The sequence below is a fragment of the Ferroplasma sp. Type II genome (assembly GCF_000496155.1).
Genome location: NZ_KI542699.1, coordinates 1 through 48,035, shown reverse-complemented (window position 1 = coordinate 48,035; position 48,035 = coordinate 1). Strand labels below are relative to the sequence as shown.

Here is a 48,035-nt window from a genome sequence, read left to right as displayed (position 1 = left end):
TGAAATATTGCAATGCAGATCCAAAACTTTCAGGTTTTATCACCCTGAGATCACAGGTTGTTCCTGTATTCAATAAAACTGTGGTTTTAGTATTACCCCTCACAATTACAGATTTTACATCCTCGAATTTAACAAACATTTTCATAATTTTTTCTGGGTTCCATGATATCACCAGTATGTCAATATCCCCAACAGTTTCTTTCATTCTTCGTATTGATCCAGCTATTGCACATCTATCGGCAAGATTTGCAGCTGTGAGATACCATATTATTTTTCTAGCCTCAGCAAGGCCAGTTCCCAATAGGATTTTTCCGCCAATAGAATCCAGCAAGGATATGCTTTTTAATATTAATTCCTCACTTTTTTCTCCGAATCCAGGTATATCGCGTATTTCATGGTTTTCTGCAGCCTTTTTAAGCTCCTCAACATTTTTAATGCCAAGTGTATTGTAAAGTATTATGGCTTTTCTGGAGCCAAATCCCTCTAACCTCATCAGGCCATTGAAGTCAATAGGATATGCATTTTTTAATTCTTCATATTTTTCTATTTTTCCAGTTGTTAAATATTCTACAATATGGGAAGCAAGCCCTTTTCCGATTCCTGGTATTTTAAGCAGGCCTTCAATGCCCTCCCTTTTATAAATAATCGAAACATCCTCTGGCATAGATTCAATGCTGCGGGCAGCCCTCTGATATGCCAGTGCTTCAAACTTTGATTTCTCATCCATGCTCAATATATAATATAAATCGTTAAACATATCTGCAATTTCCTTATTCTTCATAATGAATCAATAAACATTTAAATTATAAACTTATGGCTTTCCTGTTTTGCAACAGTTATCCATAAATGCCTTTCACTTTATTCCATGTCAGGCTCAATTGTTTCCCAGACCAGAGATATCCTAGGTCACAAATGTTAAAAGGAACGATAGCCATTAAGATACCTGTGGATATGTTTATACCAATTCATTATTGAAATTCGGAATATCACAGATAATAGTTTCTGTACAGGCTTGAGGAGATTAACAACATTTTCAGCAGGAAATAGCCTCCAGGGCATCATAAAAATTAAAGGTATTGTGGAACCTGTAGGCAGGATTTGCACAAAGAATCAAATCACAATGAATGATTTTAATTCCCTGTCTTAAAAGGGAAAATTTATAAATATGCATTATGGTTATTGTTTTATGGAAGTTAAGAATTATTTCGATCTTTCCGTTGACATCAGACCGAATATGCCATGTTGGCCAACAAATCCTCTTGTAAGGGTCGATCCAGTAGGACTTCTGGCAAGGGATGGATATACCGTTGAAAGATACGAATCGGTAACGCATACAGGAACCCATATGGACGCACCATATCATATGATAGATGGTGCAAGAACAGTTGATAAAATACCATTGGAACAGATAATCGGGCCAGGGTATTGTATAAAACCAGAGATAGAAGGGACTGAAATTCATGGTTATGCGCTAAAAAAAATATGGAAACCCGAGTATGACGGTAATATCATACTTATCAATACGGGATGGGACAAAAAGAGATCTTATACAAAAGAATTTCAATACGAATTTCCGGGATTAGCAGATGATTCCGTAGAATTTATTAAAGCTCATAAACCAAAGCTTCTGGGGATAGATTCTCTGGGGATTGATCCATACTCTCACAGTGATTTTAGAGTTCACAAGGCTCTTCTGGCAACAGATATGGCTTTTATAGAAGATTTGACCAATCTTGATAAGTTAACTCCGGGGAAAGAGTACTTTATAATGGCTTTGCCGTTGAAATTAAATGGTGCAAGCGGTTCTATGGCACGTGTGGTAGCACTGGAAATAGCATGAATATTCGCAATTCCTGATAGATATTGCATGAAGAAATATATAGAAACATCAGAGACATTTTATACCAGCTAAGGTAGAAAGTCTCACTTTCAAGGATGGAAGCTGGTCTACAGACATAGCTTCAATTTCTACTCTCGGATACCCTGGAATGGCTCTTCCTATTTTTTCATTTGCATCTTTTATTCCATATTCTCTTTATTTTTGTATCAGGATTAATACATTTATCAATTATAAGCTGTGTACATTGCAGTGGCATGCTTTATCTAACACTTTTTGAATGGGTTTGATATTACAGTATCCATATCATTTCTGCGGATTAGCCAGGGCATAACTAATACAGCAAATTAATTGGTATTCTCATTATTGTGCGGTGTATCATGGATAATATTATTCTGTCCATAGCAAAAGAAAAACTTTTCGCTCACTTGAGTTTAATATAAATTTTTAAATTTTATGAGATATTTGTATTATTGCAATTTTTCGTCATTTATATGTGAATTTAGCCACAAAATATTAATATTATGTATAGTTTATTTTTTATGACTCAGGTTAACAATCCTCAACAAGATAAAAGAGCCTACAGGAAGGACATCGGGCTATGGGGAGTTATAATGCTAGCACTTGGAGGAATACTAGGCCCAGCTATTGCCTATGCACCGGTATATACACTGGCTTATGCAGGGCCTTCAGGAATTCTGGCATGGCCAATAGCTATGGTAATGATAATTCCAATAGGACTGGTTTTTGCAGAGCTTGGAACCACCTATCCTAAAGCCGGTGGTGTTGCATATTACCCCACAAAAACAAATGGACCAGTTGTCGGAGCATTGAATGGTTGGGCATCAATGGTAGGGTATCTTTTTGTCGGACCAATTATAGTTTTTGCCGTAGTAGAATACTTAAGTTTCTATTATCCTCCACTTTATAGTAATGGTACTCTGACATATTTGGGCATAGCAGTAGCCGAAATAGTACTGGTATTAGTTTTTGCAATCAATGTTATGAGAATAAAACATATGGGCCAAATTAACCTTATACTCACAATAATCACCCTGCTGTTGATAGGTATTGTCATAATTACGTTAGCATTCTATTTTAAACCATCAAATCTGGTATCAAGTGCCGTGGGAGGATTTACACCATACGGATTCACTGGACTATTTGGTGCAATAACATTAACTGTATTCGGCTATGGTGGTTTTAGGCAACCTATTGATTATTCAGAGGAAGTTAAAGACCCTGGGAAAAGTATACCCATAGCAATAATAGCGGCTCTGATGATATCCGGATTAGTATTCACTTTAGAGTCTCTTGTGTTTGCCGGGGCAGTCAATTTTTCAAAATTTCATGTTAACAGTGGAAATTGGGCAGCCTTTTTCCATTACAGTGCACCCTATGCATCCATATCCCAGATATTAGCATTACCCGCACTTGTTGTTGTGGCTATAGTGGTGGCATTGATTGCCACTTTCAAGGATGGCGTCATATATTATGGAAGCACAGCCAGGGTTGGAGAAGTGCTTGCGAGGGATGATAGATTCCTTCCAAAACTTTTTGATAGAATGAGCATACGTGGTGTTCCTATCTATTCCATTCTGCTTGTGTTGGTGGTCACAATAGTTTTAGTTGCACTGGGCAGGTCTCTTGCCACAATTATAGGCATTATGGTTGACGGATTTCTACTTTCCTATGCACCAGGAGCTATAAGCCTCATGGTATTCAGAAAAACAGATCCTGATACAAAAAGGCCATTCAAGCTTCCATTTGCGCATATTTTTGCACCAATCTCCTTCATTATTGCCAATATTCTTGTGTATTGGTCTGGATTTGCCGCTGTAGAAATTATTATACCACTTGATCTTGGAGGGCTTTTCTTGTTAATCATTTATAATCATTACAATAAAATCGAAGGTAAACTTGCGTTATACGGTATTTGGATGCCTGTTTATCTTCTATTTGTCCTGTTTATGTCATACATTGGTAGTGGTTTCTTTGGTGGAAGGAATTTCATTATCTTTCCCTACGATTCTCTCCTATTCATAGTAGTGACCGCAGTATTCTACTTTGTTGGGGTAGCTCTAGGGATCAAAAGTGTAGAATATCAAAAAAATAAAAATAATAATATAAAAAATATAGCTAATGATTAAAATAATTGATATTATTTAGGTTCTCACGTGAATCTTTTAACGTTTTTTGAATGTAATTTTTAATACATTATTAATTACATTACTGGATAAAAGTGGCATGGTCAGACAAAAATTTATATATGGTCAGACGTTTACATTATTATGCATAGAAAGAAGGTAATAATAGATGTGTTAATGGTATCTATCTTTATGGCAACTGCATTTGTTCCTGTGGCTGATAATTTAAATAATAGTAGCAATTTATCATACATTCCTGCTTTGAAAAATAATACAGCTAATAAAATATCCCTATTTCATATTAAACCTTCAGGGAAAGCATATAATTTTAATAATAATGGCATAATTTTTTCAGGGAATGATCCATTTATAAAGTTAAATAACAGATATTATTCATCACAGTGGTCAGTATTGAATAAAAATTTTAACAGGGAAAAATTAAAGGTACTTGGAAATAAAATGATAAACAATAAGGCACAGAATTCTGCTGTTGAAACACTTAAAAATAATAATGTCAGTGTGGCATACATATATTCCTTTTATGGCAACAGTGTCCATGCAAGCATGGCCATAAAGAATTTAAATAATTCAACATTCAATTATACAGTACAGTTTAATGCAATACTGCCATCAAATAATATCATAGAATTGTCAAACAATCATAGCATAAATAAGAACTTTAATTCTGTCAATGGAATCACCCTTATGAATATACGGAGTACATACAACCCATTAATGTTTGGTAATATTATGATAAATCCATTGAATTCAATGCCTTCATCAACAATGATAATAAAGGACGGCAACTATGCAGTTTTAACTATGCAATACCATATAACCCTGGCAAAGGATGAAACATATACAATAGACCCTGCAATAACAGATGCTTCCGATTCATCCGGTGCATCAAACTGTGTTACCTATGGCAATATCACAACCGGTTTAAGTACTGGTGGATGCGTATTTGATTCAAATGGTGCTGAGGTTGGTGAGATAACAGAAACTGCACAGACTCCTGAATATTTGGCCCCGTCCGGTAATACATTTTACTTCCGTATTGATTCAACTTTCAGTCCCACATCGTCGTCCTATAATGTTAACTGTATAGAACAGAAAATGGTGGATAATAATGGAGGCAATGACAATTTTAAAGTACACAGTTACAAGAGTTACCTGCAGGACCATCAGAAAAATTGTGTATCAAGTATGAAGACAGACATAAATGCAGCATTCAATTTCCTCAATGTAATACTGGAGATTGCCGGTGTATCAATACCAAATCCATTCTCCTTATTTGGAAGTGGCACTGATGTGTCTGCTGGAAGTGTTTCCAACGGTTTTGAGATAACAGCAAATGCAGGAACTGTGACATCACCAAAAGCTGGTGTATACTGGCCATCTATATCATATGGCTATTGTACATATTTATATGGATTTATACCAGAATATCATATTAAAAACGTTCATGAATTTGGTGACTGTATAGATATGCATTTCCAGAATAATAATGGAGGCACATCGAATAATCCCTACTGGAATTACATAACATATACTAGCACATTCAAGATTATTAATAAAAACCTGAAACCCGTTGAAAATGAAAACGGCCAGTATGAAACCCAGATAAGTGAAACGTTTAAACTTGGGCAATATCAGAGAAGCGATTGATATGAAAAAATCAATAGTTAAATATTTAACAATATTCATTATAATTATAATATCATTCACAGGATATAATTTAGATACAGAACCACCTCATATAAATGCAATAAGCCAGAACCAATTAAAATCCTATAACCTGACAAAAAATCCGATTTTAGGGTTAAAATATGTTAATTTAACATATGGCAATTCCACAGCCGAATATGTTGTATATTACCAAATTCCTGACAATATATATTGTGTGGGCGTTACATTTTATAGCCAAATAATGATATATAAATTAAGCCAGAAACTAAATTTCCCAATAACAGGAATATCACTGGAGATAAAAAATATTAACCTTGAAAATCGTTCTTCCCATTATTCGATAGAAGAATATTCCTCTCGCAAAATGCATGTATATGGCAATAATACTATGGGAATAGGTATGGCGAATTGTCTTTCAACAGTGGGTAATACTTCAGTATCTGTGTCATTCGACATTGTACCAGTATATAATATCTATATATACCATTTCAATGGAAAAGAACAGTATTTCCAGTATAATTTTACTTTAAAGGGAACAAGGATTAATTAATTTAGTATGAGTAGAGGAATTAATATGAAAAAATCAATAATTAAATATTTAACAATATTCGTTATAATTATCATTATAATATCATTCACAAGATATAATTTAGATACAGAGCCACTTCATATAAATACAATAAACCAGAGTCAACTTAAAAGTGATATAAACCATCCTGAGATTTTGGGAATAAAATATGTTAACTTAACATATGGTAATTCCACAGCCGAATATGTTGTAGATTACCATATTCCTGGCGACACATATAACGTGAGTTCAACATTTTATTGCTGTATAAATATATATGAATTAAACCAGAAACTAAATTTCCCAATAACAGGAATATCACTTGTGATAAAAAATATTAGCCTCGAATATCGTCCTTTCAATTATTCGATAACAGGATGTTCCTCTCCCAAAATGCATGTATATGGCCACAATACTATGGAAGTACCTATGGCGAATTCTCTTCTAACAGTAGGTAATAATTCATACTCTGTGTCATTTGACATTGTACCAGTATATAATATCTATATATACCATTTCAATGGGAAAGAGCGGTATTTCCAATATAATTTTACTTTAAAGGGAACCAGGATTAATTAATTTAATCTCTAGTATAGTATTCGAGATAACTTTATAAAATGTATTTCTGTGCTTCATTATGTGCAAAAGTGGATCTATAAAACTAAGGGGCATCGGACTCCATGAAATTGAGGAAATGAATAAAGGAAGAGCAGAAAAGAGGAAAGATGCTGTAGAGATTTATTTTGGTAAATGAACTGCATGAAGGAAAAACGTTCCAGAAGCAGCAAAGACTGATGGGGTCGTTAAGGTAATCGTCTATGAATGGTTGAAAAGATAGTACGAATCAGATTATGATGGCCTCATTCCAAGATTTGCAGGTGGAAATCCTGGAAAACTTTCAACGGAACAGAAAGATGAACTTAAGCCATTGCTTGATGCAAAGGACATTATGGAACATATATAAACAAAGTTCAATGTTGAATATTCAGTGAGGCAGATAAGAAAAATGCTGAAAAACTTCGAGATTGATTTTGTAAAACTATGCTATGCAAATTACAGGAAACTAGATGATGCATATGAAAAACTAAAAAAATAGGTTTAGTTGATTGAGTTGCTCCTTTCAAGAAATCTGCCATAATAAAGAACGCATCAAAGTTCAGGGCAAACATCTTTGGTTTTTATACATTCAACGATAAAGGTACAGTAAACATATGCAACAAATTTAATTTTATAGTTTATAATGCCTGAATACTATATTTTTTATGCTGTCCATGAAAACCATCCAAATAAATGTTATTCCAATGCTGATCAGTATAAATTTTAATGGAATTGCAGTTACCAGTATGCCATAATAGGATATTGCTGAGATGACTATTATATCTAAGATACTGGAAATGAGAAGAACCCTCGAAGGCATTGAATTAAAGAATCTTTTCCTTTCCCTTACCATATAAACGGTAAACTGTCCCGAGAATACGAGCATATCAAAGATAAATGTGTGTATCTCGTTCATTCCCATTCTTGCCACTAATCCGATGTAAAGGAACACAAAACCCTCTACTACAAGGAATGCTGAGAGTATAACTGATGAATAGATAAGAGACCTTACGTTCCACTTTTCTGGCTTTATAGAATATCCCACATTGTCCGTGGCTATGGACATGGTTACAAAGTCATTGGCAAAAATAAGAAGGATAACATCGAATGGTGTGGTAACAAAAAATCTTACCACAAAAAATGAAAGGGTAAGGAAGAATGCAACCTGGATCGTTTTCATTATTTTATTCAGTGTGTATGTCAGCATCCTCTGGTAAATTCTTCTGCCTGACTTTATCCCGTCCACAATATCTGTAAGCCCGGGATGGGTGAGAACCACACTTGCAGACGCCTTTGCCACATCCGTTGCCGATGCAACCGCCACACCAAATTCTGCCTGTTTCAATGCTGGTGAATCGTTTACGCCGTCGCCAGTCATGCCCACAATATGCCCTGATTTTTGCAGGGCCTTAACTATATAGTATTTATCCTCCGGGAAAACCTCGGCAAAAACGGAACAATCAGATGCACCTGTATAGTTACTCTTTATGGTGCTGGTGTCACAGAGTTTCTTGTCCAGACCGATCTCCCCTGCAACCTCCTCTGCAATGAGTGTATTGTCCCCCGTAATCATTACTGGGGATACATTAATTTGCTTAAGCTCGGAAATAAGTTCCTTCGAGTCTTTTCTCGGTGGATCATATAACGGTATAATACCCTTAATTTCCAGTGTTTCTGATCCTACTGCCACGGTAATTATCCTGAATCCCTGAGAAGAGAAATATTTGACATCATCCTCGTATCCGTCAGGAACGGTGCCGGACAACTGATCTATGACCTGTGGTGCACCCTTAACTATTCTTATGGATTTGCCATTTTCTTCTATAATTGCCTCAGTACGTTTAATTGCGGGATCGAAGGGAGTGAACCCGCTTCTAGTAGAATAATCTATTTTTATGGATTTTGATTCTGCATAGTCCAGTATGGCATTGTCAATAGGATCCTCGCTTTCCCTTTCCGATGCATATGAGGCGTACTTGATTAATGCCTGTTCATCTTCACTGTAAACCTTGGGTGTTTTTATGGTAAGCCTGTCTTCTGTGATAGTGCCGGTTTTATCCATGCATAATGTATCCATGGATGCTGCATCCTCTATAGCTGACAGTCTTGTGACTATTTCTCCACGCTTTGACATGTGAAGTGCTCCAAGCGCCATTGCTATTGTGAATGTGGCAGGTAGGGCCACAGGTATTGATGCAATTAATACTACAAGGGCGAAAGGTATCACATCGCTAAGGCTTACCCCCTGATAAATGGAAAACAGTATCAGGGCTACAACAAGAATAGTATCTATTCCAATCAGATACTTGACTATTCTCATAATGAGCTCTTCTATGTGCGATTTTGTTTTTGCTGCCGCTACAAGCTCTGTTGTTTTCCCAAAATACGTCTTAGACCCTGTTTCGACTGTGATACCGTTGCATTCACCTCTTTTTACAATGGAGCTGGAATATATGGTGTCCCCTTTTTTCCTTGTTACTGAAAGTGACTCTCCTGTGAGTGCGGACTGGTCTATTTCCAGTTCGTTGTCTATTATTACAATATCTGCCGGAACCACATCTCCAAGCCTTAAATGGACAATATCCCCGGGAACAAGAAGCCTCGCCTCAATAGGGTTCCACTTTCCATTTCTCAAAACTCTCGCCTGGACTGAAAGCTTTTTCTTTAACAGCTCCACTGCGTTATCAGCCTTTGATTCCTGGGTAAATGATATTATGCCGTTGAATACAAGCAGAAAAAGTATTATTACTGTATCGTCATATTTGCCCAGAACAAAGGTTATTATTATTGTAAATTCCAGCATCCATGGAATAGGCGCCCAGAATTTTTTCAAAAATTTAAGCAAGAAATTTTGTTTCTTCTCTGCAACCTCATTATAGCCATAGGTTTGCAATCTGGACTCTGCATCACTGTCTGAAAGCCCCGAAGGAGAAGAATTTAACTTTTTAAATAAATCATCCAGTGAAATTTCCTCTGGTTTTGCCATTAAATCCGTTAATTATAGCTATACTGCATTTAAGTTTATTGAAAAATATAAAATTATTCAAAAATAAGTAATATTATAAATCGTTGATTATTTTCTTGCCGGGATTGCATTTATCGGGGGTACTTTTCTGTTTGAAATGAATATTGTGGAATTTGATCCATATCTCTTGAACAGGTAAAGGGCAGAGAATATTACAGGTACTATGAGTATAAAGAAAGAATAATCATACCCTATAAATTTCACAATATAACCGAATACCAGTGGTATAATCATGAAAAGCACATTATTATATGCCATAAAATATGAATTTGCGGCACTTCTCTGCTCTATAGTTGTACCCCTTGCAATCATTATTGTGGACATGGGAAATATTGAGCCGTGTGGTATGCCCAGAACCATCATTACCAGGAGAAATGATGTGAATGTGGTAAGAAACGGAAACATCATCATTGAAAGGCCTGTAATTATTATTGAAATTATAAGTGGAATCTTAATATGTTTTAATGGATGTATTGTCAGCACAATTCTTGTAAGGAATGACACTGAAAAGAAATATATGTACGGGGAATAGGCAACTGCTCCTGAAACGTGAAAACGTGCTATTGCATAAAGTGTAAGGAAAACGCTCAATGCTGCAAATGGGACATTGTAGGTTGTTATTGTAAGTATGCTTGCCTTCAAGCCATCATTTTTCATGACATTTGCATGTGTTTCATTTTTTGTGTCTGGAAATTTAATCATTGTTGAAACTATTACCCCAGCAACGACTACTGGTATGAAGAAAAGAAAGACATCCCGGTAGTTCACAAAGGTAAGAATGTAATACTCTATAGTGGGCCCCAATATTAAACTCAGGCTTAAACCGACGGAATAAAGTGATATTAGCCTCTCACGTTCTTTCTGGTCTTTCAGGAGCGTTGAAGATGTGATAAGATTGGGCATCATAATACCGTATGCCAGTCCTGCAAGTGCTGATATTGCCCATATTGTTATCCCGTTGGCAAAATAATATGATATAAGGGAAAAAAGTATTGCAAAATTTGCTCCTATAAAGAGGTGCCTTCGTATTCTGGAATTTAACCGGGGATTGATGTAAAACGTAACAGTAAATGTGAAGAGGTAGATAACTGCAGATATTATACCAACAAGAAATCTGGAGAAACCCAAATCTATCTTTGCCAGCAAGGGAACGGTGGTAATTATCATATTATTTGTGGCCCTCATTGAGAAGGTCATTATGATAACAGTGATAGCCAGATAAATAAAACTAATATTCTTTTTCTCCATAAATACCTATTTTCAGATATTACAGAATAATATATAAATATTTACGTGACAATTATATATCTCTAAAGTATTTATGAATAAAATATATTCATGCTTATATTCCTGAATGAAATATATTATAATGTCAAACATCCTTATCATAGACGGGGACGAAAGTTTTGGCTTTAGATTTGCCAGGGACTACGGGAATAGGGATGAAATACAGTTGCTTTATCCACTGAAGGGAATTGAAAATTTTTTGGAATCGTTAATGGAACTCCCAGATAATTATGATTTTATAATAAATAATTTTGATATACCATTTTATTCCAAAAGTACTAATTTTCTGGAAATGAATTTTAAGATCCAGGAATTTGTCAATGAAAGGTTTCATGCAGGAAAGAAAGTATTGTTGTCAAGCCAGTTAGTCTATTCCTCATCAACATTGCCAAAAAATGAAAATTATAAAACAGTACCAGAAACTGAATACGGCAAAACAAAGATTAAGGCTGAGCAGGCAGTTAAGCAGAATGACCATTACCTTATAATAAGAAGGGGAATGACATACGGGAAATGTACATACAATATTTATACTGATATACTCGCTGCCATAAGAAGCAAAATGCCAGTAAAACTTAATAACAACATTATATTGAATCCAGTGCTGAATTCCGATCTTTCTCTTATCGCATATAAGGTAATGAAAAATATGGACAGGCAGATTATAAATGTAGCCAGCGATGAAACAATGACGCTTTATGAATTTGGTTCAAGACTCTACAGATCATTCAATGATAACGCATGCCCATTTATAAAAACCTATACAGGAAAAAATCTCGATTACCGCATGGACATGTCTATGATTCATAAACTGTATAATTTAGAATTTACAGGCCTTGAGGACATTGATTTTATGGATTTTTTGCCCAGATAGGCACCAGTATTAATGTATCAGGCAGTTCAAGAACATTTTAGTTTTAAAATTACTATATTGAAGTTATAAAATTTTTATAAGTTTCCACAGTAATGGTCTAACGGATTCATAATATATACTAAAGCGTGCATGTGTTTCTTCTTCACCAACTTTTATTGTTATTGCATCAGGATTGGCGATAAATGAATCCTCATCTGTATTGTCATCGCCGATAATTATGGCTGGCCGATTCCTGTTTCTGGTGGATCTGATTGCATTGCCCTTATTGACATGGGGAATTCTTAATTCCATAATATCAATTCCACAGTATAGATCCAGTTTATAACGGCATGCAAGAAAATTGGCAATCTTATGTATAAGGGAAAAATATTGTGAAGAGCGTATATTTCCCAGGTGGAACATAACACCGCCGGTTTTGTTGTACATTTTCAAACCCGGAAAACGCTTCTCCAGGTAGAGATTCTCTGTGTATATTCTCTTAAATAAATCAGTATACATATTGAACTTCGGAATTACAATAGTCTCACCACTGATATGAAATACAGATCCATGAAGGCCTATGATGTTGTAATCACCCAGAAATTCTACTATGTCCTTAACTTCCCTTCCTGTGACAATATAGGTTTCCAGTCTACAGTCAAGAGTGGCAATTAATTTTAACAGATCGGAATCTGCCTGGTTTATTTCAGGGTGCTTAATTATAGGCACAAGTGTGCCGTCATAATCCAGAAAAAGTTGCGGTGCCATGGGCATTATTTCGGCAATGCCATGAATTATTTCATTTTCAGAATGCATCATATTGCCGTCCTGCCACATTTATTATTCTTTTATACCACCAGTCGCTATTCTTTGACTGGACGTACTTTTTCAATTTTTCAAGCCTGGCTCTCCTCTCAGTTTTATCCATTTCCATTGCTCTAACTATGGAACTTGCCAGTTCATTTATGTTATTCGGATTTACCTTTAATGCCCCCTCCATGCCTTCTGCGGCACCAGCAAATTTAGAGAGTATCAGTATTCCATCTTTTGTGGTGGCCACATATTCCTTGCAAACCAGATTAAGTCCGTCAATTAATGGGGTTATTAATGCTATATTGCCCCTCGCATATAATGATTGCAGAGATCTTGATGATATTTTTCTGTACATATAAACTATAGGAATCCACGAGGTTGTGCTGTAAAGGCCGTTGACCTTTCCCACTTCCATCTCAAGTTGATTTTTTATTTTCTCATATTCTGGAATTCCCGTCCGGCTTGGTGTCACATTCATTATATAAACGAATTTCCCGATTAAGTCCTTTCTATAACCTAGAATTTTTTCTATGGCTCTAACACGCTGTATCAGCCCTTTAGTATAGTCAAGCCGGTCTATTGAAAATATTATGACAATTTTATCTTTTTTTGATACTTCCGCTTTATGCTTTGAAGGGGAAAACATTTTTGTGTCTATACCCAGTGGTATAGCCAGTGATTTTAATCCTTTCGGCAACTTTATTTTCTCATATTGCAGGGTCCTGAAAAAATTTTTTTCATATAATTTTGTATGGAATGTCAGCAAATTCGATTTTGACATACTCTGTAACAAAAATTTGCCCTCAGGCAATATGCTGAAGAATTCCGGGGATACCCATGGTATGTGCCATGAAAATATTATATAGTTGTGTAAATCCATAGTTCTCAGTATTGATGGAACCATCATAAGCTGGTAGTCATGAATCCATATTACGGTTTCTGGATATGCCTTTTCTTTAATTTTTCTTGCAAATTTTTCATTTGCTGTATAATAATGTTTAAAACCCGTGGAATCAAATTCTATGTTATCTCTAAAATAATGAAACAGTGGCCATAAAACCCTGTTTGAATAACTGTTGTAAAAGCCAATTTTCTCCTTTTTTGTCAGGAATATTCTATCTATTGTGTATCCTTTAATAGTTTCTTCCGGGTGCATTATGTCGTTTTTTCCGTCACCCCAGCATACCCACGTGCCACCATATCGTCTCAGCACTGAGTCCAGAGTTGTGGCAACTCCCCCTACATTTGGTACCAGAATCTCCCCGTTTGCCGAGTACCGGTAAGAGAACGGTGCCCTGCTTGTCACAACAAGAAGTTTGCTCATATTGCTATAATGCGCTATTCAATTAAAGTTTTATGACTTGCAGGCAACTATGAGGATTTCTTCCTTAATGCATTGTCCAATTTAATTGCTGCCCTTATAACGCCAAGATGGGTAATTGCCTGTGGAAAGTTTCCCAGCATTTCCTCGCATCCATGGAAATCTATTTCCTCGGAAAAGAGCATCAAATGGTTTGAATGCCTCAATATGTTTTCGAATGTTGCCTTTGCATCTTTAACTCTTCCCAGCAGTATCAGATCTTCAATATACCAGAATGAAAGCAGTAGAAATGCATTGTCATGGTCCTTTAATCCATCATCATTTAAATACCGGAGAAACATTTCACAGGGATTCTTAAGGTCATGTTCTACTTTGGCCAGAGTGGAAACAAAACGTGGGTCGCCTGCACTGATGAATCCTGTCAATGGCATCCTCAGTACTGATGCATCTACCTGATCACTTCCATAGTACTGGGTAAAGGCCTTTACTGCCGGATTATACCCCTTCTCCATTATTTCAGCTCTTATCTCGTTTTCTATTCTGTGCCATTCTATGTAGGGAGCACTATAGCCTAATGCCTTTCCCATTTTTATTGCACGGTGGAATGCTGTCCAGGAAATAAATTTGGAATACAGATAATGTTTTGGTTCAGACCTGAACTCCCATATGCTGGAATCCGGGTATTTCCATATTTCTTTCAGGGTGTCAAGGATTTCAATTATAAAATCCCAGAGATATGTGGTTACAAGTCCTCCAGCCTCCTGAAATCTGAATACTGCATCGACTATTGATCCGTACTGGTCTATTTGTAGTTGTTCCGATGCCTTATTTCCTATTCTTACGGGACTTGAGTTCATATAGCCGGATAGATTTACTGTTTCTTCGCCGATCTGGCCGTCACCGTTAATGGAATATATTGTTTTGACCTTTCCATCCCTCTGAACTGTGGACATTATATCATAAAGAAATTTTGTAGCCTCGTCTTTTAATCCAATAAGGGAGAGTGATTCTATTACATAGGCAGTATCCCTGATCCATGTATATCGATAATCCCAGTTCCTTTCTCCACCCAATGTCTCAGGAAGGCTTGTTGTGGGAGCTGCCACCATCATTCCAGTGGGCTCATAAAATAGCCCCTTTAATGTGAGTGCGGACCTCAGTACATAATCGTAGTATAAACCGCTATAATTTATTTTATCTGTCCATGTCCTCCAGTATTTTCTCGTCTCATCTATTCTGTCATATGACCCGTACTGTTTCACATTTCCTATTTGCCTTATGCCACTCAATATTACAACCCATTCATATTCATCTTTCTTCATGGTTATCTGATTATATACCCGCCCATCCCCTTTCTGGAGTTTAAGATTTGTAGAGATGCCCAGAGTACTGTTTTCTGATGAAAATAGATAACCATGTCTGTTTTCATGAATCTTTGCATGGGAAGATCCAAAATTAAAATCCGGTTTCAGGTCTAATAATATATCAACATCTGAATATGGTGCTTCGATAAATCTATGTATCTCCGGAAAAGTTATAGTACTGTACCATGAAACAGGAAGAAAATCTGTCAGTCTCAGTATTACATGGCCATCTTCAATGAATTCTGTTATGAGTATATTGGTTGATTCCTCATAATACTGGTTCACACTACACTCTTTTACAGGTTTAGTTTTAAAATATCCACCATTTTTTGAGTCTAATATGGAGTCAAAAACAGGATTTGAATTAAAATTTGGGAAACATGCCCAGTCTACTGTTCCGTCAATGCCTACAAGTGCAGCCGTTCTGTTGTTCACAATGAAGCCATGGTTGGCAATTTTGAGGTAATCCAAATTATATGCCTCCCTTAGATCATATAGTCCCCTGTACGTACTCATTGCAAAATAAAGCGATATAAAATATAAAGAGTTTACTAGAAGATAAATATATATAATCTAATAAACGATGCGGAGTGGTTGGGAAACAAGTCCGTCCCATTTAGATTCTGATATTTGCTTTAACAGTCACTTTTTATGGCTTTGATTTTATTCAAGCGGCTTTATCTTTTTTACAGTTATCTTGAATGGGAAAACTGTACTATATAATATCTGACAGAATAAATTTTTGATCTACTGGTTAGCTTGGGGAGGATGTCACAATAAAGATGGAGCAAATTTCATAGATGCATCAGAAATTCGAGGCAAACAGATTTATAACAAAATGCATTATATTTATATGAGACTAAGTTACCATAAGCTGAAAATACCACTTATAAGCCCTTTTACAACCAGTTTTGGCACAGACGTGAACAAGGATGTTTATGTATTCACACTTGAACATAATGGGATAACAGCCTATTCAGAAAGCGTGACAGATGAAAATCCATTTTATGGCTCGGAGGACAATTATACTGTAATCCACATTGTGCAGAAATATCTCGCCCAGATAGTAAAAGATCTCCCAGAACCACAGGAATTCAATAAAAAAACCATGTTTATAAAGGGAAATAATATGGCCAAGGCCTCCATGGAGATGTTATTATACGACTATCACGCAAAGGTTAAAGAAAAACCTCTGGCAGAATATATGGGAAAGAGCAGGGGGTATGCAAATGTCGGTATTTCACTGGGAATGGATGATATAAATGTTACACTTAAAAAGATACAGGATGCACTTAACCGCGGATATAAAAGAATAAAGGTTAAGATAATGAAGGGCAAGGAAACTCAGATACTTGGCGCAGTAAGGGATCAGTTCCCTGATATAACCCTGAGTGCAGATGCAAACAGTGACTATACAGAAAAGGACTTTCAATTAATTAAGAAAATAGATAGGTACGACCTGATATATCTTGAACAGCCACTTTACCACGATGATATTATTTATCACTCAAGGCTTGCAAAGGAAATATCCACACCATTATGTCTTGACGAATCCATCACATCCCCTGAAAAAGCTCAAAAAGCCTTCGAAATGGAGGCTTGCAGCGTTATAAACATAAAGGAAGGCAGGCTTGGCGGAATAGGCAATTCTATCAAGGTCATGGATATAGTAAAGAATTTCAAGGGGCATGTATGGATTGGTGGAATGCTGGAGACAGGAATTGGAAGATCGTTTAATGTTTCCATGGCCTCATTGTCAGATATAGATTATCCAGGCGATACATCACCAAATGACAAATACTTTACACATGACATAGTTAAAAATCCTTTTACTATGGAAAATGGAACTATTAAGCCTAATATGGGTTACGGAATTGGTGTCGAAATTAGTGAAGAATATCTGAAAAAGTATACAGTTGAAGAGGGTTTTATTGTATGAAGGACATACTTGAATATTTCAATGCCCAACAAAACAATATGCTGTCAGACCTGAAGGCGTTTATTGAAATGGAAACACCATCCACAGACAAAAAATTACTTGACAAATTTGCGGATTATATGGCAATGTATATTGAAAATAATTTAGGTGTCAAACCGGAAATCATAAAATCATCAGATGCGGGAAATAACATACGCCTGTTCATAAGGGGAAAATACGATAACCAGGTACTTTTACTGTGCCATTATGATACTGTTTTTCCCGCGGGAACATTGAAATCCAGGCCATTTAACGTAAAGGATGGAAAAGGATATGGGCCGGGAATATTTGATATGAAAGCAGGCCTGGTACAGACACTCTATGCATTAATAGCACTTATCAAGAAAGGTGGGCCGAAATACAGTACCGTTCTCCTGATTACTTCAGATGAAGAGATAGAATCGGGTTCCTCTAAGGACATCATTATTGAAGAAGCAAAAAAATCTATTCTCACTCTGGTAATGGAACCTTCAATGGATGGGGCACTGAAAACCGAGAGAAGCGGTGTGGGAACTATTACCGTAAAAATTCATGGGAAGGCTGCACATGCAGGACTTGAGCCAGAAAAGGGGATAAACGCAATCTATGAAATGGCATATATGGTGCCTGTTATTGAGAAACTGAACGACAGGGAAAAGGGCACATCCATAAATCTCAATGTGATAAATGGCGGTGGCAGATCCAATGTGATCCCTGATTTTTGCCAGGGTATAATGGATATAAGATATAAATTGCCAGAGGAGTCGGACAGAATTATAGAAGCATTGAAGGAAGCACCTATCAGGATTCCCGGTTCCAGAAGAGAAATAGAATATAAATTGAGGCCCCCATTAGTAAAAAATGAAAACTCAGAGGAACTTTTTTTAAGTGTCAGGAAGATAGGTGAAGAAATTGGGCTTGATCTGAAGGAGGCTTCTGTTGCCGGTGGAAGTGACGGAAATTTCTGTTCTTACTATTGCCCGGTAATTGATGGTCTTGGTGCTGTCGGTGGGGGGGCTCACTCTGATAATGAGTATATTCTGGTTAATCAAATTCCAGAAAGAACCGCACTCCTGTATCTTATCCTGAAGAATATTGAAAGTCCGGGTGGTAATTTATAATATTTTTTCCATAATTTCTGTGTCGATCCACTTGTTGTTTAATATTCCCTGCTCATGCATGATGCCAACAGTTCTAAACCCATGGTTAATATAAAGATTCCGGGCATGTTCATTCCCTGAAATCATTGTCAGAATTATTTTATGGAAACCATTTGTTCTTGCCTCCAATATACCCTGATCCAGAAGGTTGCTTCCTAATCCATGGCCTCTGTAACTTCTTTCTATGTATATGGAAATATCGGCAACGAACATGTACGCCTTTCTCTGGCTAAAAGGATTCAGAGAAAGCCAGCCCACAATTTTTCCCTCATTGTCTGCAACAATCACTGAATATCTTGGATCGCGATTGGATAACCAGTTTTTCACCCATTCTGCACCCCTCTTATCGATCTCAAGGGTGGCAATCCCATCATCTATTCCCTGATTCCATATGGCACCTATAAAAGTGGCATCATGACAACTGGCTTTTCTGTAAGTTATGCCGTTATACATGACATGTCAACTTAATGGGATATTTATTTTTATTGATAAACATCTTAAAATTCAGTCTTCAGTTTCATCAATTATCTCCATGATACTTTTATTTACCTTGTTCCACAGATAACTTCTTTTTTCCATATAACGCACTTCATTCCGGCCAATATGCAATTTCGGGAGCCTGTCGAGGTATAAGATAGTTTTCGTAATCTTTCAGGATCAATGACTCTATTATGCTTTCCATAACAATAATTCGATTATTTTCCTTGAATTTATAGGGCTTTGTTTTAGATATTTTACTCAGTACTAATGCAGGAAAAGAAATGTAGTAAGGTTCAATATGGAACATTTTTACATCTTTTATACTGAAATTGCATGATATTATGGCATCCCGGAAGTTTATAATCCGCTCCAGAAATGAATTTTTTTTGGAAGTTTTGTATTTCAACGAATCGTATTGTTCTGATGGGAAGGCTGCAATACCCCCTTCTGCTGCAATACGGGCCAGAAGGTCTATGTCCTCATATTCACGGAGATTTCTCCAACCTCCCGTTTTATCCAGCATGTCACGGGCAATAACCATAGGGCTGTATACTAATGCACGTTTCTCCCTTTTTTCAAGGAAACTGTGTATAACATCTGATGTCTCGGAATTATATACTGTGGATGGATTGAAAATTATAAGATAATCGCCTGTACTGTGAAGATATGCCAGCTGTTTCCCAGCTCCGTATGTGTCAAATGTTTCATTTATGAATTTAATTCTGTCTGATTTGAAATTAACCTGCATATGTGTTGATATTACCAGTTCATATGGGTGTCCCAGTTCCTCTGCAACATTGACTATGCTTTCAAGGGATCGCTTTACACTGTCCGATATGTTCATTGCCACCGCACAGAATGACAACTTTATTTCCCTGTTATAGGATATTGGCAGTTCCTTTACATCATATGATTCCATGGTACATTTAAGATAATTCTTAGCTGGATTAAAGCTTATTGGTTATCACATTGTTTATAATCAGAATATTTATTTCTAGTGGCTTTCCTGTTAGCATTACAAATAAATTTAAATAATGTTATATTATTATAATCGTGAAGATTTATGAGCCTAATTGTAAGGACATTGATTCGATTGTCAGATCATGAAATGCAGAATGAGGATGCCTCGAAGGTATACATTAATGTCCCTAAAAAGGTTCTGGAAATGTACACAATTAAGGTTGGCTGCCTTCTCAACGGCGATATAGAACAAATAAAAAAATTCATAGATGAGAATGAAAATCTCAGTCCCCAAATACGCACGGGGCCTAAGGATTACAGCCAGATTATAGGCAGCAAAGTAAAAATGATATTTTATGGGGGACAGGCGGAAGAGGATCATGATTACCTGTTCTTTCCAAAGCAGATTGCAATAAAACTCACATCATACGCAGTATTTCCCAATGATTATATAATTAAAATGAGATTTGATACAATATCATGCGGATGGAAACGAACAAAATTATATAGCGAGACGTCCGTAAATTTTGATGATACGGAGCAGTATTATGACTGAAAGCAAGATTGACCATGTAGGCCTTATGATTAAAAAGGCAATGGAAGAGGAATCCTCGGGAAACAGAAATGAAGCAGCCAAGATTTATAAAGCCGCATATAAGATGGTAATGGAAATTGCATCACATTCCACTGGAAAACTAAAACAAAAAAGATTGAACCAGGCGGCCAGCCTGAAGAAAATATATGAGTCCATAGGAGGAGAAGCGGTAGAGGAAGACAGGTTATCAGAAGGCAGGAAAATACTTGAAACATTAAACATAGAGCCCCCTGAGATTCCAAAGGTTACTTTTCAGGATGTTGCAGGACTGGAAAACGTTAAAACAGAAATAATGTCTAAAATAATATATCCCATGCGGTATAAGGAATTATCCGAGGAATATAATATAGAATTCAGTGGTGGCATGCTTCTTTATGGACCACCGGGAACTGGAAAGACCTTTATAGTCAAGGCAATTGCAAATGAGGTAAAAGCTAATTTTATAAATGTAAACCCCTCAACTCTTTACAGCCAGTGGTTTGGCCAGTTTGAAAAGAACATTTCCCTGCTTTTCCGCGCTGCTTATCTTCTTTCACCATCAATCCTATTTTTCGATGAAATAGACACACTGGTGCCAAAGCGTTCTGGATCAGAATCTGATGCGGCGAGAAGGGGAGTGTCCCAGCTTCTCACTGAGGTAGGCGGTTTGACTTCCCAGAAGGACAGAAATGTATTTATTATAGCTGCAACAAATAATCCCTGGGGTATTGATGAGGCTATATTGAGGCCTGGAAGGTTTGATGTAAAAATATATGTACCTCCACCAGACTATGAATCTAGGAAAAAACTTTTCCAGTTGAAACTCTCAGAAGTTAAGCATATGGGATATATAGACTATGATGAGCTGGCCAATGAAACTGAGAGGTATTCTGGGGCAGATATAGAATTCATATGCAAAAAGGCTGTGCAGAATGTTTTTATGGAAGTCGTAAAGACAGGTAATAAAATTGACGTTTCTATGGACGACCTGCTTCAGGTTATTTCACAGATACGCCCATCCATAGATGTTGGTTTGCTGAAAAAATATCAGGATTATATATTGAATCTTTGATGAGAATTGCATGTGAGCCATGTTATGCTAAAACACAGATGCTCCCAGTTCCACTGACAGAACTTGCACTTACATAGGGACTTATATCAAATCCTTTGAGTGTAGAGGCATTATCTCTATCAGACTTGAATTCCCTGCGCTCTAAATGTACTATTAATTTTTTTAAAATTTTATGGAGATTAAATAATGCAGATAATTTCTATAAACTCTTACCTTAATTTATTGCTTAAGCGTGCCATATTTCTAACCGAAATATTTATTATGAGGTAAATACTATAAATATTATGTCTATTTTGTCTAAGAAAAAACCCAAACTCTCAAAGGAAGAAGAATTAGAAGAAACCAAGGTCAAAATTAAGGATTTGCAGATGAATTTGAAGAGGGCTATACGAGCACTTTTGAAAAGGGCACAATCTCTGGAAGAAAATCGAAAATCAGCCGAAGAGAGAGATTATAAGGATATTGAACATGGACTTTCAAAGCAGATAGATGATGTAAGGGCATTCATTACATATTTTGACCGTACCAATATACTTCTCGATTCAATATCATCGCAGCTTGATATGTATAATGACGCGGGAAAAGCCATGGATATGATCGGTCAAAGTGAAGTCATATTTCAGGCCCTTAAAATTACCCCTGACCAGCAGGCCAGCTATATGAAATCCCTCGCCAGCATTAAGGATATTGCGGACAATAATTTGAATTCTATAAACGATCAGGTTGAGCAGATAAATGAGAATCTTGGGTTTAGCGAATCTTCAGAATCACCTATTTCTGAAGAGGATCTCCTTACCAATTTCTTAAAAAAGAGATCCGCCAAAAGCAGTGCAACTGCAGATAAAGCGGATGAAATAGATGCTGAACTTGAAAAACGCAATGGAGAACATGAATAACTATTTTCATCCATTGAGGGAGAATAAACCATTGCATAGGGCGAATAGGAACCCCGGCATTATGACTGTAAAAAAGAAAAGAGAAAATAACCTGTTCTTCGATATTTCCGTCTTCAGGCAGGAAAGGAATAAAAGTGATTTTAGGAAAATACTTGATAAAATAAAAAGGGTTTGACCCGGTTATATAATTTTTCTCATTCTGTATGCATTTTTTGAATCGTTAAAACTTATATTGTAATATCCCTCTATGAATTCGAATATTTCATATCCATGATGTTTGTAGAATTTTATGGCCTGATCATTCCTTTCCCTTACCTCTAGCACCACCATAGAATATGACCTGCGTTTTGCCTCATTTTCCATTGCAGAAATGAGAAGCGATCCGTATCCCTTCCCCTGATCCTCCGGCAGTATCCCTATACTTTCTATATCTATCACATTAACATCTACTGGTTCCATTGTGGCATATCCATGCAGGGATGAACCGTTATCAAGGACAAGTGTGAAGCCCTTCGAACTGTTTAATATTTTCCTGAGCATTAAACTGGAATATGCACCTGTTCCAAAGGCCATTTTTTCAATAATGGCAATATCATGGAAGTCCTGCCTCCTGTAGGGTCTTACCTGCATGGAAAGAAATTACACGCTTGGATATATAGTTTAATTGCCATTTTCACCATAGCCTGTACTTTCCCCGTACTGGGAGACGTCATCGAATAATAGTATTGGAAGGCGGATAGCACCATCTGATTCCAGCAGTTTTTGTATTGAGTTCTTTAGCATACTGTCAAACACAAGAACCTCTTTGGGTTTTACAATATCTATAACAGGCAATATATAGATCCTGAAAAGTGAACCAATTATGTAATCAAATGTGATAATCCCATTGAATTCTGTTCTTTCGAAGAGGTTCAGAAATGTTTCCTTTCTGTTAGTTCTAAGAGGAATTATATTTATAAGTGAAATATTATCTTCCCTTTCCAGCACATCCGAGTATTTTTCTCTGTAAAACTGGACATCGTCAAAAGTTTGTGGATCATCTCCATGTATTCCATTGAAATTAATAATAAGCTTATCTACACTGCCCCCATTGCCCTTGAGGTTCAGGACGGTAAAATCATCTACAGTAAAAAGCATATTTATGTCCTGATATTCCAGGTCTTCGTATTCCAGGTTGCCTTGCTCAAAATCATCCCTGCTGACATATGTACAATCTCGTATTATATCAACATTAAAGAGAAAATCAATAGCTCCATTCCTTAATTTATCCAGATCATCCATGAGATCACCATAAACATAAAATAAACTGATGTAAACGCCACGGGGGTGATTCGAACACCCGATCCACAAGGGAACCAGCTCTCAAGGCTGGCGCCGTACCACTGGGCCACCGTGGCATTAAAAATTACTTGCGGAGTCTCCCGTTGGATCTTATGGAAGGTCTGCTCTTATCGCTACCAAGTCTTCCATGGCCAAGACCCCTATTCCTATATCCCGCAGATGTCAAACCACGATATGCACGGCCCTTGTTCTGGGGCTCAACTATCCATGAAATTTTCCTGTCATTGTAGATTGCCGGAGTGGCCTTATCCACCAGTATTACCTCATAATATTTGTAAAGCCCATCTTCACCAACATAATAAGAATTAAGAACCTCTGTGTTGGGATATTTATCAGCAACACGCTCTTCAGCTATTACCTGAATATTCTTCTTTAACGTCATCTTTGTATATGCAAGCCTTCTTGGCCTTCTTCCTCCCATTATCTTGGGTTTATGCTGACCGCCTCTCCTGACTCTAGCCCTTACTACTATATATCCTTCCTTTGCCTTGTATCCAACGTTTCTGGCCTTGTCCAGTCTCGTGGGATATTCCACTCTCTCTATGGCATTTCCCCTTCTCCACGATATCATCCTTTCCTTTTGGAGCCCGTATATGCTTGATTTTTTTAGATGCTTCCATTCATTTCTGATTAAGCTGTATGAAGTTTCCATATTATTCACTTTTAGTTGCTACTTCATTTATAAATGATATTTATAGATTTTTATTTAATTATGGCAGGGAATAAATTCGTTATATGAATATAGCAAGATATGATAAACTCAAAATAGTAATGAGCTATTACGTATTTATTGAAAGGGTCTGTAATAAGGAAAAGATATATCCTTGTATTCTGGGAATCTGAATCGGAAAAAATGGATAAGTATTTATATAATTATTATGAGATAAAAAGAAAATACAAAAAGGGAAACTTTTCCATATACCTGTGCAACCAGTTAAACAAATCCACTATTTGTGGTTTAATCACTAAGAAGGGTGGAAATATAGTAACAGTGAGCGGAACAATAAAAAAATGCAAAAAGTCTTTGTCGTATACCATGGAAAACAATATTCATCTCACTCCCTCCAGGGACACCCCCTGAGAAAGCGTGGGAGGAATTGTGTAGTGAACCTCAATCCCCACTCTATGCTACCAGTTTAACTTTCGTAGTGCTTATGTCCATCTTTTTTTCTCCTCCTTTTATAATGATTGATTTTCCACGTTGTGCATGTTGATGTTAGAATTCCAAGATCCCACTCAATCATGCCTGACTGTAGGTTCACAGAGCTACGGACTTGTGTGTTGTTGCTTCTCTGATAACCCTAGAACCATGGATAAAAATGCATAGGATTTTTTATCCTTCTGCTTTAATATGTGATAAAACCACATATTTCTGGATATTGTCCCAGAGGAAGTATGGGAAATGGCACCCATTCTGCCTGCAAAGTTAATTTCATTATATGTTCCGAAGTTCTTCTTCCTCATGGACATTTTCTTGATGTATGACGGAAAATTGTATTTAACATAGTGGCTATTTCTGTTTTTGGTTATCAGTGAGATACCGCCGGTAATCTCCATTGCATATGCGGCAAGGGAAAAATCCTTGAATCTGTTTCCGTAGTAAACATCTGCAAGTGAAAGAATGTTGTATGTGTTGTTAATATCTTCAGGTTCTGTGTATTCATAGGGTATATTCTCATCTATCCATTTCATGTAAAAATCAGTATCCTCATCCATTCTGTACAGGGATGAAAGAACAGCATTGTAATCTGGTTTCCTGAATGTGTCAGATGTTAAATAGTATATGGATTCTCTTGTGTCCCTACTATTTCCTCCATAGTCATTTTCCGTGGATTTATACAGGTACAGATCGTTTATCATAGCCCTAATGTCTGGCTCATTTGATTTGATAATTCCATCTATCTGCAAATCGGTTATGTGTATATTTTCTTTATGGGCAATGTCTTTCAGTACCTTATGAACACCTGTAAAGAATGCTTTATAGTTAACCTCGTTTTTTCTTCTGTAGGGCGTCATTTCTATATCTACTGATCTGGAAATTATATCCCTTGCACTATTCTTTGATTTAAAGGAATAATAATCGTTCATGGTGATTACAACTGGATTCTTTGTATTTTTTATTATGTCCAGAAGTTCAGACATGCCACCTGTGTCTCCTCCAGTTGATTTGTTTCTGGATTCAAATATGTTATCGGCCTCGTCAATAAGTATAAGCCTGTCAGGCGTTTTGCTGGCATCCCCTAGAAGATCCCTGTACTCGGATGCCATGAGAGCTATTTTTTTCATACTTTCTCTGTTTCTCTGTTCCGATGCATTCATTTCTACAACCGGAAGGTGTGCATAATTAGCCAGTGCATAGGCAGCGCTTGTTTTTCCAATGCCCTGCTGCCCCCAAAGTATTAAGGCCTTTTTAACTTCTGAATGATTCAACCAGGAATCTATCCATGAGATCATGGCATGGCGTGCTTCACTGCTCAAAAGCAGGCTATTCATGTCTGATGGACGGTATTCATCAGCAAATGACATTAATGCACCCTCGTGCCTGGGGCAACATCCCTATCAGGCTTTAAAAGTGACACACCTTTTTCATCTTCAACGGCAAGAAGCATCCCCTGGCTTTCCAGGCCCATAAACTTTGCAGGAGCCAGGTTATTGATTACAACAAGCTGTTTCCCAAGCATGTCTTCCGGAGAATAACAGTTGGAGATACTGGAAATAATCTGTTTCTTCTGGTCTCCCAAATCAACAATAATCTTCAATAAATTTCTGGATTTTTCGACCTTTTCACATTCTACTACATTTCCTACCCTGATATCTATCCTATGGAATTCATCTACGCTTATCTCTTCCATATCCTGTATTTTAGCTATTCAATATAAACTTATTCATTATGAAATGTTTTCCCAAAGGAGAAGGGGTTCAAAGCACTTATAAATGTCATTATCTGCGCGAAGGTTATCTCTTTTATCAGAATGGCAAATGCCAGAAATATAATAACAGATGCTACGGCAACAGGAATAAACAATAAAATGTCGTATACCTTTATGAACATGGTTACACCAAACAGAAACAGGAATTGGGCAGATGATGGTATAAGCTGATAGAATATTCTTAAATCAGGCTTCATGCTTTCCGCCCTTACCACAGTGATTCTGTATGCTATTGCCTCGAAAGCCAGGGCAATAAAGGTACTGACGGCACCGCCTAAAACCCCCAGAGAGAAGAAGCGTATTTCGAATATATCTGGTGGTATCAGGAGCATATCCAGGGAAATATTCACTATAAGCGTGGCAACAGTAATCTTTCCTATCTTGGTTCGTGAGCCCACGTGCCACCAGGCTTGAAGAATATGCACTGTTTATTGCCACAAGGTAAGACGCTATGGACAGGAAAATCAGTATATTTGCATATGGAATCAGGGCAGCAGACCATAGATTAACAACATATACTCTTAAGGCTATGAAAATAATCACAAGTGGCAAGATAAAAATGGATATTATTCGTTCAAATGCTGAAATATCTCCCTTGAATTTTTTATCATTTGAACCTCTGCTCTTCATTAGCAGTGGAATGAAAAATATGCTTATTGTACCGGAAAATGTTGCAATAGGCCCGGATATGCGCTGCAGACTTGCAAAGGCTCCAGTTGCCACGGCATGCCAGTAAAATTCAATAAGAACCTTGTCTATGTTTCCGCTGACGGAACCTATAACAGCAGCAAGTGCAAGTGGATATGCAAGTTTTGTATATTTTTTGAATAGATCCATGGAAGGCCTGTTTACTTTCCATGGACGCCCAAAAAGTACAGATATCAAGAAGAACATGAAATAGGAAAAACTATAAATTATTGCCATTACAATTGCAGCACCTACTGTATTATATCCAGGAATTCTGAATAGATACACGATTCCAAGGAGAATGAACAGGGAATTTCTCACCAGTGCCTCTATTATCTGTGGAATAGACATTCTGGCAGATTTTAGCCTGGCGTTGTAATATATAACTGGCACATCCTTCAATCTTGCAAAGAAGAAATATGGGAGAAGCAGTATAATAGTATATATTTCCACATTGCTTTCAAAACCCCTATGCAATATATCTATCCAGACAAAGAGAGAACCCAGGACAATGCCTATTGTAACCATAGTCTGTACTGTTCTTATGGTAAGAAATGTGCCATTGCACACACCTTCATTGTATTCGCCCGATGAGAGGTATCTCAAATGGGCCGTCCCATAGCCCAGGTCTCCAACTATGCTCAGCACACCTATAAATGCCAGTGAAAAACTCAGATAACCCCATGCCTGCAGACCGACAAACCTTATAATGAAAAATAGACCAATATATCCGAATAGGGAATTTATAACCTGACCGAAAACCAGTAGTGGGGATTTCTTCGCAATCAATAGGAGTGCATATAAATCCCACCAATAAACTTTATGAATTTATCTTATCTATCATCTCAATCAACGCATTTTCGTATTTTTCTGCTATCTTGCCATCAGTATCAAGGTATTCCTTAGATAGAACAGATGGTTTTGGCATTAAGAGTTTTGTCTTTTCTCCATGCTGTATAATGACAACCTTGCATGGAATAAATGCTCCAATGTCAATATTGTCATGTAAAAGTTCCACTGCAGCAGGTGGATAACACACATCAAGAATGTAATAGGGTTCTATGGTTTTCTGCATCTTCGTAAATATTTCCTTTACATCAACATATGAAAGGATAATCCAGTTAGCCTCTTTCAGAAGTTTATGGAGTTGCCCAAATATGTCTTCAGCACTTTTGTTAAAAGTTTTTTCGTATGAATACATAATAATGTATTGCAAAAAAATATATAAACTTCAGTTAGTAGATTTATTTAATTCAGGTTCGTCTGTTACCATATATTGAAGTTTCTTGCCCTGTTTTATATATTTATATACAGTATTGCCAGTGTCGCTATTCATCCTGAGTTTGATCATTCCCTTTGAAGAACTCCGGGCAGACAGCATGGCAATGCCATCAACATATAATTTTACTGGCCTGTTTCTTGACCCCACATCAATGAATATGGTTTTGTTTTTGATTTCTATTATTGCATCCTGCATGACGTTTACATCATCAGAAAGTGTGTCAACGTCTATTTTAAGCCCGTATGATTTTTCGAGGCCTGTTACTGTTTCCCCCTTTCTCCCTATCAATCTGGGAATTTTTGCGTCAGGAACCTTAATTATAACCCTTCCCTCTGAAACAATTTGAACATCAACATGATCGGTGTCCAGAAGCCTCATCATATCATCCCTTATCTTTGATGCTGCAAGTGCAAAGAGTGGATTTGCGCCGTTTTTCTCATTTCCAACAGGTATTACGACCACCTGGTCTCCGAATGTGTATATTTCACTTACCGGCTTGTTTTTGAGAAAATCTCTTATAACTATTACAGGCCTTGCCAAATCTTCCTGATTGAGGCCATATGGTATCTTTATTTGATATTCTGTTGTCAGTACCTGTGATACTTTCCCTCCATCTATGAAAAGAACAGTATCCACAACCTGAGGTATCAATCCCAGTTCTATTCTTCCTACGAATCTCTGTATGGCATCTACGGCCCTTGTGGAATGTACAACGCCTATCATGCCTACTCCTGCAAGTCTCAAATCTGAATAAACCTTGAAATCAGATGTCACCCTCATTTCATCAAAAACTGTATAGTCTTCCCTGACAAGAAGGAGTATATCCCCGGTTTTTTCCATGTCGCCCTCCAGCGATGTGTACTGTGTTATACTGTCATTTACCTGTAAATCCCTTGGTTTTTCCATGGTTTTTACAATCTTACTCATGGATGCATAATATTCAGCCAGGGCTGTAACAAATGTACTTTTACCGGCTCCAGGAGACCCAGAGACAAGTATTCCATAAGCCTTGTTTTGAAGCCTGTCCATTACCCTTTTGTCAAGCTGGTAATCCTCTATTGATGTTTTGACCACAGGCCTTACTGCAGTTATTTCCATTATATCTGAGAATGGAGGCCGTGTTATGACTATACGCAGATTTTTAAGCTGTATCACAGTTGCCCCAAACATATCCATTTCAATAAATGATTGATCCTCAAATTTGCCCCTTTGAACAATATTGTAGGCTATTTTCTCCAGTTCGCCATATGGTACTATATAATCAAGTTCTTTCAGGACAACTTCCCCCGGTTTACCCGTCTTTATAAGAGGTTTCATTCCAGCCTTTAGGTGTACGGATGAGGTGTTTTCATCAAAAAATTCCTGAATATCCTTTACATCCTTTTCCTCGTCCTTAATGTAAATGACGTTAATCCCTTTTATTGAGGCTATAATGCTCTGGATGTGATCGCCTGTAACCAGTGTAGCTCCATTGTCCAGAGCCAGATTCCTAATTATATTGTCTATTTCACCGCTATGGGCATTTTTTATCTGCCATTCCATGGGGCGGTTTCCCATTATATCAATGTAAATTTTACCCGAATTGGATAACTCCCTTAATTTCTTCAGCTCCTCAAGGGCCGTAAAACCAATTGATCTCCCCTCATTTGCCTGATGCTCAATCTCTGCTATCATTGCTTCTGGAAGTATAACCCTAGCATCTTTCTTTTTGACTATGTATTCCCTAAATTTCCCGCTTACTATGACTGATGTATCTGGTACGTAATCCACAATAGATAATGGTGTATTATTATTTAAATAATTTCAAATAAGTTGGAACATTGAAATATACGATGTTTTCAATATATTAATAATTTATAAGGCAAACATTGGCATGTTCAAAAATTATTTAATAGAGCTAACTATTTAAGGTGTAATGGAAAAAACTGAAATAAGCCTGAATGAGTACAGGGTTTTAGAGTTTATAAAAGACCGTAAAGATGTTCCAGAGGATTCAATAAATATAGACAGCGACAGGCGTATTGTATCCAGCGCTGTATCATATCTGGAGTTTAAAAATTTGATTGATGCAAAAAAAGTTTATTATGATTATTTCACTGTAACAGAAGAGGGGGAAAAATATATAGAAAACGGATTCCCAGAGGAGAAACTGTATAAATTACTGGAGGAACGGAAAAAATGCTCCATGGATGAAATAAAAAATTATCTTAAGGAAGATTACAGGATAGCCATAGCAAATATGGCCAAATTGGGAATTAAACCCTCCAGTGGGGAAATGTCATATTCGGGAGAAAATCTTATTACCATTTTCAATAAAAAAAAGAATGAACTATCGGAAATTATGGAAGGAAAAACTCCAGACGGAGAAGCACTCGATGAATTTATTCACAGGGGGCTTGTATCAAAACGAAAATATGCGAAAAGAATAATAAATATAAAGAAAGAGGGAATAATAGCAGTGGAAAACTATGGAAGCGGCAATTATATAGAACTACTTACACCCGCACTCATTGCATCCGGAAAGTGGAAGGAAATGAAATTTCGACCCTACGACCTGAATTCAAGAGTTGAGCCGCTTAATGGCGCCGGGCTGCATCCCCTAACTTATTTAATTGAAAAGGTCAGGAAAATATTCCTGGAGATGGGATTTACTGAGATGCATGGACATTTCATTGAATATACAGGATGGAATATGGACATGCTTTTTATACCGCAGGACCACCCGGCAAGGGATTTGCAGGACACCTATTATGTTGAATCTAAAAACTCTATAGAATTTGAGAATCCTGAGATACTTGAAATCGTTAAAAAAGTTCATGAACACGGATATGGAAAATATAAAGGATGGAATTACAAATGGTCAGAAGATGAGGCAAAAAAGCTGATTCTCAGGACACATACCACAGTAAATACCATAAGATATCTCTACAACCACAAAGAAAAGCCGCAGTTCATATTCTCCATAGAAAAGGTATTCAGGCACGAGAGTGTAGACTGGAAGCATCTATCTGAATTATACCAGATAGAGGGAGCTGTATACGGAAGCGATGTAAATCTATCAACGCTAAAATGGCTTCTTTCTGAGTTCTATGGAAGGCTTGGATTTAAGAATATAAGGCTCATACCTTCATATTACCCATACACCGAGCCAAGCATGGATGTGGCGGTTGATATTAATGGTAAGGAAGTTGAACTTGGTGGCTCAGGGATATTTAGGCCAGAAGTCACAAAACCTATAGGGCTCAGGGACCCTGTCCTTGCCTTCGGCCTGGGGCTTGAAAGGCTGGCTATGCTTTATTACGGACTAAATGACATAAGGGAGATTTACAACAGCGATCTGGACTGGCTAAAAAATTATAAAATCAGGTTTTAAAAAATTCAATAAAAACTAATAAATGGAATTTTCACCATAAAACTCAAGCTGCCGTTCCCTTCTGATTCCCTTTAGATGGAAGGAGCGGAAGCATGATTATTGAAACCACTGAGAACACAAGCATTATAACAAATGATGTGTAGAGTGCCACATGGACATAAAGCAATAGTGTTACTATAGCTATACCTATGGCTCCTCCCACTATATTCCCAAAACTCCAGACCAGGGCATTGGAACGGGATGAGAATTTCTGTGGAATTGTCTGGGCAACATAACCGAGAAGAACGGGGAAACTTGTAAAGGCAAAGGTTGCATAAAGCAGGTAAATAACTGTAACCAGATATACATTATCTGTCAACAGCATCAGGGCAAAGAACACTGTGGATGCAACTGTTGTGACCGCGATGGTAAATTTTCCCCCATAATCCTTTACGATCTTCCCGAAATATGGCTGGCCAAATACCGCACCAAGAAAACTTATTGTAACTATGTCTCCCATTATCACCTTTGAATGGAATATATTGTCAAAATAATCCGGAGTGAATGTAACTGTGCCCATAAGGAAAAACGACCTTATAAAAACAATTGCCGTAAGTATATAGAGAAATTTGCCGTATTTATTGTATTCAGCATCAGAGGCTTTTCCCTCTTCTGTTTTCTTTCCATGTTTTTTGGCATCTATTGTGATGTATTTGCTTCTCCTGAAAAATGATAGCCCCCAAAAAATTATCAACGCTGCTATGAATGTATATACGGCAATGGCAACAAGTCCATAAAATTTACCCAGAAACAGGATTGAATATACAAGCAAGGAGGGTATGAGAGCCCTGCCCAGGCTGCCGAATGACCCGTTGATGCCCATGGCTGATGATGAATCAATCTTGCCATATGTAAAAGCCAGTATGGATGCACCTATTGGGTGATAGAATGCCTGCCCGACACCTAGAAGAACCGATGCCACGAGTATTATATAATTGGCATATGCATGAAAAACAAATGCCACACCAAAGATGATGGCAGATACCCCTTCAATGAATATCCCAATGAATATGAGTGCCCCATCCCTGTCAATTCTGTCGGCAAGTTTTCCAATTGAGGGGCCCAGGAGCCCGGACAGGAGATTATATATTATTGCCATTACCCCCAGGAAGGCAATGTTTACATGTGGTATTACCTTATAATACGCTATAAGTGTAGGAAAGAGAAGGAAATTTCCATCATTGGCAAAATGGCCTAAGGATGTGAAAACTAGTGATTGCTTTGTATTTTTCATTCTCCAATAAGTGAAAAAACATATTTATATTTTTACTAAATTGTTTATTAATAAATTATTTGAAGAAATCTTCTATGTTTCTTTTTTTTGGGTTCTCGTTAAATGCATCCGTAATCTTACTTTGAGGATTCTTGAAAACAGCAACTTCCTTGTCAAGGCTTTCCAGAACCCTGTTTAATGTTTCCTGAAGCCTTTTTGAATAGTAGACATAGTCAGGCGTATAGGTAAATTCCCGGCCATCAATAAAGGGCTCAACTCCCTGCGGTGTTTTTCCTGCGTCTGTGACAATCCATGAAACTTTCATACCAGGAATAAAGATTTCCCCTCTGTCAATAAGCTTTTTCGCTGCATTCACGTTTGCCATGGATGATGCATTCTTATACTCTGAAAAATTCTTTACACTTCTTGATATGACAAGTTTGCTGGTATCTATTTTTCCTGTTGCAACTTCCTTTATAAGGCTCTCTGCATATCCTTTCGCGCCATCCACATCCCTTGAGAGGATAAGGTCAAATACTCTGGAGAGAGCTTCGCTCTGGAGATCAAAGGAATCGGTTCTTCTGGTTTCGTAACCCCTGACAAGAATTTCACCTGCCGAAGATGGGGGATAAACTATTTTCCCGGCATACCTTTTTTTTGCACCATGTGAGAATAATGGGTCCATTATCTTTTCAAATTCCAGTATAAGCTTCTCTCTATCGGAGATTTCAGAGCTGAGTTTGTTGCCGAACTCTATGGCTTCGTCCAGAGTGTCCTTTCCTGATTCTATGAATATTGAATCTGTATCACCGTATATTACTTTGTTGCCGGATTTTTCAAGGTCTTCTATTATAGATTTTATTGTATGTCTTGCAAAGGCTGTAATCGCACTGCTTATATCCCTGTTAGTGAATCTGTAAAATGACGTGCCTAAGACACCATAAAAAGTATTCATCAAGACCTTGATTGCAGCCTGTAGCCCGTCAAAGTATTCATAATTTGCTTTGTCTTCCCTCATCTGTTTTTTAACTTCATCACGTTTTTTCATTAACTGTTCCAGCAGATCGGGTATGAGTCCTTTCTTAACATCAGGAGAGAGAAATCTGGCACCGTTTGGAGCCATTATTGTGCCTTCAGGGCTCAGTGTTGTAAAGCATATATTGTATTTTATGATCATGGAAGGATACATGCTCTTGAAATCAAGAACCACGATCATGTCATAAAGTCCGGGATCCATGGTATGCACATACCCCCCTGCATAGGTATCGTTGGAAAATTTGCTTGAGCTCATTGGTACGCCTATGTTTTCCCTGTCGGCCCTGCGTATCAGCAACGAATCAACATATGTGCTTGTTCCACCATTTGTGACATCATCAAGTGGAAGCATTGATACTGTGGAAAGATATAGATTCCTGTCCAGTATTCTTATTTTCCTGTAGATTAAAAGTGCCAGTTTTGCATCCTTAATGCAGTATTTGATAACATCGTCCCTCCTGTTATTCCATTCATTTTCGATGTCCAGCCGGTTAACATTTTCCTTGCCCTCATTTAGAAGCATATTTGATACATAATTAAGTGTTTCATGCTTTGGATGCAAAACCTTCCTCACTTCCCACCATGTATCATCTATGACTCTGCCATGAAGCCTCCAGTATTGGTCCATTATTCTCCTTGGAGAAATAAAATCACGGCCTATGCTGAACTGTACTCTATTGAACTTCATACGTTCCTCCAGCAGGGGCATATCATAACCATCTATGTTGTATCCTGTAATTATATCCGGGTCCTCTTTCTGGACTAGTTCATTAAAACCTTTCAGTATTTCGGGTTCACTTCCTGTAAGTGAACCCTCTCTAATTTTGCCATCAAAGTATATGGAATAGCCTATAACGAATATCTCTCTTGTGGAAATGGAATTTTCAATATCAAATGAAAATATTTTTAGCTCCGGATTAAAGTCCTCTGTTTTTTTCACTGTTTTTATTTTAATAACCAGATCGGTTGTGTAATTCTTTTTTTCTTCTTCTGCATTTTCACCTTCTATTTCTACAGTAGACCCAAGGTCAAAATCATAGATAAATCTGTGATGGAATGGTATATCAGCTGCAAGTGCCTGGCACTGGCATATTTTCCTTAATTCCGGGACTTTCCAGGGAGATTTTAGATATATTCGTTTGACGTTTACTTCTCCGCCATCAAGAAATAATTTTTTATTTTCCATTTGTAAATATTCAGGATTTTTTTCTATTTCCCTTATGCATTCCTCATCAGGTTCAACATATTCGAAATATGGTTTAAACCCATAATATAGTGCAGTGATAGACTTATTATCATCCGTGCGCCCATATAATTCTACAGTTACATCGCTCTGCCTGTATGAGGCGGCAACGATTCTCATTTTAATATTCATCTTACATCCTCCAGGAAAACCCTCTGCATAAGTGTGGAAAAGAATTGTGTGGTAAACCTCAATCCCTTACCAAATTTTACCAGTTTAACCTTTTTTATGCTTATAATCATTTTCTTTTCTTCTCCTTTTATAACGATTGATTTTCTATGTAGAGCATCCGCAGACGTGTATGTATCTCTCTGGTTTAACTTCTGCCTTTCTTTCATATTTTTCACTATATTTTTTAAAGCTCTCTAATCAATTCCTGCGCTATTACTCACGGAATGAATCCCTTCCCTCAGAGATGGGTAGTTGATCTACATATAGTATTTTAAATCAATATATATTTTTGTCCTATTATTCTTATACCACAATGCAAAAATTGAATATTTAGTATACCCATTATAATGGGTCTTCGTCTGTTTTTGACAGATCGATTATACGGTTAATGCCGTCAAGGTCATTCATAATATTGTAAACAGTTTTTGGAACATCAATTTTCCAGTTTTCGCCCTTGAGCATTTTCTGCCTTATCCTTGTTCCTGACCATGAATCACGATTTATCATGGGAAGTGAAAGCACTTCATATTGTTTTTCATAAAAAAGCCTTTTGACAAGGGGATTATTCGTATACACCCGGTGGAAGGGAGGAGTCAATGATTCGACGTGTGCAACCCACATTGGATTTGAGTTGACGTCCTCTATTGGAACTATATAATAATTGGAAATTCCATTATTTTCCAGAGTATTCAGTATCATGAGATAACGTTCTCCGGCCGTGAAAGGATTCATGAGTGTATGTGAAAGCTGGGCACTTCCAATTCCGATGACCACATACTCGTTATGCTCCAGTATATGCTTTATTATGGCCAGATGGCCGTTATGGAAAGGTTGAAACCTTCCTATTATAAAGGCTTTCATTTAACCCTAATAGGCATATCGTAAATAAATTTTTATGATAAGTATATTTTTATTGCCCTGAAAAAATATTTACGTTATTTCCTGTTGATTCCATGACTGTTTTGATAATTTCCCGATCTTATGGAATAATTTTTTTCAGGCTTTTTTATCTCGTAAAATACTATCTGGACAAATTTCATGCCTGTCATAATTTCGATATCATCCCCGAAATTATAAAATGACATTGTAAGATTCCCACTGAACCCAGCGTCAACAAAGCCAAAAGAGCCAAATATTCCCCTTCTGGCGTATCTTGATTTTATATGCAGGGAACCTACTATGTTATCTGGAAGAGCAAGTTTTTCCAGGCTTGATATGAAAAATAATGAATTTTTTACTGCAGTATCTCTGTCATGTTCCCCAATTCGTAGATCATAGCCATTTGGAGTCAGGCATTCCTCCATATAATTTTCTGTAATTATTTTCCCCAATGTTATATAATTTGCTATATCTGAATCATTTAACATGCCGTTGTATGGTACCTCTATTAATTACTTTTGTGATTACCGGATAAAGTATAAGTGCCAGCAAAAAGGAAATATAATAACTTATATCCACTCCGCCTAGATACAGCTTTGATATTATCCCCTCGTAGATAATTCCTGGATCCATAAATGGAATAGAGGCCAGCAGTGCTATAAAGTATGCCATAATGCCAGGGATATTAAATCCCGCTACCGACCTGATATTAAAATCACGGAACCTGTTCACAATAAAAAAATCAGCCAACATTATACCAAGCCACGGGGTTATCCAGTAGTCCAGGAGGTATAGAAAATCTTCATAGAATGAATAAAACCTTGTGTACAGTACTATAGAAAGCACTACTGCTATTGCAATGCCAAAAACTACCGAGTATATGCGCTGTATTTTAAGGCCAGTACTTTTTAGTGAAATTGAATTTGAATAGAGATTTAATGCGTCCGCTGCGATACCACCCAGAAATATGGTAATCAACCCCAAAATCCCATAGGAGCCAAACACATGGCTGAGGTCACTGGCAGGGTTTCCAGAAGGGTTTAAGGACATTATTGCTATAAATACGCCCGCTATCTCTGCCCAGACTGTTGCAATAAGTCCTCCTGAAAAGGTATAAATAAACGCATTTTTTGTTTTATTGTATCTGGAATAATCTGCAGCGTATGGTCCCCATGACATGAGATATGAAAATGACGTTGCCAGTGTAATGCCAAATGCCACACCGAATCCGAAATATATGGGTTTATAGGAATATATCTGGCCTATGTGAAATCCTGCATCAAGTATTATAATGGCAAATAAAATCCCGAGAACGACTGACATGGATTTTTCAAAAATTGAGATTGCTTTTCTTCCAGAATTTGATATGAAGAATATTACTATTCCAATTACCAATATGGAAATTTCATAATATGGTATGTGAAAAGCAAGAGAGAATGCAAATGACGCCAGTATAAGATTTACCGTGAGCCATCCAAGAGTATTCATCCACTGTAGGCCTGTCATGAATATACCAAAATTTTTACCAAATGCCCTTCTGCCAAGAATCATTTGTGGGAGTCCGGTTAACGTTCCTGTTTTAGACATGAATGCCACAAGCAATGACCCCATAACACTTCCAAGAACCATGGAAAACAAAGCCATTTTGAGGCTAAGACCCAGAAGCACAGGAATAAATCCTATGGCAAAATCTCCTATTGTGAGATTCGAGGCAAACCATAGTGTAAAAAGCTCTGATGACTTGTTTTTCCTCATTTCTTTGGGAACAGCCTCAAATTCATTGAATAGAAATTTAGAATTTTTGCCATCAGAATGTTCTATCTGCATATCCTTTAATTAAAGCATAATATATCTACTTTTTTTATCGAATTCAGTAATTTAACATCGTGAACTGGAAACCCCTGCCATATTCAGGGGAAATGAGTGAGAGTTGATTAGAATATAGTGATAATGCATCTACTAATATGCCAGATGGATACTCCGGTTCCATCACATCCGTTTATTTCATGAACTATCATTTGCCCTGCACCGTTCTCAAGTTATAAATAATGAGTTTATTACATCGATTTTATAAAATAAATTATTTTTTTTCAAGAGTTTTAATAATGGATGCCGTATCCATTACAGTTGAAACAGCTGACATAGACTTAAGAGACACTTCATGCATCTCCTTGCTGTGCGATGAGCATGAGTCAGAGGCAACTACTGTATAATAACCCAGGGTGCCGGCATCTCTGACACTGGTTTCAACTCCTATTTCTGTCGCAATTCCGGTAAAAATAAGTGTTTTTATTCCAGCATTCTTTAGCATATTGTCAACATTTGTTCCAATAAACAGGCTGGCTGTGTGTTTATTAAGCACATAATCATCCTTTTCAGGAGCCACTTCGTGGTAAATCTCAGCATCATTTGAACCCGGGGCCATGAATACAGGGAGCTTAGTTGGGTCATCAACGCCAAACCTCTTCATGAAACTGTATATACTGGACGAAGCCATATATCTGAATGGAAGCGGCGTGATCTTTGTATAAAGAACTGGTATCCCCTTATCCCTGGATTTACCTGTCAATTTTTTAACGTTGGAAACAAACTCTTCCCTGTTAAAAATATTCTTTACTAATCCGTTCTGGATGTCCCAGTTGACAAGCAATGTGTGTTCAGGTGCCAATATTTCTTCTATATTTTCGAAAATTGTCTTACTTCCCACTGTTTTCATCCTATTACATTTTTTTATTGTATATCATTTTTATGTATTTTTCGAAATTATGATTATCCGAAATTAAATCATTTTCAAGTTCATTTTTTAGCTGTTTGGCTGTTGAGGGGTCATTGCCATTGGTGCTTATGGAAATTGCCAGATCGCCAACCACTGTAGTGGCAGCCATCATAATGTCTGAATTTTCATGGTTGCTAATATCATCATGCAGAATTCCCAGGTTCCCGCATACATTGGATATTTTTTCATTTACCTCTGGCCGATCTGTTGCACATATAACCATGAAAAAGTTCTCTGTTAAATCATCACTTCTTATTTCACGTTCAATAATCTCTAACTGCCTTCTTTTCCCATAATTTTTATGAAATCAGTAACTTCAGGTGAAATAACCGAAATTTTCGGGGATTCTTCAATAAGTTTTTTGATTTTTCTTTCCGCAATATTCCCACCTCCCACGAATAGTATTCTTTTTCCGGATATTTTTATATTGAATATCATACATACAGCATAAACACAAGGGTATATATTATAATCGAAGTCAATTTCCAGCCTATCTGATTGAAATCTGTAGTAGGTGTTCCTTATTCCATTCTAAAGGTTCTGATAAGAAAACTATTATTATAAAACATTATTTACTTATATGCTTAATGAAAATGAAAAGGATGTTTTAAAATACGTCAGGGAACTTGCAGAGAACAAAATAAAACCAAGAGCCAGGGAAATAGATGAAAAAATGGAGGTTCCTGAAGATATTATTCAGGCAATGAGGGATATGGGTCTGTTTGCCTCTTACATACCAGAAAAGTATGGCGGTTATGGGTTGAGTTTTCCATTCCTAGTGGAAGCAATTGAGACTATATCTGAGGCATGTCCAAGCACAGCACTTGTTCTTGATGGGGCATTGACGTTGTTTGCCGAGCCATTAATAATGTTTGGAAGTGATGAATTAAATAAAAAATATTTGACGGAAATAGCCAAAAACGGGGCTGTGGGCGGACTTGCTATTACAGAGCCAGGATCAGGGAGCGATGCTGCCTCGATCTCCACAAAGGCCGAAAAATGCAGCGGCGGATATAAAATCACAGGTACAAAGACATTTATTTCAAATGGCAGGATAGCAAAATTCTTTGTAATGGATGCATCAACAGACATATCAAAAGGGTATAAAGGAATTACAACCTTTGTGGTTGACGGAAATGCTACCGGGTTGGAGATAAGCCGGGATATACATAAGATGGGAATAAGGGGTTCAAGTACGGTTGAACTGAATTTCCATGAAGTTTTCGTTCCAGATTCAAACATAGTTGGAGAATACAATAAGGGTTTTTCAGTAATAATGGACACGCTTGATGCTGGAAGGATAGGCATAGCAGCACAGGCACTGGGAATAGCTAAATCTGCATTCCATGAAGCTCTTGAATATATAAATACCAGAAAACAGTTCAATAAAAAAATTATAGATTTTCAGGGAATACAGTTCATGATTGCTGAAATGGAAAGCCGGATAAAAGCATCAGAACTCCTTATCAGGGAAGCAGCAGAAAAATGGCAGAACCATGAGAATACGGTAGAACTTTCCTCAATTGCCAAGATGTATGCATCCGACACTGCAGTATATGTTGCAGAAAGGGCACTTCAATTATTCGGGGGCTATGGTTACACAACCGATTTCAATGCGGAAAGGCATATGCGTGATGCAAAAATAACACAGATATACGAGGGAACCAACGAAATTCAGAAAATTATAATATCCAGGGAAATTATGAAAAACTTATAAAGTTTTTATATGGCAGAAACATTGAAGTATAATGTTAATAGGGCAAAAAATTGATTTTTCCTATAAGGGACTGGAATATACAGGAACCTATATCAGTTCCAATGAAAATACAATAACAGTTAAACTTGAAAGCGGTTACAATATAACGATGAACCGCAAAGCAATCACAATCAGGAGAGAGTACAAAATAGAAGAGAACACAATACAAAAATCAGTTTCTGAAAATGGTGGTTGTGGAGATAGGGGAATATGCATACTTACAACTGGGGGAACCATAGGTAGTTCAGTTGATTACAAGACTGGAGCAGTAAAACCGGTCAAGGATATATCATACCTGTACAACTATGTCCCAAATATCAGTCAATTTAAACTGTATCATGAGAATATAGACAATATCCTCAGCGAAAATGTGAATGCCGAAAAATGGATAAAATTCGCAAGAAAGGCCAGGGACGCAATGAAAAATGAAAATTCAGTAATTATATTCCATGGCACTGATACCATGCAGTACTCTGCATCTGCTCTGTCATTTATGTTCGAAGAACAGACCAGGCCTATTATATTCACAGGCAGCCAGAGAAGCTCAGACCGCCCAAGCAGCGATGCATTCCTTAACATAGAAGGGTCAATACATTTCGCTTCAATGGATTTCGGAGAAGTTGGCATAGCAATGCATTCTGGCACATCTGATGATTCTGTTTCACTCCACCGTGCAACGAGAACGAGGAAAATGCATACAAGCCGCCGCGATGCTTTTCTGTCCATAGATGAGTCAATTATGGCATTATACACACATGGTTCGGTAAATAAAAAGGCAAAAATGGAAAAAGAGTCGGATAATATTGTTCTTAAGGATCGTCTTGACACGAATATTGGCTTAATATACTTTTATCCCGGAATGAGGGAAGAAGATTTCTATAATTTATCTTATAACAAAAAAGGAGTAATCATTCTTGGTACCGGACTCGGGCATACATCCGCAGAAATCATAGATGTGATAAGGAAGTTATCAAAGGAAACAGCCTTTTTTATGACTTCCCAGTGCATATTTGGCAATGTAAATATGAATGTTTACTCCACTGGCCGGGAACTGATGAAAGCTGGTGCTATCCCCCTGGGAAATATGCTTGCAGAAACTGCAATGGTCAAAGCCATGTATCTTTCTGCAAACTATCCAGATAATTTTGTTGAGTTGATGCAAAAAAATCTGAGGGGAGAGTTAGAGGACGTATTAAAGTCAACTACCCCCGGCTCACACAGGGAGCCTGTTCCGTGAGGAACAACGTAGGAGTTAATTAGTGGACTTTAAAGACACGGTGAAAAACATGAAAGAAAGGCAGAAGTTAGATTGGAGAGATACATATACATCAGGGAATGCTTCACATGGAAAATCAATCATTATAAAAGGAGGGGAAAAGAAGATGGATATAAGCATAAAAAAGGTTAAACTGGTAAAATACGGTGAGGGATTGAGATACATTATACAATTCCTGCCCACGCTTACGCATGGGATCTCATTGGGGGGTGTAAGATGAAAATAGGTCTTGAAATACATTTTCAATTAAACGGAAATAAACTGTTCTGTTCATGCAGCACCGAAGGAAAAGACACAAAGGATTATTTCAGGAGGAAATTGACTCCGGTTATGGGAGAAATGGGCAGGGTTGATACTGCAGTTGAGTATGAAACCATCAGAAACAGGGATTTTTTATACCGGATAAGTACAAACTCATGCCTGGTAGAAACCGATGAAGACCCACCCCATTTCTCTGATCTCAACGCATTAAAAACCGCTCTAGCAATTTCCGGTGCCCTGAATTGTAACATCCTTGATTATGTATCATTTATGAGGAAAATAGTTGTTGACGGATCCAATACTTCCGGGTTCCAGAGAACTGGAGTCATAAGCATGGACGGTAGGGTTAAAACTTCCAGGGGTGATGTAAGAATTTCAGCAATCACGCTGGAGGAAGACGCGTGCAGAAAAATATCTGAAAAAAATGATGTAGTAGAATATTCACTGGACAGGCTTGGAGTGCCACTTATTGAAATTTCCACAGAGCCTGATATAGTAGATCCTGATCATGCAATGGAAACAGCAAAGGCCATTGGGCATTATGTCATGTCAATGCCAAATTTTAGGGGAGAGGTAGATTCCATAAGGCAGGATGTTAACTTTTCCATGGGTTTCGGCAGAGTTGAAATAAAAGGTGTTTCAAAACTTTCCTTCATAAAGGATACCATAGAATATGAAATAAAGAGGCAAAGCTCTCTAAAGGAAATCTCTGACCTGCTTTCAGAAAAATCCCCAGAGATAGGTGATTTCATAGATATTACGGACATTTTCGGAAATACAGCTTCATCAATGATAAAAAAATCAATCGCTTCAGGTAAATCTGTTTTGTGTGCAAAGGTTTCTAAATGCCATAGATTTATGAAGCACGGAAACTATAAGCTTGGGCGGGAATTTGCAGACGTTGCCAGGAATATTGGTTTAGGCGGTTTGATGCATTCCGACGAATTCCCTGCATATGGGATTACAGACGAAGAACTCAAAGCAATGTATTCCACTGTAGGAAAGAAGGATGATGATGCAGTGATAGTTGTACTTGGCAGCAAATCAGATATTGCAAAACTCAAACCCCTTCTGGATGAAAGGCTCTTTAAGATAATGAAAATGAAACTGGAAGAAACAAGGTCGGCAACACCTTCCGGCGAAACCAGGTATTTAAGGCCACTGGCAGGTAAGGAGAGAATGTACCCTGAAACAGATGTTCCACTTGTGGAAATAACAGAAAGTCTCCTGGCAGATGTCGAGGAAATGATTCCAAAACCCGTGGAGGAAAAAATTGTTGAACTAACTGAAAAATTTAACCTTTCCAGTGTAGAGGCAGAATCAATAATAAATAATAACCTGCTATCTCTGTATGAAGCTCTGGTAGAAGATTACAATGACCCACATCTTCTGGCCAGGGTTCTTCTGCAGACTATTCCTGAAATGGAAAAAAAGATCGGCAGAAAACTCAATGAGAATGAAATGGCCCATATACTGGGGAAACCCTATACAGAGGTAAATAGAATTCCATTATCGGCAAATGATAAGATTATCAGTATTATGGGTATTGCTAAGAAAAATCACTGGGATCGCAATACTATGGAAAAGGCTCTGTCCATTTATCTTCTGGATCATGTTCCTGTAGATAAGCTTGAAAACAGAGAAGAATTAAATATACTGAACCAGATAGAAATCATAAACATTCTAAAAGAAATGATTTCGGAGCAAGATGTTACAGAAAGAAATCTAATATATCTTTTCAAGAAAAAAACAAAGCGTTCATTCAACCCGCCTGATGTTATGAAAATATTCCGGGAACTTAAATTTAAAAAATGAAAACTTGAAATTTTGTAGCTCTTTATATTAAAAATTTTAATGTTATAAATGAATTAAACTTCATTTAGAAATGCCGGAAATTTCATATTTTCTTACTGTTCGATATAATTAAATAGGCTGGAAAAATATACTGATAATGATGTTAGGATATGCTTCTATTGTAATAACAATAATTATCATGGTATTAGCGTTATACCTGCTGTTTAAAATCCTCCCGACCGTTGGTGCTAACAGATATAAACAGGGCGGAATAAAATTCAGCAGGAAAGAAATATCAAAAAATATTTCTCTGCAGGATCATCCTCCAGCAAGTGACGATTCATACCTTCAGCCATATGAAAGTGGTGAAGTGGCGGTTGAATACGAAGAAGGCCATATTACAGTGCAATACTATGTCATAATATTTCTCTTCATTTTATTTGATATTGATATGCTTTTATTATTTCCCTGGGCATTTGATTTCTATGCACTGGGTGCTGTGCCTTTCTTTGAAACAATAGTGTTTTTGGCTATGCCCCTGTTCGCAGTATTCTATGCCTATAAAAAAGGTTACATGAGGTGGATGAAATGAAAACCGGTGATCTCGGGATAAAAACAACAACACTGGAAAAAGCACTTCAGTGGGGAAGGTCCAATTCTCTATGGCCAGTGACTATGGGTCTTGCATGTTGCGCTATAGAAATGATGGCCACACAGGCAGCCGATACTGATGTTGCCAGATTTGGAAGTGAGATATTCAGAAATTCTCCAAGGCAATCTGACCTAATGATTGTAGCTGGTACAACTACAAAAAGAATGGCTCCCAGGGTAAAGAGGATATATGAAGAAATGCCTTATCCCAAATATGTTATTGCCATGGGAGTCTGTGTTATACAGGGTGGCCCCTATGTTGACGGTTATTCGGTGGTACTGGGTGTTGATAAGGTAATACCTGTTGATGTGTACGTTCCAGGGTGCCCTCCCACCCCACAGGCTCTAACCTATGGCCTGATTACACTGCAGAAGAAAATCAGAAACGAGACTGACAGGTGAAAGAAATGTACAAAATTTTATCAGAGGAAACTGACAAATCCGGAATGAAGGTACTGAATATTGACAAATCGGATCTTGTAGAACTAATGGAGGAGTACAAGGGTAAGGGGTACTATCTATCATCTATAACCGGTGTGGATATGAAAGACCATTTGGACGTTATATATCATATCCATAATTTCGATAAAAATGATTATATCTGCGTGAAAATTTCAACCAGCGACGAAAAAGTTCCATCATTGACTAAACTATGGAAGGCTGCTGACTGGGATGAAAGGGAACAGTATGACCTTATGGGAATAATTTTTGAAGGCCATGAAAATTTAAAGCGTATACTGTTACCAGAGGAATGGGCCGGCCATCCACTGAGAAAGGATTACGACCTGAAGAAAGTCCAGTATGTAAGCATGGATAGAAGTGGAAATGAGCATGTGAGCTTCGATGAGACGGAGGGTTGGTAATGTCCCACTGGATAGAACTGAATGTAGGGCCAGTGCATCCATCCACACATGGTATTTACCGTTTCAGAGTCAAGCTTAATGAGGAAACAGTGGAAGATGTGGACATAACTATTGGCTATCTCCATAGAAATGCAGAAAAAATATGCGAATTAAGCTATTTTGTTAACAACATTATATACTTTGACCGTATGGATTACATTGACGCCATGAACATGGAACTTGCCTATCTAAGGGCTGTCGAAACTCTTATGGATATGGAGGTCCCTGAACGGGCACAGTGGATCAGGATGATTATGGCAGAACTTAGCAGAATTGCGGCAAGAATGGTGGGCATAGGGGCAGTTGGACTGGATCTAGGGATGCTTACCCCGTTCTTCCATACATTCCACGAAAGAGAAAAAATTCAAAAGATATTTACAGAAGCCTCAGGTGGCAGGCAGGAAGTAAATTATATGAGCATCGGTGGAGTTTATCAGGATTTCAATGAGAAGATCATTAATGAAATCAGGGAGTTTATATCTCAATTCAAGGGAAAGCTTGAGGAAATGGTAAAAATGCTTCTTGATAGTGAGATATTCTGGCAGAGAAACGAGGGAATCGGTATACTGGAACCGGAAGTTGCGCTGGATTACGGGGTTACAGGGCCCATGCTAAGGGCTTCCGGAATAGGATATGATATTAGAAAAGATTCTCCATATTTATTCTATGACAAGGTTGATTTCGAAGTCCCTGTGGCAAAGACAAAGGATAATCTTGGTAGATTTCTTGTTAAAGTTGAAGAACTACGGCAATCTATCAGAATAATAGAACAATGCCTTGCAAAATTGCCTGATGGCCCATATTTCAATCCAAAGGCAAAGAAATCTGCAATGCTTTTGCTGAAGGGACAGGGCGATGTTTTTACCAGAGTAGAATCTGAGAGTGGGGAATTCGGTGTTTTCATACGTGGAGATGGAGGCGTAAAACCATATAGGGTACATGCCAGAAGCCCTTCTTTCAAAAATCTGGCCGTGGTTCCTGAAATGACACGGGGAGTTCTTATAGCCGATCTGATTGCAACAATTGCCTCTGTGGATGCAGTAGCTGGGGAGGTGGACAGATGAGCTTGCTGGTAAGAATACATCAGTGGCTTTCATTCCTGGGGAATTTCACATCCTTAGGGCTTGCATATATACTCCAGACAATATTTATACTTATTTTTGTAGGGATTTCATTCGTGGCTCTAATTTACATATTCAGGAAATACATGGCCAGAATACAGAGAAGGGTTGGTCCAAACAGGGTAGGAAAATTCGGATTGCTCCAGTTAATTGCTGACCTGTTCAAACTCCTGGGCAAAGAGTCCATAATGCCTGAAAGAAGAGATGATATGGCTTATAAGCTTGCTCCAATCATAGTCATAATTGCAACAATGCTGGCATTCATGTTGCTTCCATTCGGTAATCTGGCATACTTTGGTTCACTGGCTGTTACCCATTCTAAAGTTACTCTCATATTAATGTTCGGAATACTTTCAATTTTGCCCATTGGGGAAATCCTCGGAGGTATAAGCACAAAAAGCAATTATGCACTTCTGGGTACCATGAGGGCGGTTGCCAAGGATATATCATTTGAAATTCCGATGATGATAAGTGTACTGGCAATAGTTATAGTATCATCAAGATCATATGTCACAGGCGGAGCCATAACTGGGGGACTCAGCCTTTCCGGAATAGTGGCAAATGAAATTATTCCATATGGAATCATAGAACCGCTCGGGCTTCTCATATTCTTTATTTCCATGGTTGCAAGGGCATCATATTCTCCCTTTGATCTGGGAGAAAGTGACAGTGAACTGATATCCGGGTATACAACAGAGTATTCGG

At 37.5% G+C, this 48,035-nt stretch carries 49 protein-coding genes and 1 tRNA gene; 23 read left to right on the top strand and 27 right to left on the bottom strand.

The genetic code is table 11. From position 1 onward, the window contains the following. Nucleotides 1-781 (bottom strand): helix-hairpin-helix domain-containing protein (locus tag AMDU4_RS03815; RefSeq protein WP_290704116.1); only part of this gene is annotated, 781 nt, incomplete at its 3' end. A 405-nt stretch (nucleotides 782-1,186) separates the two neighbouring features. Between AMDU4_RS03815 and AMDU4_RS03810 the strand changes: the two genes are divergently transcribed. The 5 genes from AMDU4_RS03810 to AMDU4_RS03790 all read left to right on the top strand — a co-directional run bounded on the left by AMDU4_RS03810 (nucleotide 1,187) and on the right by AMDU4_RS03790 (nucleotide 6,820). After that, nucleotides 1,187-1,840, top strand: coding sequence for a cyclase family protein (locus AMDU4_RS03810; protein WP_021786661.1), 654 nt, complete (start codon nucleotides 1,187-1,189; stop codon nucleotides 1,838-1,840). Between the two features lie 539 nt (nucleotides 1,841-2,379). Further along, nucleotides 2,380-3,987, top strand: coding sequence for an APC family permease (locus AMDU4_RS03805; protein ID WP_021786660.1), 1,608 nt, complete (start codon nucleotides 2,380-2,382; stop codon nucleotides 3,985-3,987). Between the two features lie 141 nt (nucleotides 3,988-4,128). Beyond that, nucleotides 4,129-5,652, top strand: a complete 1,524-nt coding sequence (locus AMDU4_RS03800) for a hypothetical protein (protein ID WP_021786659.1) — start codon at nucleotides 4,129-4,131, stop codon at nucleotides 5,650-5,652. A 1-nt stretch (nucleotide 5,653) separates the two neighbouring features. Beyond that, complete coding sequence (locus AMDU4_RS03795) at nucleotides 5,654-6,223, top strand: hypothetical protein (protein WP_290704113.1); 570 nt, start codon at nucleotides 5,654-5,656, stop codon at nucleotides 6,221-6,223. Nucleotides 6,224-6,247: 24 nt separating this feature from the next. Next, nucleotides 6,248-6,820, top strand: a complete 573-nt coding sequence (locus AMDU4_RS03790) for a hypothetical protein (RefSeq protein WP_290704110.1) — start codon at nucleotides 6,248-6,250, stop codon at nucleotides 6,818-6,820. A 649-nt stretch (nucleotides 6,821-7,469) separates the two neighbouring features. Here AMDU4_RS03790 and AMDU4_RS03785 read toward each other — a convergent pair. After that, entirely contained in the window at nucleotides 7,470-9,824 is a 2,355-nt protein-coding gene (locus AMDU4_RS03785) for a plasma-membrane proton-efflux P-type ATPase (protein ID WP_021786655.1), read from the bottom strand. 87 nt (nucleotides 9,825-9,911) lie between these two features. Continuing rightward, nucleotides 9,912-11,111, bottom strand: a complete 1,200-nt coding sequence (locus AMDU4_RS03780; protein WP_021786654.1) for an MFS transporter — start codon at nucleotides 11,109-11,111, stop codon at nucleotides 9,912-9,914. A gap of 121 nt (nucleotides 11,112-11,232) precedes the next feature. On the opposite strand from AMDU4_RS03780, the gene AMDU4_RS03775 reads away from it, so the two are divergent. After that, the gene (locus AMDU4_RS03775; protein ID WP_290704106.1) at nucleotides 11,233-12,024 is read left to right on the top strand and encodes a sugar nucleotide-binding protein; all 792 of its coding nucleotides are present in this window, start codon (nucleotides 11,233-11,235) and stop codon (nucleotides 12,022-12,024) included. 63 nt (nucleotides 12,025-12,087) lie between these two features. Here the strand turns inward: AMDU4_RS03775 and AMDU4_RS03770 are convergent, their stop codons facing one another. Genes AMDU4_RS03770 through AMDU4_RS03760 form a run of 3 tightly spaced genes read right to left on the bottom strand, consistent with a single transcriptional unit; the run spans nucleotide 12,088 to nucleotide 16,017 of the window. Then, a complete protein-coding gene (locus AMDU4_RS03770; RefSeq protein ID WP_290704103.1) occupies nucleotides 12,088-12,819 on the bottom strand; it encodes an HAD-IIB family hydrolase in 732 nt (243 codons plus the stop codon). Continuing rightward, a complete protein-coding gene (locus AMDU4_RS03765) occupies nucleotides 12,809-14,140 on the bottom strand; it encodes a trehalose-6-phosphate synthase (protein ID WP_021786651.1) in 1,332 nt (443 codons plus the stop codon). The genes AMDU4_RS03770 and AMDU4_RS03765 overlap by 11 nt, the downstream gene beginning before the upstream one ends. Nucleotides 14,141-14,187: 47 nt before the next feature. Continuing rightward, entirely contained in the window at nucleotides 14,188-16,017 is a 1,830-nt protein-coding gene (locus AMDU4_RS03760; protein ID WP_021786650.1) for a glycoside hydrolase family 15 protein, read from the bottom strand. 337 nt (nucleotides 16,018-16,354) lie between these two features. Here AMDU4_RS03760 and menC point away from each other — a divergent pair, with 337 nt between their 5' ends. Beyond that, the gene (gene menC, locus AMDU4_RS03755; protein ID WP_290704100.1) at nucleotides 16,355-17,440 is read left to right on the top strand and encodes an o-succinylbenzoate synthase; all 1,086 of its coding nucleotides are present in this window, start codon (nucleotides 16,355-16,357) and stop codon (nucleotides 17,438-17,440) included. Next, nucleotides 17,437-18,579, top strand: coding sequence for a M20 family metallopeptidase (locus tag AMDU4_RS03750; RefSeq protein WP_021786648.1), 1,143 nt, complete (start codon nucleotides 17,437-17,439; stop codon nucleotides 18,577-18,579). The genes menC and AMDU4_RS03750 overlap by 4 nt, the downstream gene beginning before the upstream one ends. On the opposite strand, the gene AMDU4_RS03745 is transcribed toward AMDU4_RS03750, so the two are convergent. After that, nucleotides 18,574-19,071, bottom strand: a complete 498-nt coding sequence (locus tag AMDU4_RS03745) for a GNAT family N-acetyltransferase (RefSeq protein WP_021786647.1) — start codon at nucleotides 19,069-19,071, stop codon at nucleotides 18,574-18,576. The two genes, AMDU4_RS03750 and AMDU4_RS03745, sit on opposite strands and share 6 nt — an antisense overlap. 136 nt (nucleotides 19,072-19,207) lie before the next feature. Beyond that, the gene (locus tag AMDU4_RS03740; RefSeq protein ID WP_021786646.1) at nucleotides 19,208-20,017 is read right to left on the bottom strand and encodes a glycosyltransferase family 2 protein; all 810 of its coding nucleotides are present in this window, start codon (nucleotides 20,015-20,017) and stop codon (nucleotides 19,208-19,210) included. A 144-nt stretch (nucleotides 20,018-20,161) separates the two neighbouring features. On the opposite strand from AMDU4_RS03740, the gene AMDU4_RS03735 reads away from it, so the two are divergent. From AMDU4_RS03735 to AMDU4_RS03720, 4 genes are all read left to right on the top strand, one after another. Further along, nucleotides 20,162-20,614, top strand: a complete 453-nt coding sequence (locus tag AMDU4_RS03735; protein WP_021786645.1) for a hypothetical protein — start codon at nucleotides 20,162-20,164, stop codon at nucleotides 20,612-20,614. Further along, nucleotides 20,607-21,704: a 26S protease regulatory subunit gene (locus AMDU4_RS03730; protein WP_021786644.1), complete on the top strand. Its 1,098-nt coding sequence runs from the start codon at nucleotides 20,607-20,609 to the stop codon at nucleotides 21,702-21,704. Before AMDU4_RS03735 ends, AMDU4_RS03730 begins: the two co-directional genes overlap by 8 nt. Before the next feature lie 284 nt (nucleotides 21,705-21,988). Beyond that, nucleotides 21,989-22,600 (top strand): hypothetical protein, encoded by a 612-nt coding sequence (locus tag AMDU4_RS03725; RefSeq protein ID WP_021786643.1) that lies wholly within the window; start codon nucleotides 21,989-21,991, stop codon nucleotides 22,598-22,600. Next, a complete protein-coding gene (locus AMDU4_RS03720; RefSeq protein ID WP_290704097.1) occupies nucleotides 22,593-22,775 on the top strand; it encodes a hypothetical protein in 183 nt (60 codons plus the stop codon). The genes AMDU4_RS03725 and AMDU4_RS03720 overlap by 8 nt, the downstream gene beginning before the upstream one ends. Nucleotides 22,776-22,780: 5 nt before the next feature. On the opposite strand, the gene AMDU4_RS03715 is transcribed toward AMDU4_RS03720, so the two are convergent. The 4 genes from AMDU4_RS03715 to AMDU4_RS03700 all read right to left on the bottom strand — a co-directional run bounded on the left by AMDU4_RS03715 (nucleotide 22,781) and on the right by AMDU4_RS03700 (nucleotide 24,593). Next, complete coding sequence (locus AMDU4_RS03715; protein WP_021786641.1) at nucleotides 22,781-23,230, bottom strand: N-acetyltransferase; 450 nt, start codon at nucleotides 23,228-23,230, stop codon at nucleotides 22,781-22,783. 30 nt (nucleotides 23,231-23,260) lie between these two features. Further along, nucleotides 23,261-23,881: a hypothetical protein gene (locus AMDU4_RS03710; RefSeq protein WP_021786640.1), complete on the bottom strand. Its 621-nt coding sequence runs from the start codon at nucleotides 23,879-23,881 to the stop codon at nucleotides 23,261-23,263. Nucleotides 23,882-23,916: 35 nt separating this feature from the next. Beyond that, a tRNA-Ser gene (locus AMDU4_RS03705) sits at nucleotides 23,917-23,997 on the bottom strand. Nucleotides 23,998-24,005: 8 nt separating this feature from the next. Further along, a complete protein-coding gene (locus tag AMDU4_RS03700; RefSeq protein WP_021786639.1) occupies nucleotides 24,006-24,593 on the bottom strand; it encodes a 50S ribosomal protein L15e in 588 nt (195 codons plus the stop codon). 138 nt (nucleotides 24,594-24,731) lie between these two features. Here AMDU4_RS03700 and AMDU4_RS03695 point away from each other — a divergent pair, with 138 nt between their 5' ends. Then, nucleotides 24,732-25,022, top strand: coding sequence for a hypothetical protein (locus AMDU4_RS03695; protein ID WP_290704094.1), 291 nt, complete (start codon nucleotides 24,732-24,734; stop codon nucleotides 25,020-25,022). A 185-nt stretch (nucleotides 25,023-25,207) separates the two neighbouring features. On the opposite strand, the gene AMDU4_RS03690 is transcribed toward AMDU4_RS03695, so the two are convergent. From AMDU4_RS03690 to AMDU4_RS03665, 6 genes are read right to left on the bottom strand one after another with little or no spacing between them, the layout of a single operon-like run. Further along, nucleotides 25,208-26,467, bottom strand: coding sequence for a replication factor C large subunit (locus tag AMDU4_RS03690; protein WP_021786638.1), 1,260 nt, complete (start codon nucleotides 26,465-26,467; stop codon nucleotides 25,208-25,210). Beyond that, nucleotides 26,467-26,793, bottom strand: coding sequence for a methionine--tRNA ligase subunit beta (metG, locus tag AMDU4_RS03685; RefSeq protein ID WP_021786637.1), 327 nt, complete (start codon nucleotides 26,791-26,793; stop codon nucleotides 26,467-26,469). Before metG ends, AMDU4_RS03690 begins: the two co-directional genes overlap by 1 nt. Before the next feature lie 29 nt (nucleotides 26,794-26,822). Continuing rightward, complete coding sequence (locus AMDU4_RS03680) at nucleotides 26,823-27,068, bottom strand: hypothetical protein (protein ID WP_021786636.1); 246 nt, start codon at nucleotides 27,066-27,068, stop codon at nucleotides 26,823-26,825. Continuing rightward, nucleotides 27,058-28,347, bottom strand: a complete 1,290-nt coding sequence (locus tag AMDU4_RS03675; RefSeq protein ID WP_021786635.1) for an oligosaccharide flippase family protein — start codon at nucleotides 28,345-28,347, stop codon at nucleotides 27,058-27,060. The genes AMDU4_RS03680 and AMDU4_RS03675 overlap by 11 nt, the downstream gene beginning before the upstream one ends. 31 nt (nucleotides 28,348-28,378) lie before the next feature. Next, nucleotides 28,379-28,759, bottom strand: a complete 381-nt coding sequence (locus AMDU4_RS03670) for a DUF302 domain-containing protein (RefSeq protein WP_021786634.1) — start codon at nucleotides 28,757-28,759, stop codon at nucleotides 28,379-28,381. A 30-nt stretch (nucleotides 28,760-28,789) separates the two neighbouring features. Next, on the bottom strand, nucleotides 28,790-30,610 hold the full coding sequence (locus AMDU4_RS03665) for a PINc/VapC family ATPase (protein ID WP_021786633.1): 1,821 nt from the start codon (nucleotides 30,608-30,610) through the stop codon (nucleotides 28,790-28,792). A 145-nt stretch (nucleotides 30,611-30,755) separates the two neighbouring features. Here AMDU4_RS03665 and AMDU4_RS03660 point away from each other — a divergent pair, with 145 nt between their 5' ends. Next, nucleotides 30,756-32,213, top strand: a complete 1,458-nt coding sequence (locus AMDU4_RS03660) for a phenylalanine--tRNA ligase subunit alpha (RefSeq protein WP_021786632.1) — start codon at nucleotides 30,756-30,758, stop codon at nucleotides 32,211-32,213. A 43-nt stretch (nucleotides 32,214-32,256) separates the two neighbouring features. On the opposite strand, the gene AMDU4_RS03655 is transcribed toward AMDU4_RS03660, so the two are convergent. The 9 genes from AMDU4_RS03655 to AMDU4_RS03615 form a co-directional block, all read right to left on the bottom strand. Further along, nucleotides 32,257-33,486: an MFS transporter gene (locus AMDU4_RS03655; protein WP_021786631.1), complete on the bottom strand. Its 1,230-nt coding sequence runs from the start codon at nucleotides 33,484-33,486 to the stop codon at nucleotides 32,257-32,259. A gap of 55 nt (nucleotides 33,487-33,541) precedes the next feature. Continuing rightward, nucleotides 33,542-35,875 carry a DNA-directed DNA polymerase gene (locus tag AMDU4_RS03650; protein ID WP_021786630.1) on the bottom strand — a complete coding sequence of 778 codons (2,334 nt, stop codon included), beginning with the start codon at nucleotides 35,873-35,875 and terminating at the stop codon, nucleotides 33,542-33,544. Next, nucleotides 35,872-36,081, bottom strand: a complete 210-nt coding sequence (locus AMDU4_RS03645) for a hypothetical protein (protein WP_021786629.1) — start codon at nucleotides 36,079-36,081, stop codon at nucleotides 35,872-35,874. The genes AMDU4_RS03650 and AMDU4_RS03645 overlap by 4 nt, the downstream gene beginning before the upstream one ends. Before the next feature lie 175 nt (nucleotides 36,082-36,256). Next, complete coding sequence (locus AMDU4_RS03640; protein ID WP_021786628.1) at nucleotides 36,257-36,775, bottom strand: nicotinamide-nucleotide adenylyltransferase; 519 nt, start codon at nucleotides 36,773-36,775, stop codon at nucleotides 36,257-36,259. Nucleotides 36,776-36,849: 74 nt separating this feature from the next. Continuing rightward, nucleotides 36,850-37,281, bottom strand: a complete 432-nt coding sequence (locus tag AMDU4_RS03635) for a dCTP deaminase (protein ID WP_021786627.1) — start codon at nucleotides 37,279-37,281, stop codon at nucleotides 36,850-36,852. After that, complete coding sequence (locus tag AMDU4_RS03630; RefSeq protein WP_021786626.1) at nucleotides 37,271-38,620, bottom strand: cytosine permease; 1,350 nt, start codon at nucleotides 38,618-38,620, stop codon at nucleotides 37,271-37,273. Before AMDU4_RS03630 ends, AMDU4_RS03635 begins: the two co-directional genes overlap by 11 nt. Nucleotides 38,621-38,873: 253 nt before the next feature. Further along, complete coding sequence (locus AMDU4_RS03625) at nucleotides 38,874-39,509, bottom strand: isochorismatase family cysteine hydrolase (RefSeq protein ID WP_021786625.1); 636 nt, start codon at nucleotides 39,507-39,509, stop codon at nucleotides 38,874-38,876. A 4-nt stretch (nucleotides 39,510-39,513) separates the two neighbouring features. Beyond that, nucleotides 39,514-39,792, bottom strand: coding sequence for an NAD(P)-dependent oxidoreductase (locus tag AMDU4_RS03620; protein ID WP_021786624.1), 279 nt, complete (start codon nucleotides 39,790-39,792; stop codon nucleotides 39,514-39,516). Nucleotides 39,793-39,842: 50 nt separating this feature from the next. Next, a complete protein-coding gene (locus AMDU4_RS03615; protein WP_021786623.1) occupies nucleotides 39,843-40,007 on the bottom strand; it encodes an NAD(P)-dependent oxidoreductase in 165 nt (54 codons plus the stop codon). A gap of 142 nt (nucleotides 40,008-40,149) precedes the next feature. Between AMDU4_RS03615 and AMDU4_RS03610 the strand changes: the two genes are divergently transcribed. The 9 genes from AMDU4_RS03610 to AMDU4_RS03570 form a co-directional block, all read left to right on the top strand. Beyond that, entirely contained in the window at nucleotides 40,150-41,286 is a 1,137-nt protein-coding gene (locus tag AMDU4_RS03610) for an acyl-CoA dehydrogenase family protein (protein ID WP_021786622.1), read from the top strand. Between the two features lie 31 nt (nucleotides 41,287-41,317). Further along, on the top strand, nucleotides 41,318-42,562 hold the full coding sequence (gene gatD, locus AMDU4_RS03605; protein WP_021786621.1) for a Glu-tRNA(Gln) amidotransferase subunit GatD: 1,245 nt from the start codon (nucleotides 41,318-41,320) through the stop codon (nucleotides 42,560-42,562). A gap of 49 nt (nucleotides 42,563-42,611) precedes the next feature. Then, nucleotides 42,612-42,821, top strand: coding sequence for a hypothetical protein (locus tag AMDU4_RS03600; RefSeq protein ID WP_021786620.1), 210 nt, complete (start codon nucleotides 42,612-42,614; stop codon nucleotides 42,819-42,821). Next, nucleotides 42,818-44,677, top strand: coding sequence for a Glu-tRNA(Gln) amidotransferase subunit GatE (gene gatE, locus AMDU4_RS03595; protein WP_021786619.1), 1,860 nt, complete (start codon nucleotides 42,818-42,820; stop codon nucleotides 44,675-44,677). The genes AMDU4_RS03600 and gatE overlap by 4 nt, the downstream gene beginning before the upstream one ends. Before the next feature lie 136 nt (nucleotides 44,678-44,813). Next, nucleotides 44,814-45,248 carry an NADH-quinone oxidoreductase subunit A gene (ndhC, locus tag AMDU4_RS03590; protein ID WP_290704091.1) on the top strand — a complete coding sequence of 145 codons (435 nt, stop codon included), beginning with the start codon at nucleotides 44,814-44,816 and terminating at the stop codon, nucleotides 45,246-45,248. Further along, nucleotides 45,245-45,709 carry an NADH-quinone oxidoreductase subunit B gene (locus AMDU4_RS03585; RefSeq protein ID WP_021786617.1) on the top strand — a complete coding sequence of 155 codons (465 nt, stop codon included), beginning with the start codon at nucleotides 45,245-45,247 and terminating at the stop codon, nucleotides 45,707-45,709. The genes ndhC and AMDU4_RS03585 overlap by 4 nt, the downstream gene beginning before the upstream one ends. Before the next feature lie 5 nt (nucleotides 45,710-45,714). After that, entirely contained in the window at nucleotides 45,715-46,170 is a 456-nt protein-coding gene (locus AMDU4_RS03580; protein ID WP_021786616.1) for an NADH-quinone oxidoreductase subunit C, read from the top strand. Continuing rightward, nucleotides 46,170-47,273: an NADH-quinone oxidoreductase subunit D gene (locus AMDU4_RS03575; protein WP_021786615.1), complete on the top strand. Its 1,104-nt coding sequence runs from the start codon at nucleotides 46,170-46,172 to the stop codon at nucleotides 47,271-47,273. Before AMDU4_RS03580 ends, AMDU4_RS03575 begins: the two co-directional genes overlap by 1 nt. Beyond that, a partial coding sequence (locus tag AMDU4_RS03570) for an NADH-quinone oxidoreductase subunit H (protein WP_021786614.1) occupies nucleotides 47,270-48,035 on the top strand: 766 nt, incomplete at its 3' end. The genes AMDU4_RS03575 and AMDU4_RS03570, both read left to right, overlap by 4 nt.

Bases quoted from the DNA above. Each gene is read 5' to 3' on its own strand.
- AMDU4_RS03810 (WP_021786661.1), top strand. From the start codon at position 1,187: ATGGAAGTTAAGAATTATTTCGATCTTTCCGTTGACATCAGACCGAAT.
- AMDU4_RS03805 (WP_021786660.1), top strand. From the start codon at position 2,380: ATGACTCAGGTTAACAATCCTCAACAAGATAAAAGAGCCTACAGGAAG.
- AMDU4_RS03800 (WP_021786659.1), top strand. From the start codon at position 4,129: ATGCATAGAAAGAAGGTAATAATAGATGTGTTAATGGTATCTATCTTT.
- AMDU4_RS03795 (WP_290704113.1), top strand. From the start codon at position 5,654: ATGAAAAAATCAATAGTTAAATATTTAACAATATTCATTATAATTATA.
- AMDU4_RS03790 (WP_290704110.1), top strand. From the start codon at position 6,248: ATGAAAAAATCAATAATTAAATATTTAACAATATTCGTTATAATTATC.
- AMDU4_RS03785 (WP_021786655.1), bottom strand. From the start codon at position 9,824: ATGGCAAAACCAGAGGAAATTTCACTGGATGATTTATTTAAAAAGTTA.
- AMDU4_RS03780 (WP_021786654.1), bottom strand. From the start codon at position 11,111: ATGGAGAAAAAGAATATTAGTTTTATTTATCTGGCTATCACTGTTATC.
- AMDU4_RS03775 (WP_290704106.1), top strand. From the start codon at position 11,233: ATGTCAAACATCCTTATCATAGACGGGGACGAAAGTTTTGGCTTTAGA.
- AMDU4_RS03770 (WP_290704103.1), bottom strand. From the start codon at position 12,819: ATGCATTCTGAAAATGAAATAATTCATGGCATTGCCGAAATAATGCCC.
- AMDU4_RS03765 (WP_021786651.1), bottom strand. From the start codon at position 14,140: ATGAGCAAACTTCTTGTTGTGACAAGCAGGGCACCGTTCTCTTACCGG.
- AMDU4_RS03760 (WP_021786650.1), bottom strand. From the start codon at position 16,017: ATGAGTACGTACAGGGGACTATATGATCTAAGGGAGGCATATAATTTG.
- menC (WP_290704100.1), top strand. From the start codon at position 16,355: ATGAGACTAAGTTACCATAAGCTGAAAATACCACTTATAAGCCCTTTT.
- AMDU4_RS03750 (WP_021786648.1), top strand. From the start codon at position 17,437: ATGAAGGACATACTTGAATATTTCAATGCCCAACAAAACAATATGCTG.
- AMDU4_RS03745 (WP_021786647.1), bottom strand. From the start codon at position 19,071: ATGTATAACGGCATAACTTACAGAAAAGCCAGTTGTCATGATGCCACT.
- AMDU4_RS03740 (WP_021786646.1), bottom strand. From the start codon at position 20,017: ATGGAATCATATGATGTAAAGGAACTGCCAATATCCTATAACAGGGAA.
- AMDU4_RS03735 (WP_021786645.1), top strand. From the start codon at position 20,162: ATGAGCCTAATTGTAAGGACATTGATTCGATTGTCAGATCATGAAATG.
- AMDU4_RS03730 (WP_021786644.1), top strand. From the start codon at position 20,607: ATGACTGAAAGCAAGATTGACCATGTAGGCCTTATGATTAAAAAGGCA.
- AMDU4_RS03725 (WP_021786643.1), top strand. From the start codon at position 21,989: ATGTCTATTTTGTCTAAGAAAAAACCCAAACTCTCAAAGGAAGAAGAA.
- AMDU4_RS03720 (WP_290704097.1), top strand. From the start codon at position 22,593: ATGAATAACTATTTTCATCCATTGAGGGAGAATAAACCATTGCATAGG.
- AMDU4_RS03715 (WP_021786641.1), bottom strand. From the start codon at position 23,230: ATGCAGGTAAGACCCTACAGGAGGCAGGACTTCCATGATATTGCCATT.
- AMDU4_RS03710 (WP_021786640.1), bottom strand. From the start codon at position 23,881: ATGGATGATCTGGATAAATTAAGGAATGGAGCTATTGATTTTCTCTTT.
- AMDU4_RS03700 (WP_021786639.1), bottom strand. From the start codon at position 24,593: ATGGAAACTTCATACAGCTTAATCAGAAATGAATGGAAGCATCTAAAA.
- AMDU4_RS03690 (WP_021786638.1), bottom strand. From the start codon at position 26,467: ATGTCATTTGCTGATGAATACCGTCCATCAGACATGAATAGCCTGCTT.
- metG (WP_021786637.1), bottom strand. From the start codon at position 26,793: ATGGAAGAGATAAGCGTAGATGAATTCCATAGGATAGATATCAGGGTA.
- AMDU4_RS03680 (WP_021786636.1), bottom strand. From the start codon at position 27,068: ATGAAGCCTGATTTAAGAATATTCTATCAGCTTATACCATCATCTGCC.
- AMDU4_RS03670 (WP_021786634.1), bottom strand. From the start codon at position 28,759: ATGTATTCATACGAAAAAACTTTTAACAAAAGTGCTGAAGACATATTT.
- AMDU4_RS03660 (WP_021786632.1), top strand. From the start codon at position 30,756: ATGGAAAAAACTGAAATAAGCCTGAATGAGTACAGGGTTTTAGAGTTT.
- AMDU4_RS03655 (WP_021786631.1), bottom strand. From the start codon at position 33,486: ATGAAAAATACAAAGCAATCACTAGTTTTCACATCCTTAGGCCATTTT.
- AMDU4_RS03650 (WP_021786630.1), bottom strand. From the start codon at position 35,875: ATGAATATTAAAATGAGAATCGTTGCCGCCTCATACAGGCAGAGCGAT.
- AMDU4_RS03645 (WP_021786629.1), bottom strand. From the start codon at position 36,081: ATGAAAGAAAGGCAGAAGTTAAACCAGAGAGATACATACACGTCTGCG.
- AMDU4_RS03640 (WP_021786628.1), bottom strand. From the start codon at position 36,775: ATGAAAGCCTTTATAATAGGAAGGTTTCAACCTTTCCATAACGGCCAT.
- AMDU4_RS03635 (WP_021786627.1), bottom strand. From the start codon at position 37,281: ATGTTAAATGATTCAGATATAGCAAATTATATAACATTGGGGAAAATA.
- AMDU4_RS03630 (WP_021786626.1), bottom strand. From the start codon at position 38,620: ATGCAGATAGAACATTCTGATGGCAAAAATTCTAAATTTCTATTCAAT.
- AMDU4_RS03625 (WP_021786625.1), bottom strand. From the start codon at position 39,509: ATGAAAACAGTGGGAAGTAAGACAATTTTCGAAAATATAGAAGAAATA.
- AMDU4_RS03620 (WP_021786624.1), bottom strand. From the start codon at position 39,792: ATGGTTATATGTGCAACAGATCGGCCAGAGGTAAATGAAAAAATATCC.
- AMDU4_RS03615 (WP_021786623.1), bottom strand. From the start codon at position 40,007: ATGATATTCAATATAAAAATATCCGGAAAAAGAATACTATTCGTGGGA.
- AMDU4_RS03610 (WP_021786622.1), top strand. From the start codon at position 40,150: ATGCTTAATGAAAATGAAAAGGATGTTTTAAAATACGTCAGGGAACTT.
- gatD (WP_021786621.1), top strand. From the start codon at position 41,318: ATGTTAATAGGGCAAAAAATTGATTTTTCCTATAAGGGACTGGAATAT.
- AMDU4_RS03600 (WP_021786620.1), top strand. From the start codon at position 42,612: ATGAAAGAAAGGCAGAAGTTAGATTGGAGAGATACATATACATCAGGG.
- gatE (WP_021786619.1), top strand. From the start codon at position 42,818: ATGAAAATAGGTCTTGAAATACATTTTCAATTAAACGGAAATAAACTG.
- ndhC (WP_290704091.1), top strand. From the start codon at position 44,814: ATGATGTTAGGATATGCTTCTATTGTAATAACAATAATTATCATGGTA.
- AMDU4_RS03585 (WP_021786617.1), top strand. From the start codon at position 45,245: ATGAAAACCGGTGATCTCGGGATAAAAACAACAACACTGGAAAAAGCA.
- AMDU4_RS03580 (WP_021786616.1), top strand. From the start codon at position 45,715: ATGTACAAAATTTTATCAGAGGAAACTGACAAATCCGGAATGAAGGTA.
- AMDU4_RS03575 (WP_021786615.1), top strand. From the start codon at position 46,170: ATGTCCCACTGGATAGAACTGAATGTAGGGCCAGTGCATCCATCCACA.